Annotated in this window: 54 protein-coding genes, 15 tRNA genes, 3 rRNA genes and 2 pseudogenes (1 of these 74 only partly in view); 64 read left to right on the top strand and 10 right to left on the bottom strand. The window is 57.2% G+C overall.

Annotated features, from left to right (window positions below):
• From OMP38_RS14415 to OMP38_RS14395, 6 genes are all read left to right on the top strand, one after another.
• Positions 1-1,532, top strand: partial view of a hypothetical protein gene (locus OMP38_RS14415; protein WP_277565751.1) — the 3' portion only. It extends 178 nt beyond the left edge of the window; 1,532 of the gene's 1,710 nt are visible here — the last part of the coding sequence; the start codon falls outside the window, past its left edge; it ends in the stop codon at positions 1,530-1,532.
• Complete coding sequence (locus OMP38_RS35855) at positions 1,529-1,915, top strand: aggregation-promoting factor C-terminal-like domain-containing protein (protein ID WP_420869694.1); 387 nt, start codon at positions 1,529-1,531, stop codon at positions 1,913-1,915. The genes OMP38_RS14415 and OMP38_RS35855 overlap by 4 nt, the downstream gene beginning before the upstream one ends.
• Before the next feature lie 27 nt (positions 1,916-1,942).
• Complete coding sequence (locus OMP38_RS14410; RefSeq protein ID WP_277565750.1) at positions 1,943-6,247, top strand: hypothetical protein; 4,305 nt, start codon at positions 1,943-1,945, stop codon at positions 6,245-6,247.
• A gap of 95 nt (positions 6,248-6,342) precedes the next feature.
• Positions 6,343-6,786 carry a hypothetical protein gene (locus tag OMP38_RS14405; protein WP_277565749.1) on the top strand — a complete coding sequence of 148 codons (444 nt, stop codon included), beginning with the start codon at positions 6,343-6,345 and terminating at the stop codon, positions 6,784-6,786.
• A 101-nt stretch (positions 6,787-6,887) separates the two neighbouring features.
• A complete protein-coding gene (locus OMP38_RS14400) occupies positions 6,888-7,025 on the top strand; it encodes a hypothetical protein (RefSeq protein WP_277565748.1) in 138 nt (45 codons plus the stop codon).
• 3 nt (positions 7,026-7,028) lie between these two features.
• Positions 7,029-7,895, top strand: coding sequence for an N-acetylmuramoyl-L-alanine amidase (locus OMP38_RS14395; protein WP_277565747.1), 867 nt, complete (start codon positions 7,029-7,031; stop codon positions 7,893-7,895).
• 114 nt (positions 7,896-8,009) lie between these two features.
• Here the strand turns inward: OMP38_RS14395 and OMP38_RS14390 are convergent, their stop codons facing one another.
• Positions 8,010-8,402, bottom strand: a complete 393-nt coding sequence (locus OMP38_RS14390) for a YhjD family protein (protein ID WP_277565746.1) — start codon at positions 8,400-8,402, stop codon at positions 8,010-8,012.
• A gap of 71 nt (positions 8,403-8,473) precedes the next feature.
• Between OMP38_RS14390 and OMP38_RS14385 the strand changes: the two genes are divergently transcribed.
• From OMP38_RS14385 to OMP38_RS14345, 9 genes are all read left to right on the top strand, one after another.
• On the top strand, positions 8,474-9,133 hold the full coding sequence (locus tag OMP38_RS14385; RefSeq protein WP_277565745.1) for an ATPase, T2SS/T4P/T4SS family: 660 nt from the start codon (positions 8,474-8,476) through the stop codon (positions 9,131-9,133).
• Positions 9,127-10,056, top strand: coding sequence for a hypothetical protein (locus OMP38_RS14380; protein WP_277565744.1), 930 nt, complete (start codon positions 9,127-9,129; stop codon positions 10,054-10,056). The genes OMP38_RS14385 and OMP38_RS14380 overlap by 7 nt, the downstream gene beginning before the upstream one ends.
• A 72-nt stretch (positions 10,057-10,128) precedes the next feature.
• Positions 10,129-11,013 (top strand): hypothetical protein, encoded by an 885-nt coding sequence (locus tag OMP38_RS14375; RefSeq protein ID WP_420869693.1) that lies wholly within the window; start codon positions 10,129-10,131, stop codon positions 11,011-11,013.
• 51 nt (positions 11,014-11,064) lie between these two features.
• The gene (locus OMP38_RS14370) at positions 11,065-11,214 is read left to right on the top strand and encodes a hypothetical protein (protein ID WP_177244168.1); all 150 of its coding nucleotides are present in this window, start codon (positions 11,065-11,067) and stop codon (positions 11,212-11,214) included.
• A gap of 33 nt (positions 11,215-11,247) precedes the next feature.
• Positions 11,248-11,394 carry a hypothetical protein gene (locus tag OMP38_RS14365; protein WP_277565742.1) on the top strand — a complete coding sequence of 49 codons (147 nt, stop codon included), beginning with the start codon at positions 11,248-11,250 and terminating at the stop codon, positions 11,392-11,394.
• Positions 11,391-11,816 carry a hypothetical protein gene (locus OMP38_RS14360; protein ID WP_277565741.1) on the top strand — a complete coding sequence of 142 codons (426 nt, stop codon included), beginning with the start codon at positions 11,391-11,393 and terminating at the stop codon, positions 11,814-11,816. The genes OMP38_RS14365 and OMP38_RS14360 overlap by 4 nt, the downstream gene beginning before the upstream one ends.
• Before the next feature lie 21 nt (positions 11,817-11,837).
• Positions 11,838-12,203, top strand: a complete 366-nt coding sequence (locus OMP38_RS14355) for a hypothetical protein (protein ID WP_277565740.1) — start codon at positions 11,838-11,840, stop codon at positions 12,201-12,203.
• 253 nt (positions 12,204-12,456) lie between these two features.
• Positions 12,457-13,671 (top strand): M24 family metallopeptidase, encoded by a 1,215-nt coding sequence (locus tag OMP38_RS14350; protein ID WP_277565739.1) that lies wholly within the window; start codon positions 12,457-12,459, stop codon positions 13,669-13,671.
• A 98-nt stretch (positions 13,672-13,769) separates the two neighbouring features.
• Complete coding sequence (locus OMP38_RS14345) at positions 13,770-14,147, top strand: ATPase (protein WP_277565738.1); 378 nt, start codon at positions 13,770-13,772, stop codon at positions 14,145-14,147.
• A gap of 98 nt (positions 14,148-14,245) precedes the next feature.
• On the opposite strand, the gene OMP38_RS14340 is transcribed toward OMP38_RS14345, so the two are convergent.
• Positions 14,246-14,665 carry an organic hydroperoxide resistance protein gene (locus OMP38_RS14340; protein ID WP_090108504.1) on the bottom strand — a complete coding sequence of 140 codons (420 nt, stop codon included), beginning with the start codon at positions 14,663-14,665 and terminating at the stop codon, positions 14,246-14,248.
• Between the two features lie 27 nt (positions 14,666-14,692).
• A complete protein-coding gene (locus tag OMP38_RS14335) occupies positions 14,693-15,769 on the bottom strand; it encodes an EAL domain-containing protein (RefSeq protein ID WP_277565737.1) in 1,077 nt (358 codons plus the stop codon).
• 181 nt (positions 15,770-15,950) lie between these two features.
• Here OMP38_RS14335 and gatC point away from each other — a divergent pair, with 181 nt between their 5' ends.
• The 9 genes and pseudogenes from gatC to OMP38_RS14290 all read left to right on the top strand — a co-directional run bounded on the left by gatC (position 15,951) and on the right by OMP38_RS14290 (position 23,623).
• Entirely contained in the window at positions 15,951-16,238 is a 288-nt protein-coding gene (gatC, locus tag OMP38_RS14330) for an Asp-tRNA(Asn)/Glu-tRNA(Gln) amidotransferase subunit GatC (protein WP_277565736.1), read from the top strand.
• 24 nt (positions 16,239-16,262) lie between these two features.
• A complete protein-coding gene (gene gatA / locus OMP38_RS14325; protein WP_277565735.1) occupies positions 16,263-17,714 on the top strand; it encodes an Asp-tRNA(Asn)/Glu-tRNA(Gln) amidotransferase subunit GatA in 1,452 nt (483 codons plus the stop codon).
• Positions 17,715-17,732: 18 nt separating this feature from the next.
• Entirely contained in the window at positions 17,733-19,178 is a 1,446-nt protein-coding gene (gatB, locus tag OMP38_RS14320; RefSeq protein ID WP_277565734.1) for an Asp-tRNA(Asn)/Glu-tRNA(Gln) amidotransferase subunit GatB, read from the top strand.
• Positions 19,179-19,251: 73 nt separating this feature from the next.
• On the top strand, positions 19,252-19,722 hold the full coding sequence (locus OMP38_RS14315; protein WP_277565733.1) for a GNAT family N-acetyltransferase: 471 nt from the start codon (positions 19,252-19,254) through the stop codon (positions 19,720-19,722).
• Positions 19,723-19,807: 85 nt separating this feature from the next.
• Positions 19,808-20,181 (top strand): annotated as a pseudogene (locus tag OMP38_RS14310) (MgtC/SapB family protein); the annotation flags it as partial.
• On the top strand, positions 20,155-20,508 hold the full coding sequence (locus OMP38_RS14305; RefSeq protein WP_420869652.1) for a hypothetical protein: 354 nt from the start codon (positions 20,155-20,157) through the stop codon (positions 20,506-20,508). The pseudogene OMP38_RS14310 and the gene OMP38_RS14305, both read left to right, overlap by 27 nt.
• Positions 20,509-20,741: 233 nt before the next feature.
• Positions 20,742-21,200, top strand: a complete 459-nt coding sequence (locus OMP38_RS14300) for a hypothetical protein (RefSeq protein WP_277565732.1) — start codon at positions 20,742-20,744, stop codon at positions 21,198-21,200.
• Positions 21,201-21,303: 103 nt separating this feature from the next.
• On the top strand, positions 21,304-21,735 hold the full coding sequence (locus OMP38_RS14295; RefSeq protein ID WP_277565731.1) for a Fur family transcriptional regulator: 432 nt from the start codon (positions 21,304-21,306) through the stop codon (positions 21,733-21,735).
• Between the two features lie 604 nt (positions 21,736-22,339).
• Complete coding sequence (locus tag OMP38_RS14290) at positions 22,340-23,623, top strand: glycosyl hydrolase family 18 protein (protein ID WP_277565730.1); 1,284 nt, start codon at positions 22,340-22,342, stop codon at positions 23,621-23,623.
• Positions 23,624-23,685: 62 nt separating this feature from the next.
• Here OMP38_RS14290 and OMP38_RS14285 read toward each other — a convergent pair whose 3' ends face one another.
• Complete coding sequence (locus tag OMP38_RS14285) at positions 23,686-24,060, bottom strand: DUF2614 family zinc ribbon-containing protein (RefSeq protein WP_277565729.1); 375 nt, start codon at positions 24,058-24,060, stop codon at positions 23,686-23,688.
• A 164-nt stretch (positions 24,061-24,224) separates the two neighbouring features.
• Here OMP38_RS14285 and OMP38_RS14280 point away from each other — a divergent pair, with 164 nt between their 5' ends.
• From OMP38_RS14280 to OMP38_RS14180, 21 genes are all read left to right on the top strand, one after another.
• Complete coding sequence (locus tag OMP38_RS14280) at positions 24,225-25,124, top strand: nucleotidyltransferase-like protein (protein ID WP_277565728.1); 900 nt, start codon at positions 24,225-24,227, stop codon at positions 25,122-25,124.
• Between the two features lie 351 nt (positions 25,125-25,475).
• Positions 25,476-26,141 (top strand): hypothetical protein, encoded by a 666-nt coding sequence (locus OMP38_RS14275; protein ID WP_277565727.1) that lies wholly within the window; start codon positions 25,476-25,478, stop codon positions 26,139-26,141.
• A gap of 382 nt (positions 26,142-26,523) precedes the next feature.
• Positions 26,524-28,077 (top strand): 16S ribosomal RNA (locus tag OMP38_RS14270).
• A gap of 233 nt (positions 28,078-28,310) precedes the next feature.
• Positions 28,311-31,246: ribosomal RNA gene (locus OMP38_RS14265) — 23S ribosomal RNA — on the top strand.
• 136 nt (positions 31,247-31,382) lie between these two features.
• A 5S ribosomal RNA gene (gene rrf, locus OMP38_RS14260) occupies positions 31,383-31,499 on the top strand.
• Together the 16S, 23S and 5S rRNA genes with 15 tRNA genes alongside form the textbook arrangement of a ribosomal RNA operon.
• 24 nt (positions 31,500-31,523) lie before the next feature.
• A tRNA-Asn gene (locus tag OMP38_RS14255) sits at positions 31,524-31,599 on the top strand.
• 4 nt (positions 31,600-31,603) lie between these two features.
• Positions 31,604-31,696 (top strand) — tRNA-Ser (locus OMP38_RS14250).
• Between the two features lie 17 nt (positions 31,697-31,713).
• Positions 31,714-31,789 (top strand) — tRNA-Glu (locus OMP38_RS14245).
• Positions 31,790-31,897: 108 nt separating this feature from the next.
• Positions 31,898-31,974, top strand: a tRNA-Met gene (locus tag OMP38_RS14240).
• Between the two features lie 32 nt (positions 31,975-32,006).
• Positions 32,007-32,083 (top strand) — tRNA-Asp (locus OMP38_RS14235).
• Positions 32,084-32,110: 27 nt separating this feature from the next.
• Positions 32,111-32,186 (top strand) — tRNA-Phe (locus tag OMP38_RS14230).
• Between the two features lie 23 nt (positions 32,187-32,209).
• Positions 32,210-32,285, top strand: a tRNA-Thr gene (locus tag OMP38_RS14225).
• A gap of 16 nt (positions 32,286-32,301) precedes the next feature.
• Positions 32,302-32,385, top strand: a tRNA-Tyr gene (locus OMP38_RS14220).
• 18 nt (positions 32,386-32,403) lie between these two features.
• A tRNA-Trp gene (locus OMP38_RS14215) sits at positions 32,404-32,477 on the top strand.
• Between the two features lie 18 nt (positions 32,478-32,495).
• A tRNA-His gene (locus OMP38_RS14210) sits at positions 32,496-32,571 on the top strand.
• A gap of 12 nt (positions 32,572-32,583) precedes the next feature.
• A tRNA-Gln gene (locus tag OMP38_RS14205) sits at positions 32,584-32,658 on the top strand.
• Between the two features lie 4 nt (positions 32,659-32,662).
• Positions 32,663-32,737: transfer RNA gene (locus OMP38_RS14200), tRNA-Gly, on the top strand.
• 11 nt (positions 32,738-32,748) lie between these two features.
• Positions 32,749-32,822: transfer RNA gene (locus tag OMP38_RS14195), tRNA-Cys, on the top strand.
• A gap of 11 nt (positions 32,823-32,833) precedes the next feature.
• Positions 32,834-32,910: transfer RNA gene (locus tag OMP38_RS14190), tRNA-Arg, on the top strand.
• Between the two features lie 28 nt (positions 32,911-32,938).
• Positions 32,939-33,024: transfer RNA gene (locus tag OMP38_RS14185), tRNA-Leu, on the top strand.
• Between the two features lie 608 nt (positions 33,025-33,632).
• Positions 33,633-34,436, top strand: coding sequence for a formate/nitrite transporter family protein (locus tag OMP38_RS14180; RefSeq protein WP_277565726.1), 804 nt, complete (start codon positions 33,633-33,635; stop codon positions 34,434-34,436).
• Positions 34,437-34,444: 8 nt separating this feature from the next.
• On the opposite strand, the gene OMP38_RS14175 is transcribed toward OMP38_RS14180, so the two are convergent.
• The gene (locus OMP38_RS14175) at positions 34,445-35,572 is read right to left on the bottom strand and encodes a YihY/virulence factor BrkB family protein (RefSeq protein WP_277565725.1); all 1,128 of its coding nucleotides are present in this window, start codon (positions 35,570-35,572) and stop codon (positions 34,445-34,447) included.
• Between the two features lie 109 nt (positions 35,573-35,681).
• Positions 35,682-35,949, bottom strand: a pseudogene (locus tag OMP38_RS34700) (DUF3243 family protein).
• Between the two features lie 247 nt (positions 35,950-36,196).
• Here OMP38_RS34700 and OMP38_RS14165 point away from each other — a divergent pair.
• A complete protein-coding gene (locus OMP38_RS14165; RefSeq protein ID WP_420869651.1) occupies positions 36,197-36,598 on the top strand; it encodes an MEKHLA domain-containing protein in 402 nt (133 codons plus the stop codon).
• Entirely contained in the window at positions 36,579-36,656 is a 78-nt protein-coding gene (locus tag OMP38_RS35850; protein ID WP_420869692.1) for an MEKHLA domain-containing protein, read from the top strand. The genes OMP38_RS14165 and OMP38_RS35850 overlap by 20 nt, the downstream gene beginning before the upstream one ends.
• A 48-nt stretch (positions 36,657-36,704) precedes the next feature.
• Here the strand turns inward: OMP38_RS35850 and OMP38_RS14155 are convergent, their stop codons facing one another.
• Complete coding sequence (locus tag OMP38_RS14155) at positions 36,705-37,322, bottom strand: C40 family peptidase (RefSeq protein WP_277565723.1); 618 nt, start codon at positions 37,320-37,322, stop codon at positions 36,705-36,707.
• Positions 37,323-37,533: 211 nt separating this feature from the next.
• On the opposite strand from OMP38_RS14155, the gene OMP38_RS14150 reads away from it, so the two are divergent.
• The 4 genes from OMP38_RS14150 to OMP38_RS14135 are packed head-to-tail and all read left to right on the top strand — an operon-like array spanning position 37,534 to position 39,741.
• On the top strand, positions 37,534-37,836 hold the full coding sequence (locus tag OMP38_RS14150) for a hypothetical protein (protein ID WP_277565722.1): 303 nt from the start codon (positions 37,534-37,536) through the stop codon (positions 37,834-37,836).
• A 22-nt stretch (positions 37,837-37,858) separates the two neighbouring features.
• A complete protein-coding gene (locus tag OMP38_RS14145; RefSeq protein WP_277565721.1) occupies positions 37,859-38,527 on the top strand; it encodes a PspA/IM30 family protein in 669 nt (222 codons plus the stop codon).
• Positions 38,528-38,530: 3 nt separating this feature from the next.
• The gene (locus OMP38_RS14140) at positions 38,531-39,019 is read left to right on the top strand and encodes a PspC domain-containing protein (RefSeq protein ID WP_277565720.1); all 489 of its coding nucleotides are present in this window, start codon (positions 38,531-38,533) and stop codon (positions 39,017-39,019) included.
• A gap of 26 nt (positions 39,020-39,045) precedes the next feature.
• The gene (locus OMP38_RS14135; RefSeq protein ID WP_277565719.1) at positions 39,046-39,741 is read left to right on the top strand and encodes a PspA/IM30 family protein; all 696 of its coding nucleotides are present in this window, start codon (positions 39,046-39,048) and stop codon (positions 39,739-39,741) included.
• Between the two features lie 221 nt (positions 39,742-39,962).
• Here the strand turns inward: OMP38_RS14135 and OMP38_RS14130 are convergent, their stop codons facing one another.
• Positions 39,963-40,217, bottom strand: a complete 255-nt coding sequence (locus OMP38_RS14130) for a hypothetical protein (RefSeq protein ID WP_277565718.1) — start codon at positions 40,215-40,217, stop codon at positions 39,963-39,965.
• Here OMP38_RS14130 and liaF point away from each other — a divergent pair.
• From liaF to OMP38_RS14095, 7 genes are all read left to right on the top strand, one after another.
• The gene (gene liaF / locus OMP38_RS14125; protein ID WP_277565717.1) at positions 40,216-40,554 is read left to right on the top strand and encodes a cell wall-active antibiotics response protein LiaF; all 339 of its coding nucleotides are present in this window, start codon (positions 40,216-40,218) and stop codon (positions 40,552-40,554) included. The genes OMP38_RS14130 and liaF overlap by 2 nt on opposite strands.
• Before the next feature lie 13 nt (positions 40,555-40,567).
• Positions 40,568-41,635, top strand: coding sequence for a sensor histidine kinase (locus OMP38_RS14120; protein WP_277565716.1), 1,068 nt, complete (start codon positions 40,568-40,570; stop codon positions 41,633-41,635).
• Positions 41,595-42,248 carry a response regulator gene (locus OMP38_RS14115; protein ID WP_277565715.1) on the top strand — a complete coding sequence of 218 codons (654 nt, stop codon included), beginning with the start codon at positions 41,595-41,597 and terminating at the stop codon, positions 42,246-42,248. Before OMP38_RS14120 ends, OMP38_RS14115 begins: the two co-directional genes overlap by 41 nt.
• A gap of 203 nt (positions 42,249-42,451) precedes the next feature.
• Positions 42,452-43,081 (top strand): hypothetical protein, encoded by a 630-nt coding sequence (locus OMP38_RS14110; protein WP_277565714.1) that lies wholly within the window; start codon positions 42,452-42,454, stop codon positions 43,079-43,081.
• Positions 43,078-43,932: a diguanylate cyclase gene (locus OMP38_RS14105; RefSeq protein WP_277565713.1), complete on the top strand. Its 855-nt coding sequence runs from the start codon at positions 43,078-43,080 to the stop codon at positions 43,930-43,932. The genes OMP38_RS14110 and OMP38_RS14105 overlap by 4 nt, the downstream gene beginning before the upstream one ends.
• A gap of 22 nt (positions 43,933-43,954) precedes the next feature.
• Entirely contained in the window at positions 43,955-45,145 is a 1,191-nt protein-coding gene (locus OMP38_RS14100) for an EAL domain-containing protein (RefSeq protein WP_277565712.1), read from the top strand.
• A 631-nt stretch (positions 45,146-45,776) separates the two neighbouring features.
• Positions 45,777-47,447 carry a hypothetical protein gene (locus OMP38_RS14095; RefSeq protein ID WP_277565711.1) on the top strand — a complete coding sequence of 557 codons (1,671 nt, stop codon included), beginning with the start codon at positions 45,777-45,779 and terminating at the stop codon, positions 47,445-47,447.
• Between the two features lie 71 nt (positions 47,448-47,518).
• On the opposite strand, the gene OMP38_RS14090 is transcribed toward OMP38_RS14095, so the two are convergent.
• The gene (locus tag OMP38_RS14090) at positions 47,519-48,052 is read right to left on the bottom strand and encodes a hypothetical protein (RefSeq protein ID WP_277565710.1); all 534 of its coding nucleotides are present in this window, start codon (positions 48,050-48,052) and stop codon (positions 47,519-47,521) included.
• 268 nt (positions 48,053-48,320) lie between these two features.
• Here OMP38_RS14090 and zwf point away from each other — a divergent pair, with 268 nt between their 5' ends.
• From zwf to OMP38_RS14070, 4 genes are all read left to right on the top strand, one after another.
• Complete coding sequence (zwf, locus tag OMP38_RS14085; protein ID WP_277565709.1) at positions 48,321-49,874, top strand: glucose-6-phosphate dehydrogenase; 1,554 nt, start codon at positions 48,321-48,323, stop codon at positions 49,872-49,874.
• A gap of 56 nt (positions 49,875-49,930) precedes the next feature.
• Positions 49,931-50,554, top strand: coding sequence for a cyclase family protein (locus OMP38_RS14080; RefSeq protein WP_277565708.1), 624 nt, complete (start codon positions 49,931-49,933; stop codon positions 50,552-50,554).
• Between the two features lie 266 nt (positions 50,555-50,820).
• Positions 50,821-51,450, top strand: coding sequence for a YhbD family protein (locus OMP38_RS14075; protein WP_277565707.1), 630 nt, complete (start codon positions 50,821-50,823; stop codon positions 51,448-51,450).
• A gap of 17 nt (positions 51,451-51,467) precedes the next feature.
• Positions 51,468-52,154 (top strand): hypothetical protein, encoded by a 687-nt coding sequence (locus OMP38_RS14070; RefSeq protein WP_277565706.1) that lies wholly within the window; start codon positions 51,468-51,470, stop codon positions 52,152-52,154.
• Positions 52,155-52,422: 268 nt separating this feature from the next.
• Here OMP38_RS14070 and OMP38_RS14065 read toward each other — a convergent pair whose 3' ends face one another.
• Positions 52,423-52,614 carry a hypothetical protein gene (locus tag OMP38_RS14065; protein ID WP_277565705.1) on the bottom strand — a complete coding sequence of 64 codons (192 nt, stop codon included), beginning with the start codon at positions 52,612-52,614 and terminating at the stop codon, positions 52,423-52,425.
• Between OMP38_RS14065 and OMP38_RS14060 the strand changes: the two genes are divergently transcribed.
• A complete protein-coding gene (locus OMP38_RS14060) occupies positions 52,601-52,819 on the top strand; it encodes a hypothetical protein (protein WP_277565704.1) in 219 nt (72 codons plus the stop codon). The two genes, OMP38_RS14065 and OMP38_RS14060, sit on opposite strands and share 14 nt — an antisense overlap.
• 32 nt (positions 52,820-52,851) lie before the next feature.
• Positions 52,852-54,393, top strand: coding sequence for an MDR family MFS transporter (locus OMP38_RS14055; protein WP_277565703.1), 1,542 nt, complete (start codon positions 52,852-52,854; stop codon positions 54,391-54,393).
• Positions 54,394-54,525: the final 132 nt, after the last annotated feature.

Below are 54,525 nucleotides of genomic sequence, written 5' to 3'. Positions count from 1 at the left end.
CGCCGAAACAGCCTGTTGCGCCACAGCCAGCAGCAGCGGCAGGTACAGCCTCCAGAACAGGTACAACATCTTCAAATGCTCAAGCACTATACAACACGGTCAATCCTCCTGTTACGGGCAACGGAGGAGCAGACTACAACACGTCGGACACGGTTACCAGACTGAAAATGATTGCCGATTCAAAGAAAGTGCAATCAGATCCAGCCTTTCGGCAAAGCGAGATTGAGCGGACTAATGCAGCGATTGCGGCTAGGAAGGCGTCGGGCCAAGACACGAGTGCTCAGGAAAAGTACCTTCAAACACTAACTGGTAAAACTGCAGGTGTCTTGGAAGGAGCAGGCACCACACCAGGCAATACAGCCGTTCCGGGCGCAGGCACATTCGCTTCTACTGGCAACCAAGCCCTAATCGAACAGCTCTACAACAACCAATATGATTCGCAGCTACAGATGCTCAAGAAGGCCAGAGATATGCAGCTACAAGGCCTGAACTCGCAGGAAACGCAAGCGAACCAATCGGCGTATGATTCGCGCAATCAAGCTGATGTGGTAAACATGCAGAACGCGCAGAAACTTCGGGAGTTGGTGGCGAACAACGGCATGACCGGCGACGGCCAGAACATCACCGCCAATGTCGGACTGGGTGCAGCTCGCCAAGGTGCTCTGAACGACATCAATCAGCAGCAGTCAAACGCGCTGCAGAACATCTCGGAGCAACGGTCTTTGATCAATAATAACGCCTCTGCTGACGATCTGGCGTTGTTGAAAGAGATTCAGGCGGGCAAGGCCAATGCGTTGATCAATAACAACCAATATCTCGACGATAGAGCGCTTCAGCTTGCACAACTCATGGGTGTCTATAACGGACAATCAACGCTGGCAGGTAAGCAGCAGAATATCAATAACGCCTTGGCATACGGCGACCGCGCTGGCATGATCTTGTCGCCTCAGTCTGACCCGTCCGGGTATCTCCGGCAGATTCAGGCCGGGACTGCGCCTCGTACGCTTGAAGGTACGAATCAGCAGTTTAACCAAGGCATCACAATGGCGGGATTGACGGGATACCTGCCGGACGGCACGAAGACGTCGGATCAACAGCAACGGGATCTTCAGAATCTATGGACGGTCGCACAGCAAACAGGGACCATCCCGGATTCGTTGGCGAGCATGTATGGACTTCCAAAGGGTACGAAAACGCAGGACGCATACCAGTTTGCTCAGAACATGCAGCTTAATCGGGATCAATTGTCACAAGGCAATACGCAGTTCTGGGCGAATTACAATCAGGACGCTAGTCAGTTCCAGAAGTCGTTGGATCAAAAGAACGCTACACAGGCTCCTTCGGCTCAATCCGTGGCTGATTATACGGATAAGATGGTAACGCGCGATGAGGATGGGAAAATAGTAAATACAGATTCGTTAGCATCGGTCATACTGAACTCCGGGCTCGACAGTTATAATATGTGGTTGATGTACCAACGATATGGCATCCCTTGGAACGGCCAAGTGCCTGCTAAGCCGGCGGGAAACTGAGTAGCCCCTCTAGCGGCGGAGGGGCTTACACCAACTACTACAAGGCTGATAAGGACGCGAAAGCGAACCCGAAGAATTACGCCGCAGCTTCGGGTGCAATTAAAGCAGCCATTGCCGATGGTGGGTATGACTCATCGTGGACGAGGGCGGTTGAAGAATTGGTCGCTCGAGAATCTAGCTTCAATAGCAGCGCAGCAAACCACAAGTCGTCGGCTAAGGGGTTATTTCAGTTCCTTGACTCGACGCGCAAGAACTACGGCGGCTCGAAGATTGATTGGTCTGATCCGTATCAACAGGCTGTTGCTGGCCTGAAGTATATTAAGGATAGGTACGGAACACCCGAAAAAGCGCTAGCTTTCTGGGACAAGAACGGATATTACTAGGAGGATGATGTAGGATGATGACTGCGGATGAATTTATCAAAAAAAGAGCGAGAACGATTGAACGGGTCCGCAGTCTCCGCCTCGTCCTCTTCTAGCAACAAGGTAACGGCGGATGACTTCGTAAGGCAAGAGCGAGTAAGGCTTGGTATCGATAAGCCAGCGCCAACGGCCCAAACCCAAGTAGCGCCGGTGTCCAGTACATCAAGCGTTGTCCGCAAGCCGGTCGAGCTGCCGACCATGGGCCTTACCAAGATCCAGCAGGATCAGAAGGCGGCCACGCAAGGAAACGACGTGGTAACTACACCACACGAAGCACAGAAACTTGTGCAGCCGAACACAAGCCCTCGCTTGCCGTATCAAAACGCAGAAGCGGACAAGACGAAGAAGACGTTAACGGACATTAAGGCGATTGTGCCGGGTGTCACTGTGAACCGTGATCTTCTGGACGAAATCGGAAATCGTAGCAGCAATAAAGCCGTTGCGTTCCTCCAGGACGTCAAGAGCGCCCATGATAACGCCATTAAGGGCGTCGGAAACTTCATCGACAAGGGATATCAGGTAGCCGGTCAAATCACGGGCGGCGTGACCGGTATAACTCCTGCCAAGGCCAAGGAAATCGGGGATGGGATGGGGCTTAAAGCTCCATCCTTTGTCACGTCTAGCCCTGTATTCCAAGAGCCGCAGGACAAAGCAACGAAAGTCGCCGGGAAGATTGGCGAATTCTACGGAATGGCTCTTCCTGGTGAACTGGCTGAACGCTTCGTAGCTAAATCGATCGGCAAGAACATCACTAACAAGGCGCTTCAAACGGCCGTACGTGGCGCTGTTGCAGGCGCGGCAAGCACTGCACCACAAGACGCGGTAAAGGTGGCTACGGGGCAGGAAAGCACTGGTGATGCGTTATTTAACACGGCCCTTAATACAAGCATTGGTGGAATCGCCGGCCCTGTGCTTACGGGCATCGGCGCACTTGCTCGAAAAGTTGGGGAGAATGCCTCTAAACGCATCGTAGAGAACACAATCAAAGCCACGCAGTCGCTTGATGAGGTAGGCCGAGAGGCGAATCTAGTAAATGGCGCGAAGAAGAGCATAGTGGACATTGACGAGCAAATCGGAAACCTGAATCGCAGCAATCCGAACTATGCGCAGGAACTTGAGGCACTGACCAACGACCGTAATGCGACGATTAGCTACGTTCGAGGGTTCGAGCCCGACTTTGAAGCTTCGCCGGTACTGACGCCTAGGGCTGTTGAGGCGGCAAGTCGTGCAGTTCCCGTTGAAACGCCGGCGCAAACATCTCCGAAGACAGCTGTCAGGTCGGGACCTGTCACGCGGTCGGCTCCTACTCTGACTAACGCCAATCCGAACGTAGCTGAACGAGGGTTCGTGCGGTCGCTTGAGGAGTCCAATCAGCTAGATGTGCCTACGTCCGTGGGGCTAGCCAACTCCAAGAAGCGAAATTACGACATCATTACGAATGACGAAGCTGTAGCGATGGCGAATAAGCGAATTACAAACGACATCGACAAAGCTGAATCGTTCGTTCTCGGGTCAGGCAGGCCAACGGCAGAGAAGACAGCGACAGGAATCCGCCTTATTCAAGAACTGCAGAAGCGCGGACACACCGAACGGGCTGTAACTGTAGCTGAGAAAATGGCTAAGCAGCTTACCGAGGCCGGTCAAGCCGTACAAGCAGCCTCCATCCTCGATCGGCTCTCGCCTGAAGGGGTGCTGATTCGCGCGCAACGCAAAATTCAGGCGATTAATGAGACGCTGCCGAAGAATGCGGAGGACTTGAAACTCAGCACCAAGGACGCGGACAAGCTCCAAGAGGCCGCGCAGATCATCGGTAAGTCTGCGGATGACAAAGACCGTGCCGCTGCCGTAGCGCGCCTTATGGACCGTGTGAAGGACGGACAGAAGCTGATGCCCGAGGAACGGCAGACGCTGAAGGAGTTCATGGACGATCTGAAGACGCTGCGGAAGAACAACAAGCCAGAGAAGCCGCCTCGAGAAGAATTGTCCGCGATGCGAAAACGGGATAAGCTGGTCAATCACCTGGAGGAAGAGGCAGCAAAAGCCCGTGCAATTTGGCAGGCAAAGCGCAATTTAGGGTTCGCGGCCAAGCTGGACGAACCGGATCTCGTGCTACTTGCTCGAATGGCAGCACCATATATCGTGAAAGGCGCGGTCAAGATTGCCGATTTCACAGAGAAGTTGGTTAGCGAGTTCGGAGAAACGGTGCGCGGATCGGCGCAAGACATCTACGACCGGGCCGTTCAGATCAACGGAAAAGGCATCACACGCCGGGAGCTGGCGAATGTCGAGCGCATCGCGGAGAACTTTATCAAGGGCAAGAACCTTGAAGCCAACGACGCCAACTTCATCCGTAGCATGGCGAACAAGGTAGCCAATCTGAGCGGTGAAACGCGCCGTCAGGCGTCACAGGATCTACAAGCCGTGCTGAATAGCTACGAGCGCGTAGGACTTGGCAGAAAGCTTTCTACGGCCCAATATATCGCGATGCTGCTTAACCCGTTGACTCAGGTTCGGAATATCGTCGGCAATGAATTGCTGTATCGTCTCGAGCGTCTTAACCGCATGATCGCAACGCCGGTCGATATCGTCGCTTCAAAGATCACAGGTGGCCCGAGAACGGTCACCTTCCGCAACGGGTGGGGAAACTACTTTAGCCAGGCTCAAGACTATTGGGGAAGCCTTGGAGAAGGACTGAAAGCAGGATGGCGCGGCGTAGATCCCGAAGGCGTACAGTCCAAGTACGATATCGGAGGGCTATCTTTCCGAAGCAAGTACAATCCGTTGACGTACCTGGAAAAGACGCTAGGAGCTGCCCTGAAAGGCTTTGACTATGCCGCCTATCAACGTGCGGTAAAGCAGCGGCTTGGGGAAATGGCGTACCTTGATGCGATCAACAAGGGTGTGAAGGGCAAGGACAATATCCGGGCGCACATGGAAACGTTCATGACCAACATGGACGACATGACGGAGAAGCTTGCGAACGACTACGGCGAGTATGTCACGCTGCAGAATGACAGCATCCTATCCCAAAAACTGAGCGGATTCAAGCGCGGAGCCAACAAAATCAGTACGTTCGGTCTGACATCCGACTTCGGCGCGGGCAACCTCATCCTACCGTTCGCGAAGACTCCGGCCAACCTTCTGCTGCGGGCTATGGACTATTCGCCTATCGGAATCGGGAAGGCACTCCATCAACTCAATGACGTACTGCGAGCGCGGGAAACGGATCTCACAAGGGCTGACGTCATCCAGTCGGTGACACGGGCGCTTATGGGTACTGGATTTGGCGCAGTCGCCTACTGGCTTGCGGACAAAGGTGCATTGACCGGATCGCTCGACAAGGATATGGACGTTCGCAACCTTCAAAAGCTATCAGGACAAGCGGACTTCCAGATTAACGGCTCGGCTATCGTCCGTATGCTTGATGCCGTAGTCAGCGGCGGCGACATTGATGCGGCAGCCAAGATGAAGCCAGGAGACACGCTATGGGCATACTCTTGGGCCCAACCTACGTCGGCACCGATGGCAATCGGTTCTAACATCGCTCAGTCCGTAAAGGACGACAAAGGTGCACTCAGCGTGGCCGCAGACGCGGCGTGGGGCGGTCTGAATACGCTGCTTGATAGTTCGGTCCTGTCAGGCATTCAAGAGGCATTCAAAACCAGTCCAGGCGAAGACAACACGTGGAAAGCGGTCATTACGAACCTCGTCAAACAGGTGCCGGGCATGTACAATCCATCGATTGTGCGCCAGATCAATCTAATGTTCGACGACAAGGTGAAGGAGACTTACGATCCCGATGCTTTGACGAAAACGATCAATCCAACGCGTGCGAATATCCCATACCTTGCTCAGAAGTTGCCGCAGCGTGTAAGTACGCTAGGAGAGCCGCAGACGAAGCTTAATTCCTTCGTTGACGTATTCCTCAGTCCGTCTCAGCGGAGCATTTACAAGCCTACCGCGGAAGCGCAGTTCGTTATTGATCTGCTGAAGGAAACCGGTGATAGCTCGCTTGCACCGCGAACAGTTGCCAAGTCCCTAAAGGGCACGGACAAACTCACTGGAGAAGACAAGAAGGTCGATCTGACGCCTGAACAGTACGTTAAATATCAAACGCTCGTCGGTCAGGATCTGGTCAAGCGAATTCAGAAGATCAATCCATCGCTGTCCACGGAAAAGAAGGCAGAGAAGATGATGAAGGCGCTGAACGAATCGGGCGAGTATGGACGTAACATTATGAAGAAAGAAGTCGGTCTGAAGACGCCGGGCAAGAAGTTTAAAACCGGGTTTTAATGGGGGCGCCACATGAAAAAGAATAGAAAGTCAGAAGACCGCGACGAGGTATGGATAGACCTCGAATGCGGTCTTTCTGTTAAGGTGGAATCGGAATGGATCTTGTCAGTTGGGCCCTTACCACAATCGGAAGCCTCGCAAAAGAAGGGTTAAGGCTTGCAACGATCCTGTTCATCATTGGCAATCTGCTGCGGATAAAGCTTGTCCAGGACTACTTATTGCGCCATATGCCCCGGCGATTCAGAAAACTGCTCAGTAACGGCGGCACTAATTCATTGCTGCAGCAAATATTAACCGAACAAAGAGAGCTGAGAGCTCGCGTGGAGGTTTTAGTATGGGATGCAGGCTTGAGAAATGGCTGCGAGATTGGCCGGCAGAGTACGTTGCTGCCATTGGCTGGTGCGCCTGCCCCTACCACCGCGTATACCACACTCCAAGCGGAGATATCCCCATCAAAAAGGAGCGAGATGAAAATGTCACAAGGCATCCTGGCAGGTAAAAAAGAAATTCCTCGCGTTCGTTATTACAGTCCTGATTAACGGCTTAAACGATACGCTGGGGCTCGATCTCAGCCCGAATACGCTTCAGGCGGCAACCTATATCGGGGGGCGGACTCATCGCCGTTGAAGGGCTTCTGGACGTGATTCGCAGCTTATCGAACCACTTCCTACAGAAGAAGGTCGTTTCTCAAACGGTCGTCACTTCGGACACGGGAACGGCGGTCACCACGACTACGAATGCGGTAACGGACATCGAAAAATCGTACCACGGAGCGTGAGCCATGTTTCCTATTGAGCAGAATATCCTTGGCGGGCATTACGACCGAGAGGGACATAAGCCCATTGTGATCGTCAATCACATCTCAGTCGGTTCGTTTAGCAGCGTCAAGAACACGTTCCAGAACCTCTTAAATCAGAAGTCATCGACGTATCTGAACGGGCGTGACGGTCGCATTATGCAGTTCGTGGAGCTGACCAAGCGCCCGAAGACGAACGGCAACATACGCAGCCCAAAGGCTCCTATCGTCCTGCAGATGGGGGCCTTAAACCCGAACTTCTATTCCATTACCATCGAGAACGAGGACGCCTACAACGACGATACGCCGGGTGTAGAGGGAACGCTAACCGAGATTCAATTCCTGTCGCTTTGCTGGCTCCATAAATGGATTCAGACCGAGGTGTTGCGGATCTACGGGCATAAGATCGCGCTCAATTCGAGTCAGGTCATCGGGCATTTTCAGATCGATTCCATCGGTAAGAGTCAATGTCCCGGCCCTAAGTTCCCGTGGACGCGCCTATATGCGGAGCTGGCGATTGCGGATTCGATGGATCTCGAGCATTACGAAGAGCGCATCGACTATCTTCAAAAGAATACAACGGATCGCGTCCTAGCCTTCGCGTTCTACGACCGGGCCTTTGATCTAAAGAGCAAGCTAAACGATCCCAAGTATGGAGGTGCGGCTAGGGCCAAGCTTGAAAGCCTTCTGCAGGCCCTTATTATGCTTGGTAAGCAGGCGACCACCGCTGAAGAAATCTTTGCAGTAATAAAGGATCTGTACAACAAAGCGAACCAGGGGAACTTCATGGGCGAGGCTGTTCGTAAGTTGCTCGTGATTGCTGCGTTGGCAAAAGAAAAGGGCCTCCTTTAATCGGGAAGGCCCTTTTTTATGCGTTTGCAACCAATCCGCAAAATGGACGCAATTTTTGCAACCACTTTACACTTTAGCTGATTTTCTGCATTTCACTTTACATGGATATATTTTCTAATCCTCCATATAAGTCTTCTTGTTCAGCACCTTAATCCCCGATATTTCCTTGGCAATCCCATCGAGCTTATCCTTCAAGTCTTCCTGCAGGATCTTCCTCTTATAAGGAAACGACTGCTTAACCCGTTTAATCGATGTATGTACATATATAAGAGGGTCTTTTTCGTCATCGTCGATTTTGACCACGAACATACCATGATCGCGCATCTCGGATTGTGTAAGCTTCAGCCGGTCGTTGAACATGCTGCCCATCATCTTGGTCATCTTCATCCGAATGCCTCTATTGGGCATACGAGGATCGTCCAATGCCGCCAGCTCAGCCTTGGCCTCTTTGATTAGATATGTAAGGTGGACGTAGTCGCGAAGCAGTTCGGTTTCGATTTCATTCATGATCATCACCCCGTACTTAGTATATACGGGAATGTGTGTTCTTATCAATTCAATAATAGTTTACATGTAAAATGTCTCTAACCGGTCCGACGAATACGGGCAAGACCCATTTGATCAAGGCATTGATCGCGGCGATGCCCGACGAGGAGCGGATCGTGACGATCGAGGGCAGGTTCGAGCTGAGGCTGCAGCGGGATTTTCCCGACAAAAACGTCATTGAGTACGAGGCGGACGAGGACGATCCGCAGCACGGCCCGCAGCAGGCGTTCAAGCTGGCGCTGCGTCAGTCGCCGCAGCGAATCTGTCACGCCGAGATTCGCGACGCGGATGCCAACATCTATGTGCGCGCTTGCACGCGAGGACACGAAGGCAGCATCACTTCGGTCCATGCGAACAGTCTGGAGGACGTGCCGGACGCCATTACAGACATGTGCATGCTTGACGGAAGGGCCATGAATGCTGTCCGATTAACCCGCCGGATCGCGGAGCACGTCACGCAGATCGGGTTCGAGATGCGGATGGTCGGCAGCAGCCGGAAGCTGGTCAGGATCGGCGAATACATCTACAGCGGCGATACGGTCGAGGTTCGGGATTGGGCCCGATATGACGAAGGCCGGGATGCTTGGGTGCTCAAGGCGGAGCTGTCTGAACGCGCTTGGGAACGAATCGGCAGGTTCGATCCCGACAGCTGCGTCTGGCTTCGCGGCGAGCGAAGGGCGAGTTTATGTTGACGGCGGGGCTCGCAGCGGTAGGCTGCTTGTTGTTTTTGCTGCTATTCGCTTCGCTAAAGGCGTTGTTCGCCTTGGCAGAGGATCGCCATAGCCGTTCAAGGCGGCTTGGCAGGAGCGAGGCGGAGGATACAGCCCAACAAGTGAGCATCGTCTGGTTACAGCCGTTGTTCACGCATTTGTCGGACGTTCTTTCTGCGTCCGGATGGCGGGTCAAGCCAAGCGCGTTTTGGAAGCTGGCCTTCGGGCTGGCACTCGGGGGTCTCGCGGGAGGCGCCATCGTGTTCCAATCGTTGCGCTCGGCGGCCTTGCTAGGCGCGATGCTTGCCGTACTGCCCTACAGCCTTTTGCGGATGTCGCTGATCAACCGCCAGATTTCCGCCCGGCTTAATTTTTTGCCGGCGGCAGAGCTCTTTTATCAATGCTACCTCGTGAACGGCTCCAGGCACGTTCGCACCGCGCTGCAGCGGATGGTCGAAGAGCGGCAGCTGCCTGGCGATACGCAGGCGATATTCGAGGAACTTTATCGTCAGCTGAACATCCACCACGATGACGAACGCACTCTGCGACGATTTTCGATGTCCATCGGTCATATTTGGGCGGATTATTTCTCCAGCTTGCTCGCCGTTGCGTTGAGCGAAGGCAACAACATCGCCGACAATTTGCGGGAGCTCATCGACGATATGCGAAAAGCGCGAATGGATGACCATGCGGAGCGCCACCGGCTGCTCGAGATCCGTTTGGCCAACTTTACGCCCCTGTTTTTCCTGGGACTGTTCTTAACCATCAATTTCAGGCTGAACGCCGAATCCAGCGCCTTGTATTATTTGTCCGATCCGGGCGGTCGGAGCATGCTGCTGAATGCTCTGGTACTCATTTTCGGATCGTTTTTGATGGGATTGTATTTGTCCAGGCGAAAGATGTGAAGGGGCGTCGCAGCAGCGCGGCAAAAGCGCTTCTTTCCGGTCTGGCATGGGAGGTGAATCCGGTTGGCGGGAATGAGTCAGACCCTATACACGGCCGTATTATGGCTGGTCCAATTTATAGCGGGCGCCGTCGGCGTCGCATACGTTTTGCATGCGGTCACCTACCGAAAACCGCGATGGCGGATCGCGTTCGGCAACTGGCGCAAGCGCGGACCGCCGCAGTGGTGGCTCCGGGCGGCAGGCTGCAGTACCGACAGCACATCCTTGCAGGAAAGGCGGCTGCTGCTCGCCGGCTGCGGCATAAGACTCGAGCCGGCCGTCTATTTGGCATCGAGGAGAAGCCTGATATTCGTTTGCGTCATATCAGGCGGCGCAGCGGTGGCTTTCGGGTCGTTCGGCATGTTATCCGATGTCATGCTCTGGAAGGCGCTTCCCGTTATCGCCTTACCGGCAGTCGTCGTCGCCTTCGACAAGTCTTTGCTTGATTCGTTCAAGCGTTATCGAAGCGATCGGATTCGCAGGGAATTGATTGCCGTCATGAACCAGCTGATCTATTACATGGGCTCCCGCCTGCACCTTCACGGCAAGCTTATGCGCTGTATGCCTTACACCCGAATCATACGTGGAGATTTTCAACTGCTGCTGAACGAATGGTACTACGACGCGGACAAAGCGCTCCTTCGCTTTAAAGAGAGACTGGGTACCTCAGAGGGCTACAGCTTCGCCGAGACGATGCGGTCGATGCGCCTTCACGAGAGCGACGAGGTATACCGAATGCTCCGGGACGTGCTGGCCGAGTACAAGGCGAGCATCGAACTCGCCAAGGCGGGGAGAAAGGAGACGGCATCGTACGCTTTGTTCGTACTGGCAGGGCTCCCGATTCTCTATACCTTTCAAATTTTCCTGTACCCGTGGGTACGGGAGTCTCAGAAACTGTTCGAAGTGTTGAAGCCCTAGCGAAAAGCGCTGCGCGGCAATCCGGCCGAATGGAAAGGAGGTGCTTTCATAATGCGGAATATTTTGATCACTGTCATGATGCTGATCGTCGTCGCCTTGATGTTCAATGGGATCGTCGCGAACGATACGACCGGGACGAGAGCGCGTATCGAGACGCACGGCACGACGGCCAATACGACGCTTGGATCGATGGAGCCTTAAGAAATCATGTCCGGAGGCAAGGAGGAGTTCGTCATGAGACAGCTGCTGATGACCGTGATGCTCATCGTGACCGTCGCGCTCATCTATATTAACGTGGCTGGAGGGGAAACGGGGACCAAGGCTCGTATTCGCGATTCAGGCGCGGGAATGGCTGGCGCGATCGCCCGGATCAGTCCATGAGGCAGCTGCTTGTCTTTGTTCTGTTCGCTACCTTGTTCTGTTGGTTAATGTTCTCCCCGGTCTATAAGCACGTGGTCGTACTTCGTCAATCGCTGCTGCAGCAAGAGGTCGATTATTTGCTGGAGGTCGGGGCGAGCGGGCGTTACGGTTATATCGATGCGGCAATGATCGTCGAATCGCGGACGCGATTGTCCGGTTACGGATTCAGGCCCGAGATTCTCGAATACGAGGTGACGACGGCGAGCGGCATGCCGGGGACGGACTCGGCGGCTCCGCTTCAACGAGGCGACGGCTTGCGGCTTGTGATCCGTTATCCGTACGACGGTTTGATGGACATCGACAGGCTGATCGGCGTAGATCCGCCTTCAAGCATGGCCCGAATGGCGGCCGCGGGCATGAAGATGAGCGAATACGTGCCCTAAGGCGAAGGGAGGGTATCTCCTATGCACAAGTTGCTTTTCAGCTTCCTGATGATCGTTGTCTGGTGGCTGCTGCATGCGATGCAACTCGAAGAAGAGACGGCGTTGGGCACCTTGCATGAAGGCAAGCGGGCCGTCGACCGGGCGGCGCATGCGGCAGCGCAGCAAATGGACGAATTGAAGCTGGAGGAGGGCACGGTGTCCATCGATTCCGCGCGAGCCGAAGCGACTGCGCGTGCTTATCTTGCAGCCAATTTACGGCTCGCTGCCGATTTATCGCCCCTTGAGGGGGGAGTGGTTGGAGACGGCGCCAGAGATCGTCGAATTCGCCGTGATCAACGAGCAGTACGCCTTTCCTTATACGTATCGCAATTCCGCCTACAATTATGAGGTTACGCTACGGCGGCCCGGCGTCGTTATGATCGTTCACTTCGCTTGCCCGCGCGTATTCGGGATCATCGACCCGATCGAATGGGATTTGAAAGGGGCCGCCGAGCTGGTATTCGCTTAAAGCACGGTAATATTATGCCGCGAGCCGTAGGATTGTGACACGATCCGATATCGGTCTGTCCTTTAAACCGATCTTCCGCGTACCCGCATGTGATAAACTAGGGAAAAAGCGCATGCGATAGGGGGATTCGATTTGAACGAGATTGGGTCGGCGGAAGAACTTGCGGAGAGACGGCACCGTCTTCAAGGGCTGATGACGGCAGACGGCCTGCAAGCTTGTTTGATTACGCAGAACGTAGGCTTGTATTATTGGTCGGGCTCGATGCAGACCGGCTATTTGTTTATACCTGCGCAGGGCGAGCCGACCTATTATATCCGCCGCAGCTTGAGTCGGGCGATCCGGGAGTCGGCGGCGAGGACCGTGCCGCTCGGTTCGTTTCGCTCGTTCGGCGACGCGTTGGCGCGCGACTACCCGGAGCTGTTCGCGGAAGGCCGTCGTCCGGCGGTCGGCGCAGACCTGGACGTATTGCCGGCGCAAACTTTTTTGCGTCTGCGGGAGGCGGCGCCGAATGTGGAGCTGCTCGATGGTTCTGCGATGATGAGGCGGGTCCGTTCCGTGAAGTCGGCTGGCGAGATCGCGCTGATCGAGACGGCGGCCCAGGCGGCCGCGGCCGCGCTCGAACTGGCGCTCGGCCGGATTCGCGAAGGCATCACGGAGCTAGAGGTCATGACGATCCTCGAGAGCGAGATGCGCAGGCACGGACATATCGGTCTCATGCGGATGCGCGGCTACAACCAAGAGATCATGACGGGGATGGTCGCTGCGGGAGAAGCGGCTGCCGAGCCCTCTTACTTCGACGGACCCGCAGGCGGCAGAGGGTTGACGCCTGCGGCGCCGCAGAGCGCCAGCCGGAGGCCGATCGGCGCCGGCGAGCCGATTCTGCTCGATATCGGCTGCTGCATCGACGGCTATACGATCGATCAGACCCGAACGGCGGTCATCGGCGATCTGGACGAGGAGTTATTGCGCGCGTATGACGTCTCGGTACGAATCCTCAGGCACGTCGAGTCCCTCCTGCGACCCGGCGCGTCTCCTGAATCGCTGTATGCGGAGGCGCTTCGGCTGGCGGACGAAGCCGGATTGGCCGCGCATTTCATGGGCTTCGGCGAGGATCAGGTCCGCTTTCTCGGCCACGGCATCGGTCTCGAGATCGACGAATGGCCCGTTCTCGCCCGGGGCTTTGCCGATCCGATCGAGCCGGGCGTCGTGCTCGCGATCGAGCCCAAGTTCACGTTTCCCGGACGCGGCGTCGTGGGTATCGAGAACACGTACGCCATTACCGCCGACGGCTTTCGGACACTGACGGCATCGCCGGAGCGGCTGTATCGTCTTCCTATTCATCCCTGACAAGTCTATTGGTCTTGCACAATCGTCGCGTTATCTAGTAGGATAGTAGGATAAGCAGCTACGATTTATGTCCGCTTGATCAGGGGAGGGGAAACGGCATGCTGAAGCTGGGGGAGAAGATCATCATCGTAAACGACCGTTTCGAGCAGAACATGCCCGTCGGCGAATACGGCTACATCATCGCCTATGACCGCAACAACGACAGCGCCTTCGACTATATCATCCGGGTTCCGAATGCGAACCGTCAATATTATGTGCCCGCGTCCGACATCGAGCTGGAGGAAGTGCTGCTCGAGCTCGAAGCGGAGCGGATCGGCCGAGAGGCGCTTATCGATTATGCGTTGGCGACGCACAATGCGGAGCTGTTCAAGCGCATCATGAACGGCGAGATGGAAGAGGCCGAGGAGGAGACGCCTCGCGAGGTGCAGAGTCGCGAGGAATTCATCCGGCTGGTTAACTTGAAGGCGTGGATTTGAACGTTACTCCATAAAAAAAAGGCTCCATAAAAAAAAGCTTCCGGGCCCGCTTTGAAGCGGATTCGGAAGCTTTTTTTATGATCATCTGGCAGCGTAGATTAACGCTGCGGCGCGGCGGTCTTGACCTCGACGTCGATATCGCCGCGGGTCGCCCTGGAATAAGGACATACTTGATGCGCCTCTTCGGCCAGCTGCTGCGTTTGGCCGGCATCGAGACCGGGCACGGAAACGTTAAGCGTGACGGACAATCTAAAATCCGCCGCATCCCCTTTGAATAAGGACACCTCGGCCGCTACCTCCGAGCCTTCCGTTTCGATGCCTTTGTTTTTGGCGATCATCTTCAACGCGCTGTGAAAGCAGGCTGCATAACCCGCCGCGAACAGCTGTTCGGGGTTCGTCGCGCTGTCGGCCGAAGCCGATGGCTGGGACAGCTTTAAGTTCAGTTTGCCGTCGGACGATTTGACGAAGCCTTCGCGGCCGCCCCTTGAGGTCACTTGCGCCGTGTAGATCTTGTTCATTTTCACATCGCTCCTAAGTTAATCAATTTAGACGGAGACAATTGAAGCGGTACGTTCGAACCTGACGGGCATAGGCACGGGCGACGGCCGGCCGAATAGATAGCCCTGCATGAGCGGTACGCCCGCCTCGCGCAGATACCGCCACTCCTCCTCGCGCTCGACCCCTTCAGCCAGCACGACGCCATGGAATCGCGAAGCCCGCTCGAGCACGTTCTCGATTCGGCGCTGCTTGTCCGCGTCCACGTCGCACCCCGTGACCCATTTGCGATCGAGCTTGATGTAGTCCGGCTGAAGCTGCTCCATTGCGTCGACGGTGGCGAATTCGTCGCCCAGATCGTCCATGGCAAGGCGGATGCCCATATTGCGGTATGCAGCGAACACTTTATTCAGATGCTTCACGTCGTCCAGTCGCTCGGTTTCTACGACCTCGAACACGAAGTCGGCCGGATCCATGCCGCTCATGATGATTCGTTCAAAGGTTTGTTGCAGGCACTGATCCGGGCGGTAGATCGAAGACGGCAGGAAGTTAATGAACTTCTTGACGCCGGCCGGCAGCTGCCGCGATGCGACCCGGATGGCGCTGTTCCGCGCCTCGCGGTCCAGGAACGAGTGAAGGCCGGCTTCGCGAGCCGCTTCAAACAGCTCCGACGGCCGGAACGGCGGCTGCTCGGGCAGCGGACGAAGCAGCATTTCGTAACCGATGGGTGTGCCGCTTAATTGCACGATGGGCTGCATATAACTGGAAAAACGACGGTTCGCGATATAATCGACGACGCGGTGGGATCCGAAGCCGGTCAGCAGACGCGCCGCTTGCACCCAGCCGTCGCTCTCGTCCTGATCCGCCGACGCTGCCGGCTCTTCGAAGAAAAATCTGAACTGCACCGATTGCTTCTGCGCGTCCGTCAGCTTGCGATCCGCGGCGTTGAGCATCTGCAGGAGCTGCTGGTAGTGATCGTACCGGACGCTCCAATAACCCTCTTTCCCCGGAGGACCGAGCAATTCCGTCAACGTCCGCGCCGCGCCTGCGTCCCTGTCCGCTCTGAATTCGACGTAGCCGCTGTCGCGCAGCGGCGCTTGTCGTTCTAAAGCTTGACTACTCAACATCAAGACAACCTCCCCCGATTTTATAAATGGCGTAAAGCTCCGACTATTCGATCTAAGTATTTCCCCAATAATCGCCTTTATGAAACAATTCGGAATGTCCGCGCGCATTGAGTTCCCCCGGCATGTCCGATATAATAATGAGAATTGAAAGGGTACTGAAAGCAAAGGAGAGAAACGGTCTATGAGCATCACCACTAAGGACGTCGAACACGTCGCCAACCTGGCGCGCTTGACGCTTACCGAAGATGAGAAAGAGCAATTTACGGGACAATTGAACGCCATCCTTAAATATGCCGAAAAGCTGAACGGCCTCGACACGTCCGGCGTCGAACCGACGAGCCACGCGCTGCCGATGTCGAACGTGATGCGCGAAGACGCGCCTAAGGCTTCCTTGCCGATCGAAAAGGTGCTTCGCAACGCGCCGGAGGCCGAGGACGACCAATTCAAGGTTCCGGCCGTACTGGAATAGAACAACTCCGAGGAGGAAGCTGCATTGTCGCTGTTTAACCTAAGATTGTCCGAAGTGCACGACAGGCTTCATCATAGAGACTTGTCCGTTCGGGAGCTCGTTCAGGCTTCCGTTGCCCGAATTTCAGAGACGGACGCGAAAATCGGCGCCTTTCTGACGCTGAACGAAGAAGGCGCGCTCGCCCAGGCCAAGGCCATGGACGCATCGGGCGCGGCCGAGCGGGGGCTGCTGTACGGACTGCCCGCAGGGATCAAAGACAACATCGTTACCGAAGGTCTTCGCACGACCTGCGCAAGTCAATTTCTGTCCAACTACGACCCGATCTACGACGCGACCGTCGTGGAGAAGCTCAAAGCTGCCCAGTCCGTCACGATGGGCAAGCTGAACATGGACGAATTCGCCATGGGCGGCTCCAACGAGAATTCCTCGTTCCAGCTGACGCGCAATCCTTGGGACACCGAGCGCGTGCCCGGCGGTTCGAGCGGCGGCTCGGCAGCGTCCGTCGCAGCCGGCCAAGTTTATTTTTCCCTTGGCTCCGATACCGGCGGATCGATTCGCCAACCCGCCGCTTATTGCGGCATCGTCGGATTGAAGCCGACTTACGGCCTCGTTTCGCGTTACGGCCTGGTGGCCTTCGCGTCGTCGCTCGACCAGATCGGTCCGCTGACCAAAAACGTCGAGGATTCGGCATACGTTCTTCAGGCGATTGCAGGTCACGACAAGCGCGACACGACGTCGGCGAACGTCGAGATTCCCGATTATACGGCAGCGCTGACCGGCGACATCAAGGGCCTTCGCATCGGCGTAGCCAAGGAATACCTAGGTGAAGGCATCGATCCGCAAGTAAAGGCGCGCGTCATGGAGGCGCTCAAGACCTTTGAAGCTCTCGGCGCCGAATGGGAAGAAGTATCCCTGCCGCATACCGATTACGCGATCGCTACTTATTATTTGCTGGCCTCGTCCGAAGCATCCTCGAACCTCGCGCGGTTCGACGGCGTCCGCTACGGCGTCCGAGCGGAAGATCCCGCCAATCTACTGGACCTTTACAAGAAGTCCCGCAGCGAGGGCTTTGGCCCCGAAGTCAAGCGACGGATCATGCTGGGCACGTACGCGCTCAGCTCGGGCTACTACGATGCTTACTATAAGAAGGCCCAGCAGGTCCGCACGCTCATCAAGCACGATTTCGATCAAGCGTTCGAGCGCTTCGACCTCATCGTGGGACCTACGGCGCCTACGACGGCGTTCCGCATCGGCGAGCAGGTCGGAGATCCGCTCACGATGTACCTGAACGATATTTGCACCATCCCGGTGAGCCTTGCAGGCGTGCCGGCGATCAGCGTGCCCTGCGGTCTGGCGGACGGCCTGCCCGTCGGACTTCAGATCATCGGCAAGCCGTTCGACGAATCGACCGTGCTCCGCGCGGCCCACGCCTTCGAAGGCATGACCGAATTCCACAAGCTGCGCCCGGCGCTCTAATAGGAGGAACAACCACTCATGTCCACCGTATCCCCATACGAGACGGTCGTCGGCCTCGAAGTGCACGTGGAGCTGCACACGAAGACGAAGATCTTCTGCGGCTGCGAGACCTCGTTCGGGGCGTCGCCTAACAGCCATACGTGCCCCGTTTGTCTCGGCCATCCGGGCGTGCTGCCCGTTCTGAACCGCCAGGCGGTCGAATACGCGATGAAGGCCGCCATGGCCATCAACTGCGAGATTGCCGACTGGTGCAAGTTCGACCGCAAAAACTACTTTTATCCCGATTCGCCCAAGGCTTACCAGATCTCCCAGTACGACGAACCGATCGGCTCGAACGGCTGGATCGACATCGAGGTGAACGGGCAGTCGAAACGAATCGGCATCACCCGGCTTCATCTGGAAGAGGATGCGGGCAAGCTGACGCATATGGACGGCGGCCTCGGCTCGCTCGTCGACCTCAACCGCGTCGGCACGCCGCTCGTCGAGATCGTATCCGAGCCGGACATCCGATCCCCTGAAGAAGCGAAGGCCTATTTGGAAAAGCTGAAGGCGATCATGCAATATTGCGATGTATCCGACGTTAAGATGGAAGAAGGCAGCCTACGCTGCGACGCCAACGTCAGCATTCGCCCTTGGGGCCAGGAGAAATTCGGCACGCGTACCGAGCTGAAAAACATGAATTCGTTCCGCGGCGTGCAGCGCGGCCTTGAGTATGAAGTCATGCGTCAGTCCGACGTGCTGGACAGCGGCGGGAAGGTCGTACAGGAGACGCGACGTTGGGACGAGTCGCAGGGCAAGACGTTCAGCATGCGCTCCAAGGAAGAGGCGCACGACTACCGTTATTTCCCCGATCCGGATCTCGTAAGGGTGCAGATCGACGCGGAATGGAAGGAACGGGTTCGCGCTTCGATTCCCGAGCTGCCGGACGCGCGACAAGCTCGCTATACGCAGGAGTACGGCTTGCCTTCCTACGACGCCGGCGTCATCACGTCCTCCATGAAGCTGGCCGACTTCTTCGAGGAATCGCTGAAGTATACCGACGACGCCAAAGCGTCGGCGAATTGGATTATGGGCGATCTGCTCGGGTACTTGAACGCGAACAATCTGGAGATCCAGCAGGTGCCCATCACGGGCCAAGGACTAGGTGAGATGATTCAGCTCATCGCCAAGGGGACAATCAGCTCCAAGATCGCCAAGACCGTCTTCAAGGCGATGCTGGAGTCCGGGAAGCTGCCGCAGCAGATCGTCGAAGAGCAGGGGCTCGTGCAGATCAGCGACGAAGGCGCCATCCTGACGATCGTCGACCGGATCGTCGAAGCCAACCCGCAGTCGGTCGAAGACTTCCGCGGCGGCAAAGACAAGGCGATCGGCTTCCTCGTCGGCCAGATCATGAAGGAGACGAAGGGCAAGGCCAATCCGGGCCTCGTCAACAAACTGCTCATGGATCGTCTGAAGAATTCATAAGATTGGCTAAAGGCGGCATACCCGACAGCAGGGAAGCCGCCTCTTTTAAAGCGTTCACGAGGAGTTGGAGCGGATGCCAACGATTGAGCGGCTGGACCTCACTATCCATGACAATGCCAGCGATCTCTGGCGTCTTCAGCACGCCGCTTACCGGATCGAAGCGAAGCTGATCGGCGTTCCCGATCTGCCTCCTCTGCACGATACGACCGCTTCACTGCAAGCTTCGGAGGAGACGTTCTGGGGGTACAGAGACGGGGACGGAGAGCTGATCGGCGCGATCGCGGCCGAGATTGCCAAGGACGGCTCGGGCGTCATCAGCCGGATGATGGTGCACCCCGACCACTTTCGCCAAGGAATCGCGGGAGCGCTGATCTCGCATATGATGCATGCATGGGATCAAGTCGCTGTATGGGAGGTCACGGCCGAAGCGCGCAACCTTCCCGCGATCGCGCTGTACGAGAGATACGGCTTTGAGGCGGTCGACACGTTCCATCCCCGGGAAGATATAACGATGATCACCATGAAGCTGCGAGCCAAGACCTAAGTCGGGCATCCCTCCCCCGACGGGAAGCCGTTGCCGCTTCAGGCGATCCGCTAGTAAAATGTGACTTATAAGGCGTGATACTGATTTGGACAATCCATGGGTAATCGACGACTGGCACCTGATGCTTCGCCTTCTGCTGTCCGCGTTGCTCGGCGCTTTGATCGGCTACGAGCGCGAGCGCAAAAACCATGCTGCAGGCTTACGAACGCATACGCTCGTCAGCTTGGGCTCCTGTTTAATCATGCTGCTCTCCATCTACGGCTTTTCCGAATTCACCGGGCAGTATGGCGTGAACCGGGACCCGGCACGGCTTGCCGCACAGGCGATCACGGGCATCGGCTTTCTCAGGCGCCGGCACGATTTTATTCACGGGCAAGTCGATCAAAGGCTTGACGACGGCTGCGTCGCTGTGGGTCGTCATGGCGATCGGTCTTGCGGTGGGAGCCGGCTTTTACGTGGGCGCGTCGTTTACGGTTTTTTTTGGCGCTCGCGGTGCTGTGGGGGCTGAACGTCGTCGAAAAACGATACGTCGCGCATCCCAGAGAGTTTTTGTTCACCATGTCGGCGCAAGCCGATCGGGAGCTCACGGAGCCGATTCGTCTGCTGCTGGAAACGAAGGATGCCAAGCTGATCAAGGTTCAGTTCGACGAGAGCGCAATCGAGACCAGGGGTGAGGGCAGCATCCGGATCCGGCTGACGATCCGGCTCGGCGATCCGCTGCAGGCGGTCTCGCTAGCCGAACAGCTGCGCAGGCTAGAAGGCATTCGGACCGTGTCCGCGGAGTAGCGCCAAAATTGATGTCGGGGGATGAATGATGAATAACGAGAACCAAGATTGGCAGCAGCCGCAGGGACAGCCGTCCGATACCACGCAGGCTTCCGGGGAAACCGTCTGGACCGATCCGGGCACCCTGCCGTATCCCCCGGGCTACGAGCAAAGCGCAGCGGCATCGATCCGCAAAAAAGAAGAGCAAGTTCCTGGCGGGACTGTTTGCTTTTATTTTCCCGGGGACCGGCTACATGTACTTAGGGCTCATGGGCAAAGGCGTCATGATGATGCTGCTGCTCGCGCTCAACATTTGCGGCGTCGTCTTCGTCGTCCAGGAGATGGAAGGGAATGTGCTGACCGTCGTGCTCGTCAGCCTGCTTCTGCCGATCATTTACTTGTACAATATTTTCGATACGCTGCAGAGCGCCGAGGCCGTTAACGAACGGATCGCTTCGGGAGGCTACCTTTATCGCCAACCGCCTTACGGCTGGGACGGGCGTCCCGCTTCCCGCGCCGAAGGCGACTCGCGTGCGTTCCCTGCGCTCAGCCTCGTGCTGCTGGCAGCAGGCGCGGCCATTCTGCTCGGGTCGTCCAACATTCGCTGGCTGTTCCATTCGGCGGGTGCGATGATCGGCGCGATCGTATTGATCGGTGCCGGCGCTGCGCTCTGGTTATGGGAAAACCGGGGCCAGCAGGGCCGCAAATCTTGAAGATTAGGAAGGGCCGTCACCCTCGTGGCGGCCTTTGCCATTGACAGCGCCTTTTTAAACCGCTTAAAATATAATTTAACCCGAAGGAAAGGCTGTGAGGAGCATGGAAACCCGGATCTATCATGCCGTGGACCAGCTCAAATCCGGAGGCGTCCGGATGACGCCGCAGCGTTACGCGATACTAAAGTACTTGATGGAGTCTACCTCGCATCCGACGGCCGACGATATTTTCAAGTCGTTGTCCCCGGCATACCCCAGCTTAAGCGTGGCTACCGTCTATAACAACCTGAAGCTGTTCGTCGACGCCGGACTGATTCGGGAGCTGACTTACGGCGACGATTCCAGCCGTTTTGACGCGGATTTGTCCGATCATTATCATGCCATCTGCACCGGATGCGGCGCGATGGTCGATTTCGATCACGATCCGGTGGTAGAGGTTGAACGCGCGGCCGCAGAGCGTACGGGGTTTCTCGTGCAAGGACACCGTATGGAGATTTACGGTCTATGCCCCTCTTGCCATGGGCGGGTGTCCTGATTTTTTCTATCGACTTGACGAATATGAGCATAGATCGCGCCGGACATCCGGCGCGTTTGTTATATCGCGGGCAAATATTGGTCGAAACCTCTGACGCTTTTCGTTCGTCCTTTTATAGAGTAGAAATAGGAGAGTGAGAGATTGCAGACGACGATGATAGGCGGACGCGGCAAGCGGCGCAGAAAAATGACGCCGATCTTAGGCCTCTTGCTACTGTTTTGCCTTTCCGCCGCGGCAGCGGCATTCGCTTGGTGGTCATCCCAACCGAACCGGGCTCACGAAAAGCCTGATTACATGGCCAAAGCGAATCCGATTATGAACAAGGGAGACTGGACCGGCGATTATGCGATGGGCGAAGGAGATGGACTATGGATCCCGCTTCCGCTCGCCAAAGAATTGATCGGAGACGGCGTGCGTTATGAGGCGGAGACAGAGTCCGTTATTTTAACCTCGGATACGACCGTGCTTCATTTTAAGACAGGCAAGCTGGGCGCGACGCTCAACGCTAAGCCTTTTAATTTGAGTTTTGGCGCCAAAAAAGACGGAGGACGGAACGCTTTATCTGCCGTTTGCGCCGCTCCAGCAGCTCTTCGGATTAACGGCCGTGACGGATGCGACTTCGGGCATCGTTACCTTGACGCAGCCGGGGCTGGCCATTCAGAAAGGCGAAGTGCGGGCGAGCGGCAAAGACGCCAAACTGCGCAGCGGCGCGGGCAAGTCGAATCCGATCGTGGAGGAGCTGCAGGCGGGATCTACCGTCGTGGTGTGGGGAGAAGAAGAGGGCTGGTATCGCGTTCAATCTTCCGATGGTTTTCTTGGTTATGCGAGCAAGCGGGACATCGCGCTGGTCGGCGTCGAGGAGACGGCTTCAGGCGCCGTTACCGAACAGAATGAACCATACGTGCCTTGGAAGGTGACCGGCAAACGCATCAACTTGACCTGGGACGCGATTTATAACGTTCTGCCGGATCCCGCGAAGATCGGAGACTGGAACGGCGTCAATGTCGTCAGTCCAAGCTGGTTTTCGCTAACGGACGGCAAGGGCAATATTCATAGCAAAGCCGACGCGGCCTATTCTGCTTGGGCACGGAACAAAGGCATGCAGATATGGGCAATGTTCGGCAATTCTTTTGAACCGGATATGACGCACGATGCGCTCTCCACGTATGCTTCCCGCAGTTCGATGATCCAGCAGCTGATCGCATACGCGCGAACCTTCAGGATACAGGGCATTAACCTCGATTTTGAAAACGTATATACGAAAGATAAAGACAATCTGATTCAATTCGCTCGCGAGCTCACGCCGCTTATGCACGAGCAGGGTTTATCCGTGTCGATCGACGTGGCGCCGAAGTCCAATAGCGAGATGTGGTCGGCCTATCTCGATCGGGGTCGCCTCGCCGAAGCCGTCGACTATTTGGTGTTGATGGCGTACGACGAGCATTGGGCCGCGAGCCCCGTGTCCGGTTCTGTCGCTTCGCTGCCATGGACGGAAAACGCCATTACGAAGATTTTGAAGGAAGACGGCGTAGCGCCAGGTCAATTGATCCTTGGCGTTCCGTTTTACACGAGAATATGGACGGAAAAGACCGACGATAAAGGAAAAGTCGAGGTGTCGTCCAAGGCCATCGGAATGGACGCAGTGCAGCAGCTGATCGAAGACAACAAGCTGACGCCTTCTCTTTCCGAAGAGACGGGACAGCACTACGTCGAATTCAAAGAAAACGGCGCACTGCAGCGTATTTGGCTCGAAGACGAAGCCTCGGTTCAAGCGAGGGTGCAGCTCGTCAAAAAGTACAAGCTGGCCGGGGTGGCTTCCTGGAACCGCGCGTTTGCGTCGGATGGCATTTGGAGCGTGCTGGACAAGGCTTTGCAAAGTTATCCGTAAGTCTCCGCGATTGATTGCAACAGAAAGGGCGCTTGCCGCGAGATACGGCGAAGCGCCCTTTGTTATGCCGTCGTCGACGGAGATGATTCGCGTTCCTTCCCGATCGAATCGTTCGTCGCCTGGGAGGCATCCCAAGTCAGGATCGTGTGGCAATACATGCACCGGTCGGTTTTACCGAGCATTTTCGTACGCTTGCCGCACTCCGGACATTCGATGACCGGCGCGCTGGTGGATAACATGCCGACCCAGAAATAGATGAACATGCTCGCTCCGCAGGTGAGAATTCCGATGACCATAAAGATCGCGGCGATGATCTTCCCGACTTGCCCGAACAGAATGATGCCGCTTGTCCCGAGCACCATGAGTCCCATCCCGCCGAGCACCAGCAGCAGGCCCCAAGTTCGCAACGTCGATATTTTGCTGGCCTTCATTTTCATTGCCTGATTGCCCCCATGATCTTAATTCGCCTATCGGCAGGAAACTTGCGCCCGGCGTAGAATTAAAATAAATTGTCGAGCTATTCCTCGAATAGAGATATCTCATTATAGCCTACAAATAGCAGGCAAGCCACTTCAAAGCCTGACTACGGTGGTGAAATTTCATGAAGCGTCTCGAAGACACCAATCTATTTTATACGGCACTGTTCGGCTCCGATGAGCGACTCTGCGGGCTATTGCTCGTGAAGAACCTCGAAGGCTCCCCTTCCTTGATCGGCGGGATGGATCGTCTGATCCTTGCTCTGTACGAAGACGGTCATATCGAAGGCAAAGCGCCTGAGGAGCATTGGAAGTGGAGCGACATGACGATCATGGTGCGCAGATCGACGCCCGAGCGTCTTAACGCCTGGATCGCGGGCGGCGAGCATTGGCAGCCGTTTTTTCAGTGGCTCACCAACGGCGAAGTGTTGTTGGACAGGGACGGTTATCTCGCCAACACGCGGGATAGACTCGACCGTTGGCCTGAACAGCTGCGAGAGAGACGTCTCATCAGCGAGTATTCGCGATTTTTAGGCGCATACCTTGAGGCGAAGCAGAATTTGAAAGACCAACACGCGATGGATGCGTATACGAATATATTGGCGGCGCTGAATCATTGGGCCCATATCGCTATTATAGAAGAAACGCTCCATCCTGAGCCGAGCGTATGGGAGCAGGTAAGACGCGTAAACCCGGGTATTTTTAAATTGTACGACGAATTGACCTCAAGCGGGGAAACGATGGAGCAACGGGTGAATCTCGTGATCCTTGCCGTAGAATTCGCCGTGCTGACCAAGATGAAGACCTCATCGTCGCTGCTTCTGCGCATTTTGCAAAGCCGCCCGGAACCTTGGAGCCTGTCCGAGCTGCAGGATCATCCGGCGCTTTCGGATCTCCATCTAGAACTGACTCCATTGCTCCGCAAGCTCGCGCATCGGGGCTATGTGGCTGAGACCACGAGAGGGGTCAAGGAACATGGCCTTCATTTGCTCGATCTGCGCTATACCGCGTCCGGTTTCGAATAATTGCATAGATAACGAAGCGAAGCCCTCCTCTGAGGGCTTCTTTTAACGAATAAACCATTTACGTTAACAATGCGAAGCAATAATGGCGACTCGATCGGCATTCAATGCGCACGACATGCATATCGCGCCGCTTGCGAGATGACCAAGGGAAAGCTATAATCTTTCTTGTTGATAACGATTATCATTATCGTAAATGAGGAGCGGATCTTAATGTGCCGAAATTCTTCCCATATGCAGCATTTGCTGTTTCACCACTCCGCGGTCCGAACGCTTGAAGATCGCAGGCTTCTTATTTCTCCGGCGGGCCGCGGTCTTTGGCGTTCGTCCGAAGAGGAAGGATGGGAAGCGTTCATGGAAGGAATTCCGCAGAAGGTTCACGTCAATCGTCTCGAGCCGGCTTCCGGTAATGCGATAGTCGCTTGCACGAACCATGGTCTATTTAGACTAAGCGACGACCGGTGGTCCGATCTGCGTCTGCCGTTTGTCTGTTATGCATACAAAGAAATCGGCGATATCGGGTTTGCGGCGACGGATCGAGGGCTGTGGTGCCTTACGGAGAAGGGATGGAGAAATATCGGATCTACCGAAAATCCGGTATACGATTTGTTTGCTACGCCTCACTTTATCTTTTTGGCTCTGCCTTGGGGAATTGCCATGTACGATCGTCTGACCTGTGCGTGGGAGCAATTCGCGCTAAAGACGGCGATCGTCCGCTTGGCTGCGATGGATGGAGCGCTTCTGGGGATCGCCGAAAGCGGGGAGATTGCGCTTGGGGATTTGAAAGGCGGCTTCGACCGGTTCCGCATGCCCGGCATATTCGCTTTTAACGCAGTTCGGCTGGGACAAAGCCTTTTCTTTTGCACGGATCGGGGCCTGTACAGAGCGGCGAAGCTGCGCGGCCAGTTTTCGCTGTTATCCGTATCGTTAGGGTGCCCGGTGACAGATGTGGATCTACTTAAAGGTCAGCTGCATATGGCGACGCTCAACGAAGGTATTCAGACCATTCCGTGGAGTTAAAACAAAGCTCAAAATAAATCGATATTGGTGTTGACTGGGCATGGACATCTGTGATAAATTAGTTCTCGCCGCCTTCGACAGAAGGATGCGGCGAACGGCAGCGAAAAAGAAAATGCCGAGCGGTTTAAAAAAATGCTTGCATTGAACTGGACTGCTGTGATATATTATTCAAGTCGCCGCTGAGAGGCCGCCGAGCAAGAGGCCGAGAGCGAAGACAAGATTGCTCCTTGAAAACTGAACATCGAGCGTTAAAACAAACGGACGCTGAAGCCTTTCGGGGCTGAAGCAAAAGTTATACCAGCAATGAAATGAGCAAGTCGAACTACCTATGCGTCTTTTGACTATCGTCGTTTCTAACGAAACGTCTTTCGTCAAAAACGCTATTATGGAGAGTTTGATCCTGGCTCAGGACGAACGCTGGCGGCGTGCCTAATACATGCAAGTCGAGCGGATCTTGTTTGCAGCTTGCTGCAAACTTGGTTAGCGGCGGACGGGTGAGTAACACGTAGGCAACCTGCCCCAAAGACCGGGATAACATTCGGAAACGAATGCTAAGACCGGATAGGCAGCCGGGTCGCATGACCGGGCTGAGAAACACGGTGCAAGCTGTGGCTTTGGGATGGGCCTGCGGCGCATTAGCTAGTTGGTGGGGTAACGGCTCACCAAGGCGACGATGCGTAGCCGACCTGAGAGGGTGAACGGCCACACTGGGACTGAGACACGGCCCAGACTCCTACGGGAGGCAGCAGTAGGGAATCTTCCACAATGGGCGCAAGCCTGATGGAGCAACGCCGCGTGAGTGAGGAAGGCTTTCGGGTCGTAAAGCTCTGTTGCCAGGGAAGAATAAGGATGAGGTAACTACTCATTCGATGACGGTACCTGAGAAGAAAGCCCCGGCTAACTACGTGCCAGCAGCCGCGGTAATACGTAGGGGGCAAGCGTTGTCCGGAATTATTGGGCGTAAAGCGCGCGCAGGCGGTCTTTTAAGTCTGGTGTCTAAGTGCGGGGCTCAACCCCGTGATGCACTGGAAACTGGGAGACTTGAGTGCAGAAGAGGAGAGCGGAATTCCACGTGTAGCGGTGAAATGCGTAGAGATGTGGAGGAACACCAGTGGCGAAGGCGGCTCTCTGGACTGTAACTGACGCTGAGGCGCGAAAGCGTGGGGAGCAAACAGGATTAGATACCCTGGTAGTCCACGCCGTAAACGATGAGTGCTAGGTGTTGGGGGGGGTCCACCCCTCGGTGCCGAAGTTAACACATTAAGCACTCCGCCTGGGGAGTACGGTCGCAAGACTGAAACTCAAAGGAATTGACGGGGACCCGCACAAGCAGTGGAGTATGTGGTTTAATTCGAAGCAACGCGAAGAACCTTACCAGGTCTTGACATCCCTCTGACCGGTCTAGAGATAGACCTTTCCTTCGGGACAGAGGAGACAGGTGGTGCATGGTTGTCGTCAGCTCGTGTCGTGAGATGTTGGGTTAAGTCCCGCAACGAGCGCAACCCTTGGATTTAGTTGCCAGCACTTTGGGTGGGCACTCTAGATCGACTGCCGGTGACAAACCGGAGGAAGGCGGGGATGACGTCAAATCATCATGCCCCTTATGACCTGGGCTACACACGTACTACAATGGCCGGTACAACGGGCTGCGAAGGAGCGATCCGGAGCCAATCCTACCAAAGCCGGTCTCAGTTCGGATTGCAGGCTGCAACTCGCCTGCATGAAGTCGGAATTGCTAGTAATCGCGGATCAGCATGCCGCGGTGAATACGTTCCCGGGTCTTGTACACACCGCCCGTCACACCACGAGAGTTTACAACACCCGAAGCCGGTGGGGTAACCCGCAAGGGAGCCAGCCGTCGAAGGTGGGGTAGATGATTGGGGTGAAGTCGTAACAAGGTAGCCGTATCGGAAGGTGCGGCTGGATCACCTCCTTTCTAAGGAGCCCTTCGGGGCAATACGAAGTCCGTGGCTTTAACGCTCGAGTTCAGTTTTGAAGGAGAAATCCTTCAGTGCGTACCGCACGAACGCGTTTCTAGCGAAACGCTGCCTCTTGCGGCACGGACGAGACGATCTTCGATCGCTCGTTTGCACCTTGAAAACCGGATAGCGAAACGAAAATGCGCAAATTAGAAATTCTCATGCAATGCCTTGTGTGGTTTAGCCGACAGGTTAAGCTATTAAGGGCGCACGGAGGATGCCTAGGCGCCAGGAGCCTAAGAAGGACGCGGCGAACAGCGAAATTGCCTCGGGGAGCCGTAAGCAGGCTTTGATCCGGGGATGTCCGAATGGGGAAACCCGGCTGGGGTCATGCCCAGTCACCTATGCAGTGAATCCATAGCTGCATAAGGAGGCACACCCAGGGAACTGAAACATCTAAGTACCTGGAGGAGAAGAAAACAAGAGTGATTCCGTCAGTAGCGGCGAGCGAAAGCGGATTAGCCCAAACCTGAGAGCTTGCTCTCAGGGGTTGTGGGACGTCTCACATGGAGTTACAAAGGGATAGGTTAGGCGAAGAGATCTGGAAAGGTCCGGCATAGAAGGTAAAAGCCCTGTAGCCGAAAGTCTATCCCCTCCGAGACGGATCCCGAGTACCGCGGGACACGAGAAACCCCGTGGGAATCCGGCAGGACCATCTGCCAAGGCTAAATACTCCCTGGCGACCGATAGTGAAGCAGTACCGTGAGGGAAAGGTGAAAAGCACCGCGGGAGCGGAGTGAAAAAGAACCTGAAACCGTGCGCTTACAAGAAGTCAGAGCCCGATCTAGGGGTGATGGCGTGCCTTTTGTAGAATGAACCGGCGAGTTACGTTTACGTGCGAGGTTAAGTCGGAGAGACGGAGCCGCAGCGAAAGCGAGTCTGAATAGGGCGCTTTAGTACGTAGTCGTAGACCCGAAACCGGGTGATCTACCCCTGTGCAGGGTGAAGGTGAGGTAACACTTACTGGAGGCCCGAACTCGTGAGCGTTGAAAAGCTCTGGGATGACGTGGGGGTAGGGGAGAAATTCCAATCGAACTCGGAGATAGCTGGTTCTCCCCGAAATAGCTTTAGGGCTAGCCTCGAGATTTAGCATCATGGAGGTAGAGCACTGATTGGGTGCGGGGCCCGCCAAGGGTTACCAAGTCCAGTCAAACTCCGAATGCCATGGATGTATGCTCGGGAGTCAGACGGCGAGTGCTAAGATCCGTCGTCAAGAGGGAAAGAGCCCAGATCATCAGCTAAGGTCCCCAAGTGTGTGTTAAGTGGGAAAGGATGTGGAGTTGCGAAGACAACCAGGATGTTGGCTTAGAAGCAGCCACCATTTAAAGAGTGCGTAATAGCTCACTGGTCGAGTGACTCTGCGCCGAAAATGTAACGGGGCTAAACACACCACCGAAGCTATGGCATGTACACTTTGTGTACTTGGGTAGGGGAGCGTTGAATGCGGGTTGAAGTCGGACCGAGAGGACCGGTGGACTGCATTCAAGTGAGAATGCCGGTATGAGTAACGAAAAGACAGGTGAGAATCCTGTCCGCCGAAAGCCTAAGGGTTCCTGAGGAAGGTTCGTCCGCTCAGGGTAAGTCGGGACCTAAGGCGAGGCCGAAAGGCGTAGTCGAAGGACAACAGGTTGAAATTCCTGTACCACCGTAATCCGTTACGAGCGATGGGGGGACGCAGGAGGGCAAGAACGCGAGCTGATGGAATAGCTCGTCCAAGCAGTGAGGGGTGTGTGTAGGCAAATCCGCACACTAATACCTTGAGCTGTGATGGGGAGGGAAAATTACAGTACCGAAGGTTCCGTGCTCACGCTGCCGAGAAAAGCCTCTAGCCAGGAGAAGGTGCCCGTACCGCAAACCGACACAGGTAGGCGAGAAGAGAATTCTAAGGCGCGCGGAAGAACTCTCGTTAAGGAACTCGGCAAAATGACCCCGTAACTTCGGGAGAAGGGGTGCCTCGGTAGGGTGAATAGCCCGAGGGGGGCCGCAGTGAATAGGCCCAAGCGACTGTTTAGCAAAAACACAGGTCTGTGCGAAGCCGTAAGGCGAAGTATACGGGCTGACGCCTGCCCGGTGCTGGAAGGTTAAGGGGAGCGGTTAGGGGCAACCCGAAGCTGTGAACCGAAGCCCCAGTAAACGGCGGCCGTAACTATAACGGTCCTAAGGTAGCGAAATTCCTTGTCAGGTAAATTCTGACCCGCACGAATGGCGTAACGACTTGGGCGCTGTCTCAACGAGAGATCCGGTGAAATTTTAGTACCTGTGAAGATGCAGGTTACCCGCGACGTGACGGAAAGACCCCATGGAGCTTTACTGTAGCTTGATATTGAACTTGGGTACGGTCTGTACAGGATAGGTGGGAGCCTAGGAAGCCTGAGCGCAAGCTTAGGTGGAGGCGCCGTTGGGATACCACCCTGATCGTATCTAGGTTCTAACCTGTCACCGTGAATCCGGTGAAGGGACCGTGTCAGGCGGACAGTTTGACTGGGGCGGTCGCCTCCTAAAGCGTAACGGAGGCGCCCCAAGGTTCCCTCAGAATGGTTGGAAATCATTCGAAGAGTGCAAAGGCATAAGGGAGCTTGACTGCGAGACCTACAAGTCGAGCAGGGACGAAAGTCGGGCTTAGTGATCCGGTGGTACCGAATGGAAGGGCCATCGCTCAACGGATAAAAGCTACCCTGGGGATAACAGGCTTATCTCCCCCCAAGAGTCCACATCGACGGGGAGGTTTGGCACCTCGATGTCGGCTCATCGCATCCTGGGGCTGAAGTAGGTCCCAAGGGTTGGGCTGTTCGCCCATTAAAGCGGTACGCGAGCTGGGTTCAGAACGTCGTGAGACAGTTCGGTCCCTATCTGTCGCGGGCGTAGGAAATTTGAGAGGGGCTGTCCTTAGTACGAGAGGACCGGGATGGACGCACCGCTGGTGTACCAGTTGTTCCGCCAGGAGCATCGCTGGGTAGCCAAGTGCGGGAGGGATAAGCGCTGAAAGCATCTAAGCGCGAAGCCCGCCTCAAGATGAGATTTCCCAGTATGTAAGACCCCTTGGAGAACACGAGGTTGATAGGCTCGGGGTGTAAGCACAGCAATGTGTGTAGCTGACGAGTACTAATCGGTCGAGGGCTTATCCTACGGTTTGCTTATCGAGCAGACCACGGCAAGCCACACAGGCAAGAGAATTTCTAAGCGTAGGTTCGTTTCGCATCCGGTTTTCAGGGCGCAAGCTCTGTAAAGCTGCAAAGCTGATTGGCTTATGCCAAACAGTAGGTCTGGTGGTAATGGCGGAGGGGTCCCACGCGTACCCATCTCGAACACGACCGTTAAGCCCTCCAGCGCCAATGGTACTTGGACCGCAGGGTCCTGGGAGAGTAGGACGTCGCCAGGCCGAGCAGCACAATTTCATATATATTCCCTGATAGCTCAGTTGGTAGAGCACTCGACTGTTAATCGAGTTGTCACAGGTTCGAGTCCTGTTCGGGGAGCCATCATGGAGAGATGTCCGAGTTTGGTCGAAGGAGCACGATTGGAAATCGTGTAGGCGTCACAAGCGTCTCGAGGGTTCGAATCCCTCTCTCTCCGCCAGTTTCTTACTTGCATGCGGCCCGTTGGTCAAGCGGTTAAGACACCTCCCTTTCACGGAGGTAACGGGGGTTCGATTCCCCCCACGGGTCACCATCTTTAAGAAGCCTGAATCAGAAAAATATTTTGATAAAGGGCTTGCATGAATAAGGCGATATCGGTTATGATATGAAACGTCGCCCAAATAGTAAGACTTACTAACGACGCGGGGTGGAGCAGCCCGGTAGCTCGTCGGGCTCATAACCCGAAGGCCGCAGGTTCAAATCCTGCCCCCGCAACCAACTTTATCCCGGAGTTATCCGAGATCCCACATGGAGCTGTGGTGTAGAGGCCTAACATGCCTGCCTGTCACGCAGGAGACCGCGGGTTCGAATCCCGTCAGCTCCGCCATTTTCTTTCTTCGTAAGATTGTAAAATGGCTCGGTAGCTCAGTTGGTAGAGCAGAGGACTGAAAATCCTCGTGTCGGCGGTTCGATTCCGTCCCGAGCCACCATCTGAGTAATGCCATATGGTTATGCCGTTGTAGCTCAATTGGTAGAGCAACTGACTTGTAATCAGTAGGTTGGGGGTTCAAGTCCTCTCGACGGCACCATTTGTTTTACAGTCATGGAGGATTAGCGAAGTGGCCAAACGCGGCAGACTGTAAATCTGTTCCTTCGGGTTCGGTGGTTCAAATCCATCATCCTCCACCATTTTTACCTTAACATTATAGGGGCATAGTTTAAAGGTAGAACAGCGGTCTCCAAAACCGTTAGTGTGGGTTCAATTCCTGCTGCCCCTGCCAATGAAACTCTATAATATGGCGATCGTGGCGAAGTGGTTAACGCATCGGTTTGTGGATCCGACATTCGGGGGTTCAATTCCCCTCGATCGCCCCATCTTTACCTTATTGGGGATTAGCCAAGCGGTAAGGCAACGGACTTTGACTCCGTCATTCCTAGGTTCGATCCCTAGATCCCCAGCCATTTTGCGGAAATAGCTCAGTGGTAGAGCATCTCGTTGCCAACGAGAAGGTCGCGGGTTCGAATCCCGTTTTCCGCTCCATCTAAGTTCTTGGCGCCATAGCCAAGTGGTAAGGCAGAGCTCTGCAAAAGCTCTACCCCCAGTTCGAGTCTGGGTGGCGCCTCCAACTTCATATTCGCGCCCTTAGCTCAGCTGGATAGAGCGTTAGACTACGAATCTAAAGGCCAGGAGTTCGAATCTCTTAGGGCGCGCCATTTTTTATTAAGTCGAAAATTTAATCATGCCGGTGTGGCGGAATGGCAGACGCGGCGGACTCAAAATCCGCTTCTCGAGAGGGAGTGGGGGTTCGAGTCCCTTCACCGGCACCATAACTACTTATTCAAGAAATTTATGATTTCTTGTTTTTTTTATTTTCATAGAGTAAGTACCGACAGACGATCGCTCTTCGATCGCCTGTTTTTTTGATAGAGAGGCTCATATCGATTTGTCGCATTTGGAAGCCTATAAGTATAATAATCGAAGCGTCATCGGTCGCGACCCGAGCGCTAGACGACAGGTTGGCGTTCCTTCGGATCGCCGCGCCATCCGGAATCTCGCTGAGCAGTCCGCGGAGCAAGTCGGGCGTCCGTTCCCGCCTGGCCAGCAATTCTACTCCGTCATGAGCGTAGCGGCTAGCGGATGCTGGACGGATGAAGAAGCCTATTTGCTCACCGTTCGACCGATCGATACATCTATCATACGGACTTATCGTGCCCATACGGTGGAGAAGCGCTGCGAATCTCTTATACATGCGAATACAATCTGTTCGGACCGAAGGAACTGACGCTTGAAGGCAAGGCAGAGACAGATGCAAGAAGATAAATTCAACGCTTGTTAAGTTAGTCACAGCGCAGCTGCGCCCTCTTGCCTATAATGAAGCAAAGAAGCCGGCCGAAGCTAAATAGCCTCGCGCGGCAGCAGTTTAGGGGGCGTTGGCATGGATTATGTGAAGCCGGGTCAGATGTTGGAGAGCTTGATTGCATTGGGGGAAACAAAATCCAAGTTGCCTGTGACGCAAAAGCTCGTACGGAGCGGATTGGCGGGCGCGATACTCGGATGTGCGACGACCCTAGCCCTCACCGCTTCCGTGCAGACGAACATGCCGATCGCAGGCGCCGTCTTGTTTCCCGTCGGGTTCGTCCTTATCCTGCTGCTGGGCTTAGAGCTCGTAACCGGAAGCTTCGCGGCGCTTCCGCTGGCCGTGCTTAAAGGACGGACGAGCGCGGGCAAAATGGCCTCGAGCTTCGCATGGGCACTCATCGGGCACGTGATCGGCGGAGGCCTATACGCGGCGTTATACACGATGGCTATCACGAAGATGGGCCACGATATGAGCAACCCGCTCGTGCAAGCGGTCATCTCGGCGGCGGAAGGCAAGACGAATGCCTATATCCATCTGGGTGGCGACGGCTGGATGCTGGCTTTCGTCAAGGCGGTGCTTTGCAATTGGATGGTCGCGCTCGGCGTCATCATGAGCTTGTCCTCCGCGTCGACGATCGGCAAGATCGCGGCGATGTGGATGCCGATATTGCTGTTTTTCGGACAAGGCTTCGAGCACTTGGTCGTCAATATGTTTCTATTGCCTGCGGGCCTTATGCTAGGCGCTAACTATTCATTTGCCGACATGCTCGTGTGGAACTGGATTCCGGTATTGTTGGGCAACTTTGCAGGCGGAGCGATATGTACGGGATTGCTGTTCTACCTGGCCCATCGAGAGAGGACTGCAGAGCGGGCAAAATAGACAGTTAGCTACGATAACGAGCATGGAAAAATGCTACAGCGCATAGCGAACAGGAAGAGGGCCGGAATCCGCATTCCGGCCCGTTTATATTCAACCCGCATCCAGACTTGGAGGCCTATACTGCACAGAGCGCCAGCAAAGGAGAAGTCCGATAGCAAGGCGGCATTTCCATATCCCGTAGGAACCGATGCAACAGCTCTATGCTTTAAGTATGCACATGGGGCGGCACCTTTTTTACCTTTGTCGCCTCGTTTAGGCGAGCGCCAGTTTTTGACTTTGTTCCAGGCATTCGTGATGGAGTGCGTATACTTTTTGCATTCCGGCTTGTTCTTGCCTTCACGGTCGAATGCGAGCGTCGCGTTGACCTCGCCGCCCAGCACGACGATGATGCTGCTGATGTAGAGCCAAGTGAGCAGCACGATGACGCCGCCCAGACTGCCGTACGTTTTCGTGTAGTTGGCGAAGTTGCTGACGTAAAAGGCGAACAGTCCCGATGCGACGATCCAGCCGATCGTCGCGACGAGGGCGCCCGGCAGCACTTCCTTAAATTTCAGATGCCGGTTAGGCACGTATTTGTACATGGCCGTGAATACGAGCGCGATGATGGCGATCGGAATAACGAACTGCGCCACGGACCATACTTCGTCGAAAAAATCGGGAAGCGCAAACGTCTTAAAAATCCACTGGCCGAGCCAACGGCCGAATACGAGCAAAGCCAAGCTGCTGAAAATAACGAGCGTGAGGACGATCGTCACGATAACCGACAGACCTTTCACCTTCCAGAACGGACGGGTCTCCGGCTCGTCGTAAGCTTTGTTCAGCGCACGGATGATGGCATTGATGCCGCTCGAGGCCGACCACAGCGAACCGATGATCCCGAAAGACAGCAGCGCGCCGCTGCGGTTTTCTTGTATGTTTTTGATCCAATCTACAAGCACCTGGCTGTTCGATTGCGGCAACACCTTGTTCAGGGCGTCCAGCAGGTCCCAGGTCGTGAACGGCGTGAACCCGATCAAGGCGATAAGGAAAATCATGAAGGGAAATATCGCCAGGATTAAGTAATAAGTCAACTGGGCGCCCATCGCGGGCACTTCGTCATCCTGAAAGCGGCAGTACAGATTTTCGGCAAAGCGCAACGTCTTTTTTTTCGTTTTTTTTGTCCATCGTCCTTTCCTCCTTGCCTGGGTAAGGGATCGACCGCCGCAACGAGACGACGGTCGATCGTGATTCGCGGCCTCAAGACGATTAGGATTGCTGCGCCAGCTTCACGAGCATATGCGCAAGCTTGTGCCGCTCGTCCTGATCGCCGACCTTCCACAGTTCCTGCAGCAGATTCTCCTCGGCGTTGCGGGGATCTTCATGCTGGGCCAGATAGTCCGCGACTTTCTCCGCGACCTGCGCAAGCTGCTCCTCGGACAAGCCGAGCGACTCGCCAAGCGCGATACGCTTGTTCAAGTAGCTTTTGAACGATTCGAAGTTGCTGAGGATCTCGTCCTTTTTTCGGAGCGTCCATTCTAGAGATCGTATCGCCCACTTTGGACGTGTCGATTCGCTCTTCCTTATCGATGATATGCGGGGTTTCGTTCATTTTGAATACCTCCTTTGAAAGTTAATGTCATTGTGCGCCATCCGCCGGACATTCTATCCGCACCGCCGCGAGGCGGTCGGCAGAAAGCCTGCCCGGATTACTTCCTATTGTCCAACTTGACCGCCGATGAAACCGAAGTACAATGAGGAAATGGGAAAGGGGCGAGGAACGGATGCGTTTAGAGGATGGCGAATGGCTGGAACGGCACAGCCGGTTGCTCATGGACAGCTACCTCAATTTAACAGGGAAATCGTTGATTGATGCGAATTTGGAGCCACGCGCGGCCGAGCTGCTATACGAAGCGCCGTTCGCGCTGTTGTCTCACGGGACGGAGGCGGATCCGGTGCTGAACTACGGCAACCGAACCGCGCTATCGCTATGGGAAATGAGCTGGAAGACGTTTACCGGGATGCCGTCCAGGCTGACGGCGGAACCTCTGGAGCAAAGCGTCAGGGAAGCCTTTATGGAGAATGTCAGACAAAAAAGGATATTCCGACGGATACGAAGGCGTCAGAATCTCGGGCAGCGGCAAGAGGTTCCGTATCGAGCAAGCCGTGGTCTGGAACCTCATTGACGAAAAAGGAGCGTACCGAGGCCAGGCGGCGATGTTTCCAAGCTGGACTTGGCTATAAAAAAAGGCTCGGCCCTGGGTAACGGGACCGAGCCTTTATTAATAGAAATCAGAGTGCGCTGCCGCCGAACAAAAATCGCTTTTCCCAAGTCGTGCCGTCGATCATGTCGATACGAACGCCGCCGCTGTCCTTCGAATAAGTTTGCAGCATCTTGCCGTTCCCCAGGTACAATGCAACATGGGTAATTTCCGCATTCGACTTGACCGAATCGCCGTAAGCCGAAGCCGACGCGCCGCGATAGGACATGAAGAACATCAGGTCTCCTCGATTAAGCTCCCGCCAATCGCGCGAGACGGCCCCTTTATTCTTGACATAAACGCCTTGGCGCCGCGAATCCGAAGGCAGCTCGATCCCATCCGCATTGGAGAAAATCCATTTGACGAAGTCCGAGCAGTCGAACGTCGAGTCGGTGCTCCGGTCGGAACCGTACTCGTAAGGCGTTCCTATATAACGCATGCCTTCTGCAATAATCCGTTCAACGTCGGATGCCGAAGCGGTCGAACTGCCGGCTGAAGCATCGGTCTCGGGGGAAGTGTCTTCCGAAGTCCAGGCGGAGCCGATGTCCGGCGCATCGGCGGCAGAAGCGAAAGCTGCCGGCATAGCCGTCCATATGGCCGAAGCCGCGAGCAAGCCGGCCGCCCCGACCATCAAGCGTTTACGTAACATCCAAACACCTCCCGTTCATGGTATAGACAACGCTAACATAGACCGGTGGCCAAAGGTACCCGCAAATGTTGGCACCTTAAGACCGTGCCGGCCCCCGACTGCAGTCCAGGGCCAATTCCGTGCGCGGGTCCGTTATCCGGAGGCGTCCGAACGTTTACAATGAGTTTGTGAGGTAAAGCAAACAGGAAACGACGCAAAGGGGTGAGACGAGTTGAAAAAGAACAGTGGTTGGGCAGTGGTGCTGATCGCGTTGGGCGTGCTTCTACTCTTCGGAAAGCTGGGTCATTTGGTCGGATGGATCATCGGCCTGCTCATTCCGATCGCGATCATCGGTCTCGGCGTGATGGCTTGGCGCAACGGTTACAGGCTGATCGGCATCGTCATCGGCATCATCGGCGGCTTCATGCTCCTGGGCAAGCTGTCGGTCGTAATCTTCTGGGTCGCGGCGATCGGGCTGATCGTGCTGGGCATATCGATGCTAAGCGGCAAAACGGGTCGTACCCGCAGATGGTAAGCAAAGGAGGTTATCCATAACAATGAGCGTAGTCAAACGAGTGCGGGATATAACGGTCGCAACGCTGAACGAAAGGCTGGACAACGCGGAGGACCCCGTTAAACTCATCGATCAGTTTCTCTGGTCGACGCATCAAGAAATCTGCCAGTGCGAGGTGCTGCAGCGGCAATACGCCGCCCACACCGACCAGATGCACAAGCAGTTGAAGGACGCGCAGCTATGGGCGCAGCGCCGCGAGGAACAAGCGCTGACCGCGCTGAAGGCAGGCGAGGAAAACGCCGCGAAGCTGGCGCTGGCCGACAAGGTCGCCCATGAAGAACGGGCGGAGCGCTATCAAGGCTTGTACGAGCAGAGCCGCGGCGAGTTGCTGGAGCTGGAGCAGCTGCTGCAGGAGCTGCGGGACGAATACCGCAGCGTGTACGACCGCAGGCAGTTTTACATCGCCCGCATGGAGTCGCTGAAGCTGCAGCAAAGGCTGAACGCCCGCTTCGCACCCGGGAGCGCCGATCCTTCGCAGATGTTGCGCAAGGTGGACGACCGGCTCACGGACATGGAGCTGGAGACCAAGAGCCTCAGGGATTTGCGGCGGATGGGCCAGGAGCTCGTCTACCAGGCCGGCACGGTGGTCTCTCAAGCCGTGGACCGCGAATTGCAAAATTTGAAGCGCAAGCTGGAACAAGGAGGAGGGTAAACGATGCGCAAGCTGTATAGATCGACCCGCGACCGCAAGCTGTTCGGGGTGTGCGCGGGACTCGCCGACTACCTCGGCGTGGACGCAACGCTGCTTAGAATCCTGCTCGTCATCGTGACCGTCTTCTCCGGCGGCACCGTGCTGTTCGTCTATATCATCGCCGGGTTCATCATTCCCCGCGATTCGGACTTCGGCGGCGGCAGCGCCTTCGGCGGTCCGCATGCCGGCCATGGCGGCTGGGCGCCCCCCTCCACAGCACGGCGGTTGGACGCCTCCCCAACAACGTCCGCCGGCACCGCCCGCTTCCTCCTGGAACGCCGGCGGCGCATGGCCCGGTCCCGGACCTGCCGCCCCGGCAGCCAGGCCCGCTCCGCAAACGGCCGCTCCATCCTCGCAGGCATCGTCGACGCTCGACGCGATGATGGAGGATATCGAGAAGAAGGCGCTCAAGAAGGAAATCGAAGAACTGAAGGCCCGCATCACCAAATTTGAACAACAATCGAAGGGAGAATAATACAATGGGCGTATTTCAAAGAATGAAGGACATGACGAAGGCATCGGTGCACGAACTGCTGGACAAACTGGAAGACCCGGTCGTAATGCTCAACCAGTATATTCGCGACATGGAAGTGGAAATTCGCGACGCCGAAGTGACGGTAGCGCGACAGATGGCGGCAGAACGCCGGCTGAAGCAGCGCCTTGACGAGGCGGTTCGCATCTCCGCGGAGCGCATCGGCCAAGCCGAGCAAGCGCTGCTCGCCGGCAACGAGGGCATCGCCCGCAAGCTGCTCGAAGAGAAGGTCTACTACGAAGGCCAGGCAAACAGTCTGCAAGAGCTGCACAGCCAAGCGAGCGCGCAGGTCGCCGAGCTGACCGGCCAGCTGCACGAGATGAAGGAAGAATTCTACAAGCTGCGCAACAAGCGCAACGAGCTCGCCGCCCGCGCCCAAATGGCCAAGGCGCGCAAACAGCTGGCGCAAACGAGCCAGACGCACACGATCGAGAGCGGCAACGCTTCCCGCGGCTTCTACCGGATGGAGGAAAAAATCCTTCAGATGGAAGCCGAAGCCGATGTCGCCCGACTGCCTGGCGCGCCGTTCGGCGGCGTATCCGTCGCACCTTCCTCCGTCGATCCGGCCAAGGCCATGAAGGTCGACCAAGAGCTGGCCGCGCTTAAGAGCCGCATCGCGCCTCCTTCCGAATCGGCCGAATAAGGAACGTCGACTGGCGGCATTCACGCCGCAGGAAACATGTGGTATGCTAGCAAGGATGCTCGCCGAAGGCCATAACGGACGATCCCGTCCGTTATGGCTTTATCCGCGATAATAAGGCAATAGGCCGCAGCGCAGACGATCGTACGGAGAGGAGGCGGCCGATATGAAGAACCTGAACTTGTCCAAAAAAGTCGCTGGTGTTCATCGCCGCCGGACTCTATCTAGCCGTCGGCGCCATCGCGGGCTTCGCGACGGTTAACGCGGCCATTCTTCTGTGGCTGGGCATCGAGCGTTATCGGCAGGACCGAAGCCGGCTGTCGGTCGCGGTCATCGCCGTCAGCGCCATCGTGCTGGTCGTCAACCAGATCGGACTCGTGCTCGCGATCGGACTGATCCTCGCGGCGATCTACTTTTTTGCGCGTACGGCCGTCCGACCGCGTCGGCTTCGTCAGCAGGCCGAGGCTCATTCTCAACATGAGGCAGGATCGGCCCGGTTGGGTGCTTCGTTCGATGGGCTGCTGGCATCTGTACGGCGAGGTCAGGCTGGACCTGACCGGGGCGGTGCCCGAGGAAAACGCGACGAACGTCGTCTTGCAAGGCATCGTCGGCGATATTGAGATCGTCGTCCCCGAGGACTACGGGGTGCAGGTCGAGGCCAACGTGCTGCTCGGACAGGTGACGGTCGACGGTCAAGGGGACGGAGGCATGATGCGGCGCATGTCGTGGAGCTCGCCGGGCCTCGTGAGTCAGGATCAGCAGATCAAACTGCAATTCAATTATATTGTCGGCAACATTCGCATCAGGCCGATCTAAGGAGGAGCGCACAATGGTCTGGCGTCATATCGGCGAAGCTGTTTTGTTCTCCCTCGGGATCGGCTTCGTCGTCATTTACCTGTTGGAAAGCCAGGGACTCGCGGCTCCGTTCGAGTCGTGGTCGACCGTCATCACCTTCGGCCTCACCGCAGTCGGCGTCCTCATCGTGGCGGGCGTCGGCTTCGGTCTGTTCAGAAGCCTGCCCACGCGCAGCCGCATCGAGCAGATGCGGCATACGCTGCTGCTGATGGAGCGGGGCAGCCCGATGCAGCCGCAACCGAACATGGGCAAGGACGAGATCGGTTTGCTCGCCGAACAGCTCGTTCGTTTCAGCCGGAAGTGGGAGGAGCAGGTCGCCTCGCTGCAGCGCCTGTCGACCAACAATACCGAGCTTGCGGCCAAGGCGCGCATGAGTGCGGTCGTCGAGGAGCGTCAGCGGCTCGCCCGCGAGCTGCACGACGCGGTCAGCCAGCAGCTGTTCGCCATCTCCATGACGGCTACCGCCGTCGGGCGGACGATGGACCAGGACTTCGAGCGGGCGAGGCGGCAGATCGCCCTCATCGAGGAGATGTCGTCCGTCGCGCAGTCCGAGATGAGGGCGCTGCTGCTGCACCTGCGCCCCGTCCATCTGGAGGGCAAGCGGCTGTCCCAGGCGGTGCCCGAGCTGGTGAAGGAGATGCGGGCCAAGGTCGACATCGATATCTCGCTCGATATGGACGAAGACCTGCCGCTGAACAAGGGCATCGAGAATCATCTGTTCCGCATGGTGCAAGAAGCGCTGTCCAACACGCTCCGGCATGCCCGCGCGAACAAGATGGACATCGCTTTACATAGAAGGGGAGACACCGTCAGGCTGGCGATCCGGGACGACGGCGTCGGCTTCGATCTCCAGGAAAAGAAGCACGCTTCGTACGGTATCGTCAGCATGGAGGAACGGGTGAACGAGCTCGGCGGTTCCCTGAACATCGCCAGCGCGCCGGGAAAAGGCACGCGCATCGAGATTCGGGTGCCGATCATGACGGAAGAGAGAGGGTGGGAAGATGGCGGAGCAACAGCCGATCAAAGTGCTGCTGGTCGATGATCACGAGATGGTGAGAATCGGACTGGCCGCCGTATTGGGGACCGAGGAAGGCATCGAAGTCGTGGGAGAAGCGGGCAACGGTCAAGACGGACTGCGGCTCGCAAAAGCGTACGATCCGGACGTCGTGCTGATGGACCTGGTCATGGAAGGCATGGACGGCATCGAGACCACGCGCCGTCTGCTCGAGCAGCAGCCGGAATGCCGCGTCATCGTACTGACGAGCTTTCTCGACGACGAAAAGATGTATCCGGTCATCGAGGCAGGCGCATTCAGCTATTTGCTGAAGACGTCGAGGGCCAGCGAGATCGCGGACGCGATCCGGGCCGCTGCCCGCGGCCAATCGGTGCTCGAATCGCAAGTCGCCTCCAAGATGATGAACCGGTTCAGACGGCCCGCGCAGACCGAGGCGCAGCCGCACGAGGAGTTGACGGACCGGGAGATGGAAGTGCTTCACCTTATCGCGCAAGGCAAGTCCAATCAAGAGATCGCGGACGAGCTGTTCATCGGCATCAAGACGGTAAAGTACCATCTCACCAATATGTTCAGCAAGCTCGGCGTCGAGGACCGTACCCAAGCGGCGATCTACGCGCACCGCAACGGGTTGGCCGAATAGCCCGCCACCCGAAAACAAAGCAGCCGCATGAACCGCGCCAAGCGCGCCGCATGCGGTTTTTTTAATGCCGGAATGCGCGCCTCAAGTCCGAAGTTCGACCGTGATCGACAATTTTTTTTATTTTCTGACGGTAAATATTACCTTGCGTTAACGATTCAGGGCTACAATAGGTAAGAAGCAGGTTGTCAGTGGAGGCGGCTACCATGAGTAAATGGGTAAAAAGTCTTCTGAATCCGGCATGCATCAGGACGATCGTCGGGGGTTCCCGCGAGGGAAACGTCGGCATGCTGGCAGGGCGGCTTGGTCCCGACAGAGCGACCTGGCCGAAGAAAAAGCTGAAGCAGTGGATGGAAGGCCGTCCCCAAATCCAGTGGGGCTGGCAGGGCGAGCGTCTGCTGCTGCTCGCCGTGCGGCTGCCGGAAGACGAAAGCCGGCGCCAAGCCGTCCGGCCCGAGCTCGAGGCGCAGCTTCGCGCCATCCTTGCAGAGGACAGGGGGGGACGAAGCCCAGATCGGCTTCGGATATATCCTGCTGCCTTCAAGAGCCCACGGACACAACGCGGAGCAACTGCTCATGGAAGGCATGCTGGAGGCAGGCGCGCTCGCGTACAAATCGCTGGAGGAAGCCAAAGCCAGCGTTCCGGAACCGGCAGCGAAGCCGTCGAAAAAGACGGCAGATACCAAATCGTCCGAACCGTGGTCGGAGGGCGAACCGGGACTCACGGTCGGGCGGCTCGCGACCGCGATGGCGGCCATGCCCCCCCGAGACGCCGGTCTCGGCCGCCGCCGAGTGGTTCGAAGAACAGCCGGACAGCCACAGCATCGTCGTCGTGATCGCGGGACAGCCGCGCGGACTGATCACGCGGGACAGGCTGAACCGGATGCTGGCGTCCAAGTTCGGCATGCCGCTGTATTGGAATCGGACGATCGACAAGATCATGGAGAATGCGCCGCTCGTCGCGGAGGCGGACATGCAGGTGGAAGCCGTCGCCCGTCTGGCCATGGACCGCCCGGACTCTCAGCTTTACGATACGGTCATCGTGACCGAGCAGGGCAGGTACGTAGGCGGCGTCACCGTCAAGGCGCTGCTCGAGTCGTTCGCTTCGCTGCAAGCCGAAGCGGCGCGGCGCGTCAACCCGCTTACGGGACTGCCTGGCGGGGATATCATCCGCCGGGAGATCGAAGCCCGCATCAAAATGCGCAAACCGTTCAGCGTTTATTACGCGGATCTGGACTATTTTAAATGGTTTAACGACAGCTACGGCTATAGCGCCGGGGACGATATGATCCGTTATACGGCTTCCGTGCTCGACGGGAACCTGAACCAGGAGGACGGGAGCGATCATTTCCTGGGCCATATCGGGGGAGACGACTTCATCTCGATCAGCGATCGCCCCGATCCCGAAGCGCGCTGCCGCGCCTTCATCGACCGGTTCCACGCCGGCGTCGACCCGATGTACGGCACGGCTCGCCCGACGACGGTGATCGACAGGCATGGCAGCGCGGTACAGCAGCCTGGCGTATCGCTGTCAATCGCCGTTATCCGCTGGGACGGGTCGGGGGTCGTCAGCCACGAGGAACTGTCGCGATTGGCCGCGGCGTGCAAGAAAAAAGCCAAAGAACTGCCGGGAAGCGCGTACGCCGTCATCGAGGCATTCGCAGCATCATTCGAAGAACGGGCATAAGACGGCTGGAGGAGGAGACACGATGGCGTTGGGAACGTATCCGGGGCCGGGCATTTCCAGGGTAGCGGACAGAGAGGCCGCCCTGCTGTACTTCTATTGGAGCGGCGCTGCGGGGAGCGCGGCCTCGCTGATCGAGGCGAGGTGGAAAAAGAGAGCGGAGGAGCTGCTTCAGGAAAGCTTCCCGGAGCCGGCCAGGCCGTACGCGGCGAAGTGGCTGCACAACGACCTGATGCTCTTTTTCTGCGCGGCCAAGCAGGAGGAGCCGGGCCGCTTCAGACGCGAGCTGATGCAGTCCGCGAGGGCGTACAAACAGCGGCTGCTGGAGCCGGCGCTGCGGGAGGAGCTGCCCGGCATGCCGTCGCTTCGCGCAGGCTGCGCGTTCGGCGAATTCAAGCGAGGAGAGGCGACCGGGCGCAAGCTGCACGAGATGGCGCGTGAGGCGATGCAGAGCGGGCAGCACGAGGACGCGCTGGACGACGCGCTTCGGCTCGGCGAATTGGAGCGGCTGCTGGAAAGTCAGGCGCTGCGGTCCGTCTATCAGCCGATCGTGGACATTCGCGAGCGTCGGCCATTGGGTTACGAGGCGTTGTCGAGGCCGACGGACTCCGACGTCTTCAGCGGGCCGCTGCCGTTATTCGAATTCGCGGAACGCGCAGGCAAGGATTATGCGCTCGACCGCCTTGCCCGGGAGCGGGCCATCTCGGGCAGCGCCGGCCTTGCGAAGGATCAGAAGCTCTTCCTGAACCTGTCCCCCCGCATCATCGACGCGCCTCAGTTCGCGCCTTGGAAGACGCTGGCGCTGCTGGAGTCGCACGGGCTGACGCCGGATCAGGTCGTCTTCGAGATTACGGAGCGGTCGAGCATCCGGGACTTCGGCTCGGTGCAGCGCGTGCTGGCGCATTACCGGAGCCAGGGCTACAAGATCGCCATCGACGATGTCGGGGCGGGCTACTCCTCCTTGCTGTCGATCGTCGAGCTCAGACCGGACTACATCAAGGTGGATCGATCGATTGTCAGCGGCTTGCATGCGGATACGTTCAAAGAGCATATGCTCGGCACGCTCGTCGAAGCCGCCGACCGCATGGGGATCGGACTGATCGCCGAGGGCGTGGAGACGCAGCAGGAGTTGGACAAGCTGATCTCGATGGGCGTTCCTTATGCCCAAGGTTACCTGCTCGGCCGGCCGGGACCGATGGCTGACGATCGGCGCTAACAAGCGCCGGATCCACAGATCAATCTTAGCGCGCAAAAGAACGAATACCGTCACCGGGAGTGACGGTATATTTATTATCCGACCGTGACCGGAAACTCGACTGGCGTCGTGCGAGCTGCCGCTAGCTGCCAATACTTTAGCTGCGGGACGCGTTCGCGTTCGAAGGAGACGGCGACCGCGGCGTAGAAGAAATTATATGCGAGGCGTTACGAAGCCGGTTGGGGGAAGGCAGGACGGGCTAGCGCGCTCGACTTGGAGCACCAGTTTGATGAGGCGGCAGAGGGAAGCGCTGAACGATTGGACTTCGATCGGCATGCGTTTGAAACGTATCCCCTTGCTTCAGGAAGCGGTCAACCTTCGCAGTGTACCGAGTTTAAACGATATCCCCTTCGAACAGGACATGAGACCAACGGGGATCAGACGTCGTTATCCGGATTTTGATCAAGTTGATACCTAAGCGAAGAGATATCGATAAAAGAAAAGGAAAGAGGCTATGCCTGATTGAAGGGGATACCGTTCAAACGAATAAAAACAGCTTCACCTGAGCGAAAGGGATACCTTTCAATCGAAGCAGTTCAGAATCCCGAATCCGATCGGCGGAGACTAGCCTATAATGGGGAGCGTGCGAAGCGTGACGGAGATGAAATCGCGATTGGCGGAAGTGCGGTTGAAGACGGCGGCGGCTGCCTGGTCGGAGCCGCTGCTGGATAGCGGATTGTGGAACCACGGCGATATCAGGAACAATTTTTACGCGGCATCGGCTCTGTTCGCGATCTGCTGCGATCCGGAAGCCGAGGCCCCCTGCGACCGGCAGGCGGGCAAAGAAAAGGCGTCCGGCGTACTGCTGACGGTGCTGTCGCTTCAGGACGGCGATCCAGGCAGCCCGACGTACGGACATTGGCCGCTCGGCTTGCATCCCGAGCCCCGGCTCGCGCCGATCAATCCGCTGCCCGCCGAACTCATGGGCTGTCTCTTGATCTGGTTCGCGGACCGTTACGGCGAGGAAATGGGGCCGTCGCTCGCCCAGGCTGTCGATACGGCGATCGACAGATTGTACGGCAGCGCTTACTACCGGGTCGCGCAGCGGACCTTCGGCCATCATGAAGCGAAATACACGGCTGCAAAGCTGCTGCTCGGGGAGCGGTATGCCGACGCGGATCTTCGCGAAGCGGGCTTGCACGACCTGCGATTGACGCTAGCGCGCGTGCGGGAGCAAGGCATGGCTGAATACGGCGCCCTCCCGTGGTTCTGGCACTGGGTTCAAGCGTTCGTATGCGTGAAGGACGTCGTACGGGACCCGGCCGTCCAATCGGGCGCCGCCGAGCTGCTGGATGCGCTGTGGACTTATCGCGCGCGGCATTATCTGGGCGGTGCCTGGGCGGGAGGGCGGATGCGCAGTCTGCCTGCCGACCTGCCGCGAGACGGCAACGTCGCCTTCGATTACGTGCAATTCGGAGATTTCGCGCTGCCGGATCCGCTGCCACGGGTCGAGTATGCGGGTTTTCTGCTGCATGTGGCGCCGGCATCCGCAAGGCGAGAGGCGCTGGATCGTTCCGCGACAGCGGAGACGAAGCGGCGCATCCATCCCGTGGGCGAAGCCCGGTCGCCGCTGCACAGCTATTTATTCAGCGCGAGCGGATTCGCGGTCGGCGGACTAATCGAGCGGGCGGCCGAGTTCGATAACGAGCAGCATCGCTGGGAAGTGACGTTGCCTCTCTCCGCCGTCGAGGGCGCGAACAGACTCTACTTTTTCCCGCGCGGAGAAGGGTATTCGCCGGGCGATCCGCGTCATGCGTCAGATGGCGGAGAAACGCTTTACCACCGCGGGACGGCGATCGCGCTGTACCCGAAGGCCGGGGACGGAATCGCAGGCGTCCTGCCGAAGGGCGAGTGGATCTTCCGGGAAAGCGCGTGGTTCGGGTGCGCATCCGGCGTGCTGCTGGCTGTTTATCCGTTCGGGGACTGTAAGGCCGTCGAGTCGGCGAGCCGCTTCAACTGCGAGGGCGCACCCGGCCGTCACGGATTCGTCGTCGAGGCGGCCGACGCGGCGCAGGCGGCGAAACGATTGGGCATCGTCGCGCAAAGCATCGATTCCAAGGGTTTGCTGCGTGCCTATGGCGATCGGATGGAAGGCCGGCGGCCGTCTTGGACGGGCGAGGGATCGTCCGGCGATGCGTTTGGCGTCGTCTATGAGACGCTGGAGGGAGACCGGCTCGAACTGGCAGCGACTGCGGCAGAGACGCCGCTGCGCAGGCTGAACGGGGCTGCGCTCGACTTGGCCGACTACGCGGAGGGAATCTAGCGGTTTTTCCGTCTTCTAAAAAAAAGGGACGCGCAGCATAGCGCTGCAACGTCCCTTTTCCAAGATCGCATTTAAGCTTCCGCGCTGAGCAGCAGGCCGGTATCGGGATACAGCGACTGCAGCTGCATTTGATCGGTATAGATCGCTTCGCGGATGGGAATCATCCGCCAAGGGGCTTGCTCGGCCAACGGCTCGGCGACCCTGCGCCAGCCCATGGGCGAATAGGCGGCGGAGAGGCGCTCTCCGATACTCGGATCGAGCTGAAGCTCTTGCTCCGATTGGAGGCTTCGGCTCAAGCTCTCGGCCTTGTCCTGAAGCTCGGTCATCGCGGCGTCGGACGGACTTGCGTACACTTTGTCGACGGCGTAATTCACTTCGATCGCCTGCTTCACGACGGACGAGGCGGCTTCGGCGGCGCGCTTGACGTGAGAGGGCAGCGGCGCAGGCGCGGGCGCGCGTCGCGAATCGTCTTCATCGCGAACGTACCGGTACGATTCCTCGTCGAGTACTTCCTGGAACGGCAAGAGCGGCGTCACTCGATTGACGGGGGTTACCCGGGACGTAAGACGGGCGGGTCCGTACAAGCTGTTGAAACGTATGGCCATAATCGCTGACCTCCTCCGGCATTCGGCCGTAATTTCCTATTTTAATAAGTTATGCTGAATTACCCGGTCCGCATGCGCTTGAAACACCGGCACGGCGGTTGTCAAAAAAAGCCAAAAGAATAGCTTAGCGAAGTCAATTATGATAAACTACTGTGCATGAGTAAGGGTCAAACTTGGGCTTTAAAGCGATGCAGTCCGACAGAAGCTGCGGCGATCCGGCCGGAGTTCGGGCGAACGCTATCCTACCGCATAGAGAGTTGAAGAACGAATGACGGACCAATTGATCGACAACGTAACCGCGGATGGCGCGGTTTACTTTATCTTCGGCGCGACGGGCGACCTGGCTCGCCGCAAGCTGTTCCCGGCTTTGTACAGCCTATACCGCGAAGGCAAGCTAGGCGACAAATTCGCCATCGTCGGCCTCGCGCGGCGTCCGCGCACGGACGAGCAGTTCCGCGAGGACGTCCTCGAATCGATCAAGGAGTTTTGCCGCTACAAAATCGGGGAAGGCCAGGAATGGCAGGACTTCGCGGAACGCTTCACGTACCATTCGCTCGACATCGGCAACGTGGACGGTTTCCGCGAGTTGCAGGCGTCGACGGAAGCGCTCGAAGCGCGCTATTCGATCGCCGGCAATCGCCTCTTCTACCTGGCGCTCGCGCCTGAGCTTTTCGGCACCGTTTCCAGGAATCTTCGCGACGGCGGCATGCTGGAGAGCGCGGGCTGGCACAGACTGGTCATCGAAAAGCCGTTCGGCTACGACTATCCATCCGCGTCCAAGCTGAACGAGGAGATCCGGCACGTGTTCAAAGAGGAAGAAGTATTCCGGATCGACCATTACCTGGGCAAGGAAATGGTGCAGAACATCGAGGTCATTCGCTTCGCGAACGCCTTCTTCGAGCCGCTCTGGAACAAGCAGCATATCGCGAACGTCCAGATCACGCTGTCCGAGACAGTCGGCGTCGAAGAGCGAGGCGCCTACTACAACAAGTCGGGCGCGCTGCGCGACATGGTGCAGAACCATATGCTGCAGATGCTGACGATGATCGCGATGGAGCCTCCGAGCCATCTCGATCCCGAAGCGATCCGCGACGAGAAGGTCAAGGTGCTGCGCTCCCTGCGCAGCTTCAAGTCCGGCGACGAGGTACGCGAGCGCGTCATCCGCGGCCAATACACGTCGGGCGAGCTAAGAGGCCAAGCGCTCAAGGGTTACCGCGAGGAAGATTCGGTGCCCGCGGATTCGACGACCGAGACGTTTTTCGCTGCTCGTCTGTTCGTGGACAATTTCCGGTGGTCGGGCGTGCCGTTCTACGTCCGCACGGGCAAGCGGCTCCCGGTCAAGTCGACCGAGATCGTCGTCGAGTTCAAGAACGTGCCGGGCAACCTGCTGTTCGCGAGCCGTCAGCAGCTCCAGCCGAACCTGCTGGTCATTCGCGTCAATCCGATGGAAGGCATCTACATCCGGATCAACGCCAAAAAGCCGGGCAACGAGATGACCGTGCAGCCCGTGGCGATGGAATTCTGCCAGAGCTGCCAGGTCGGCATCAACACGCCTGAAGCCTACGAACGTTTGATCTTCGACGCGGCGCGCGGGGATTCGACCTACTTCACGCGTTGGGACGAGCTTGCGGCCGCCTGGCAGCTGGTCGATCCGATCGCGGCCGCCTGGCAGGAGCATGCCGCCGATCTTGCCCACTACTCCGCCGGCGCTTGGGGACCGCAGCAGGCGCACAAGCTGCTGCATCAGGACGGCTTCCATTGGTGGCCGGTGAACGGACAGGACGAAGACAACGTCATCTGGGTCAGCAACACCGGCAAGTAATGCAGAGAGGCTGCCCGCCTGCGCGGGCAGCCTTTATTCGGAGGAGGAGACAACGGATGCCGCGTATCTACGACATCAGCATGACGATCGAAGAAGGCATGCAGGTATGGAAAAACTACGAGGCTAAAAAGCCTAGCATTACAAACGTGCAAAATCACGATCAGGGCAAGCCGCACGAGAGCTTGCTGACGATGAACGTTCATACCGGTACGCACGTGGATGCGCCTCTTCATATGCTGGCTGGCGGCGCCACGATCGAGACGATCCCGCTGGAGCAGCTGGTCGGACCGGCGCGCGTGCTCGATCTGACGCATGTCAAGGATTCGATCACGAAGGATGATCTTGTGCCGTTCAACATTCAGAAGGGCGAGCGACTGCTGTTCAAGACGAGCAGCTCGTACAGCGAGGAATTCCTGATGGACTTCGTCTTCCTGCGCGAAGACGGGGCGCGTTACCTGGCCGATATCGGCATCGCGGTCGCCGCTACGGACGCGCTCGGCATCGAACGGGCGCAGGCGGAGTACCCGACGCATCGCACGCTGATGCGCGCAGGCGTCGTCATCGTCGAAGGCTTGCGGCTGAAGGAAGTGGCGCCGGGTTCGTACTGGCTCGTCATCGCGCCGTTGAAGATGACCGGGATCGATGCGGCGCCGGCCAGGGCGCTGCTGATTGGCGACTAACTGAATGTGTTCGACAGAATCGGGACGCTGAGCGTCCCGATTTTATTTTGCGGAAATGGCGGGTTGGCGTGCGCCGTTTGGCGGATATCGATGCGCCGAGTCCGAACTTCTCGTCGGCCTGCTCGGTCTCGAGACCGAGTATGCGCAGCTACCGCAGACGGAAGCGGATTTCCCTTTACACAATTACAATCAATTTCGCGGCCTGTTCCATTCGCCCCTTTATAACGTAACAGTGTTATGTTATACTGACTGTAGAGGTGAGGAACATGGAGCGCGAATTAATCTCCAAAAAAGATCTGCTGGAGCTTATGGGCATCTCCTATGGCCAGCTGTACCGCTGGAAGCGCAAGCAGCTGATCCCCGAGGAATGGTTTATCCGAAAGTCCACGTTCACGGGGCAGGAGACGTTTTTCCCGAAAGATATGATACTGGCGAGAATCGACCGAATCATGAACATGAAGGAAGATTTGTCGTTGGATGAGCTGGCCGGCAAGCTTTCTCCTTTTCATGAGGATCTCAGGTTGAACAAGCGCGAATTAATGGAACGTAACATTGTTTCGGAAATTTCGATCAATCGGCACAGCACGCCGGCGCAGTTGAACGGTCAGGAAGCTTATTCGTTTGCGCAGCTGTTGTACTTGTATGCGACGGATCAGCTGCTGTCCGCGGGAGAGATCAGCCTTGACGAGAGCGGCTTGTTAATGGAGACGCTTCGCGATCATTTTCCCCGCTACGAAGGCAAGCCGTGCGAGCTCCTGTTCATGCGGAAGATGGGCGTGTCGATGTTTGCGCTCGCGGCAGTGCCGTCTGCGCTGTATTTCGATGCCGGCGTGAAGACGGTTGCCAGGCTGCAACTGTCGGAGATCGCGGAGCAGTTGAGGAGCAAGCTGAACTAAGGAGAGGATGAGCAGCGATGGCTGGCGAGATGATCGGCGATTTGAAAATGGACGGCATCGGAACGGCGGCGGGCGGTGTCTACAAAAACGTGGCGCTCAACGGCGTCTGCAAGGTGGCGGCCGATGTGGAAGCACAGGTATTCAACGCGGACGGTCGCATCCGCGTAGAGGGCCACTTGACGGCAAACGAGCTGGACCTCGACGGCACGCTTGACGTCGCGGGCGGCGTAAGAGCCAGCACGGCCGCCATCGACGGCGTGATCACGGTTAAAGGCGCGTATTCGGGGCGGCGGGTACGCTTAAACGGCATGCTGACCGTCGACGAGGATTGCGAGATGGATATGATCGAGGGCGAAGGCGCATTCAAAATCGGCGGGCTGCTCAACGCGGGCACGATCGATCTCAAGCTGCAGGGCAGAGGCACCGCGAAGGAGATCGGCGGCGAGTCGATCCGCATCGTCAAAGGACGAACCGGCGCTTGGCAATCGATCTGGCAGCGGATGCTGCCGAGCTTTGCGCAGGAGCTCATCGTCGATCTCATCGAGGGCGACGTGATCGAGCTGGATCACGCGACGGTAAAAGTCGTGCGGGGAGATCGGGTGGCGATCGGCGAAGGCTGCGTCATCGACCGCGTGGAGTACCGGACCGAGCTCCGCAAGCATCCGTCGGCCCGAATCGGCGAGGAGGCGAAAACAAATGGCTAATCAGCGGCGGCCCGCATTAAAAATGGTCGGCACGAGCTCTTCGAACGGAGGCGCCTTCGGCCAAGTGAAGGTCACGGGCGAGTGCGAGTTTCGCGGAGACGTGGACTGCAGCAAGCTGGCTTGCACCGGCAGCGTCGAAATACGCGGCGGGTTAACGGCGGCAGCTGTAAAGCTCACCGGCACTTGCGGCGTCGATACAAACCTTGCGGGCGGAGAAATCGAGGGAACGGGCGAGATCAAGGTAAAGGGCAGTTTGCGCGGCGAAAAGTTAAAGCTCTACGGCCAGCTCGCCGTGGATGGCGACGCGGAGCTCGGCGAGGCTGCGCTGCGCGGCGCCATCGTCTGCGGCGGACTGCTCAGCGCCGAGCGCCTGGAGCTCGGCTTGTATGGCCCGAGCTCCGTAGGCGAGCTCAGGGGGCGGCAAGCTTCGCGTACGGCGCAGCCGGATGAGCGCCCTCAAAAATTGGGTGTCGCCTTCGGGAGCTGCTTCGCTGAAGGCGGGCACGATCGAGGGCGACCAGGTGGAGCTGCAATACACGGAAGCCGATGTCGTAAGGGGCGGGGATGTCGTCATCGGTCCCGGCTGCGTGATTGGGCGTGTCGAATACCGGCGCGAGCTTCGCGTAGACTCGCGCGCCAAGGTCGGTCAGCGCGTACGCATTTAAATCGATATTTATCGTTAACGGGAGGATTAATCATGAGCGCTTCGCAAAGCAACAAGCTGGGCATCGTCCTCGCCGGACTGATGCTCGGCATCTTCGTGGCGGCCATCGACAACACGATCGTCGGTACCGCCATGGCGACGATCGTCTCCGAGCTCGGCGACTACGACAAGATCGTCTGGGTCACCTCGGCGTACCTCGTCACGGAAATGGCCGGCATGCCGATCTTCGGCAAGCTGTCCGACATGTACGGCCGCAAGCGGTTTTTCATCTTCGGCATGATCATGTTCCTGCTCGGCTCGGTGCTGTGCGGAACGGCGACGAGTATTACCGAACTGTCGATCTATCGCGCCATTCAAGGCATCGGAGGCGGCGCGCTCGTACCGATCGCCTTCACGATTCTGTTCGACGTTATCCCTGTCGAAAAGCGGGGCGGCATGTCGGGCATCTTCGGCGCCGTATTCGGCACCTCGAGCCTGGCTGGGCCGCTGCTGGGCGCTTATATTACCGACCATGTCCACTGGCGCTGGATTTTCTACATCAATCTCCCGCTGGGGCTGGTCGCGCTGGCGCTGATCGTCTTCGGCTACAAGGAATCCCGCGTTCATCTGAAACAACGGATCGACTGGTGGGGCGCCTCCACGCTCGTCGGCGCGGTCGTCGGCCTCATGTTCGCGCTGGAGCTGGGCGGAGGCACGTATGCATGGGACTCGGCGCAGATCGTCTCGCTGTTCGCCGCGGCGTTCGTCCTTTTCGCGGTGTTCCTGTACGCGGAGACGAAGGCGGCGGATCCGATCATTTCCTACGGCATGTTCCGGCAGCGGCTGTTCGCTTCGAGCACGGTAGCGGGATTGTTCTACGGCGCGGCGTTCATCACGTTCGCGATGTACATTCCGATCTTCGTGCAGGGCGTGAACGGCGGCTCCGCGACGAATTCGGGCCTCATCCTGCTCCCGCTGACGCTCGGCTCGGTCGTTTCTTCGCAGATCGGCGCGTTTCTGGCGATGAAGACGTCTTACCGAAACGTCATGATCTTGTCCGCCGTCATCCTCGTGATCGGGGCGGCGCTGCTGTCGACGATCACGCCGGACACGTCGAAGGCGACGCTGGTCTGGTACATGATCGTCACGGGCGTCGGCGTCGGCTTCTCGTTTTCCGTGCTCGGCATGGCCAGCATGCACGGCTTCGGAGCCAACCAGCGAGGCTCGGCGAGCTCGACGATGTCGTTCGTGCGTTCGCTCGGCATGACGGTCGGCCTGACCGTCTTCGGCATCATGCAGCGCAACTCGCTCGCGGACAAGATGAAGGAAGCGTTCGACGGCGCGGACAACGCGCAGGGCGCCGGCGCGGCGCTCGGCGACATCCGTCAATCGTTGACGCCGGAAAATCGCGCCAATATACCCGAGGAAACGCTGCACAAGATCGTCGAGGCGTTGTCGTCCTCGATCTCGCACATGTTCCTGTGGTCGCTCGTGCCCGCGGGGCTCGCGCTCGCCGCCGTCTTTTTCATGGGCCGGTCGAAGCTTGAGATTCCCGGAAAAGGGGAGAAGCCGGAGATAGCGGCCGGCGGGCATTGAGCGGCAGTTCGGAGGCGCGGCATTGGGCAAGATTCCAGCCTCGCATTTCATATTGAGTTCACAAAGCGGTCGTAAGATGGCGACAGTTCAAAGCGCGGAGATGCCATCCAAGGCGGCGGCTCCGCCGATTTA

Source organism: Cohnella ginsengisoli, from assembly GCF_029525555.1.
In the GTDB taxonomy this organism is placed as follows: domain Bacteria; phylum Bacillota; class Bacilli; order Paenibacillales; family Paenibacillaceae; genus Cohnella; species Cohnella ginsengisoli.
The sequence above is the reverse complement of the archived record's forward strand: the minus strand, read 5'-3'. Positions and strand labels throughout refer to the sequence as shown.

Excerpts from the sequence above, each read along its gene's own strand:
- gatB (WP_277565734.1), top strand. The coding sequence starts at position 17,733 with ATGTCCACCGTATCCCCATACGAGACGGTCGTCGGCCTCGAAGTGCAC.
- OMP38_RS14405 (WP_277565749.1), top strand. The coding sequence starts at position 6,343 with ATGGATCTTGTCAGTTGGGCCCTTACCACAATCGGAAGCCTCGCAAAA.
- OMP38_RS14280 (WP_277565728.1), top strand. The coding sequence starts at position 24,225 with ATGAAGCGTCTCGAAGACACCAATCTATTTTATACGGCACTGTTCGGC.
- OMP38_RS14375 (WP_420869693.1), top strand. The coding sequence starts at position 10,129 with ATGAGTCAGACCCTATACACGGCCGTATTATGGCTGGTCCAATTTATA.
- OMP38_RS14275 (WP_277565727.1), top strand. The coding sequence starts at position 25,476 with ATGGAAGGAATTCCGCAGAAGGTTCACGTCAATCGTCTCGAGCCGGCT.
- zwf (WP_277565709.1), top strand. The coding sequence starts at position 48,321 with ATGACGGACCAATTGATCGACAACGTAACCGCGGATGGCGCGGTTTAC.
- OMP38_RS14395 (WP_277565747.1), top strand. The coding sequence starts at position 7,029 with ATGTTTCCTATTGAGCAGAATATCCTTGGCGGGCATTACGACCGAGAG.
- OMP38_RS14335 (WP_277565737.1), bottom strand. The coding sequence starts at position 15,769 with ATGTTGAGTAGTCAAGCTTTAGAACGACAAGCGCCGCTGCGCGACAGC.
- OMP38_RS14155 (WP_277565723.1), bottom strand. The coding sequence starts at position 37,322 with ATGTTACGTAAACGCTTGATGGTCGGGGCGGCCGGCTTGCTCGCGGCT.
- OMP38_RS14340 (WP_090108504.1), bottom strand. The coding sequence starts at position 14,665 with ATGAACAAGATCTACACGGCGCAAGTGACCTCAAGGGGCGGCCGCGAA.
- OMP38_RS14135 (WP_277565719.1), top strand. The coding sequence starts at position 39,046 with ATGGGCGTATTTCAAAGAATGAAGGACATGACGAAGGCATCGGTGCAC.
- OMP38_RS14180 (WP_277565726.1), top strand. The coding sequence starts at position 33,633 with ATGGATTATGTGAAGCCGGGTCAGATGTTGGAGAGCTTGATTGCATTG.
- OMP38_RS14365 (WP_277565742.1), top strand. The coding sequence starts at position 11,248 with ATGAGACAGCTGCTGATGACCGTGATGCTCATCGTGACCGTCGCGCTC.
- OMP38_RS14380 (WP_277565744.1), top strand. The coding sequence starts at position 9,127 with ATGTTGACGGCGGGGCTCGCAGCGGTAGGCTGCTTGTTGTTTTTGCTG.
- OMP38_RS14345 (WP_277565738.1), top strand. The coding sequence starts at position 13,770 with ATGCTGAAGCTGGGGGAGAAGATCATCATCGTAAACGACCGTTTCGAG.
- OMP38_RS14075 (WP_277565707.1), top strand. The coding sequence starts at position 50,821 with ATGGAGCGCGAATTAATCTCCAAAAAAGATCTGCTGGAGCTTATGGGC.
- OMP38_RS14360 (WP_277565741.1), top strand. The coding sequence starts at position 11,391 with ATGAGGCAGCTGCTTGTCTTTGTTCTGTTCGCTACCTTGTTCTGTTGG.
- OMP38_RS14355 (WP_277565740.1), top strand. The coding sequence starts at position 11,838 with ATGCACAAGTTGCTTTTCAGCTTCCTGATGATCGTTGTCTGGTGGCTG.
- OMP38_RS14100 (WP_277565712.1), top strand. The coding sequence starts at position 43,955 with ATGGCGTTGGGAACGTATCCGGGGCCGGGCATTTCCAGGGTAGCGGAC.
- liaF (WP_277565717.1), top strand. The coding sequence starts at position 40,216 with ATGAGGCAGGATCGGCCCGGTTGGGTGCTTCGTTCGATGGGCTGCTGG.
- OMP38_RS14080 (WP_277565708.1), top strand. The coding sequence starts at position 49,931 with ATGCCGCGTATCTACGACATCAGCATGACGATCGAAGAAGGCATGCAG.
- OMP38_RS14110 (WP_277565714.1), top strand. The coding sequence starts at position 42,452 with ATGAGTAAATGGGTAAAAAGTCTTCTGAATCCGGCATGCATCAGGACG.
- OMP38_RS14060 (WP_277565704.1), top strand. The coding sequence starts at position 52,601 with ATGAGCGCCCTCAAAAATTGGGTGTCGCCTTCGGGAGCTGCTTCGCTG.
- OMP38_RS14145 (WP_277565721.1), top strand. The coding sequence starts at position 37,859 with ATGAGCGTAGTCAAACGAGTGCGGGATATAACGGTCGCAACGCTGAAC.
- OMP38_RS14295 (WP_277565731.1), top strand. The coding sequence starts at position 21,304 with ATGGAAACCCGGATCTATCATGCCGTGGACCAGCTCAAATCCGGAGGC.
- OMP38_RS14410 (WP_277565750.1), top strand. The coding sequence starts at position 1,943 with ATGAATTTATCAAAAAAAGAGCGAGAACGATTGAACGGGTCCGCAGTC.
- OMP38_RS14370 (WP_177244168.1), top strand. The coding sequence starts at position 11,065 with ATGCGGAATATTTTGATCACTGTCATGATGCTGATCGTCGTCGCCTTG.
- OMP38_RS14120 (WP_277565716.1), top strand. The coding sequence starts at position 40,568 with ATGGTCTGGCGTCATATCGGCGAAGCTGTTTTGTTCTCCCTCGGGATC.
- OMP38_RS14315 (WP_277565733.1), top strand. The coding sequence starts at position 19,252 with ATGCCAACGATTGAGCGGCTGGACCTCACTATCCATGACAATGCCAGC.
- OMP38_RS14165 (WP_420869651.1), top strand. The coding sequence starts at position 36,197 with ATGCGTTTAGAGGATGGCGAATGGCTGGAACGGCACAGCCGGTTGCTC.
- OMP38_RS14090 (WP_277565710.1), bottom strand. The coding sequence starts at position 48,052 with ATGGCCATACGTTTCAACAGCTTGTACGGACCCGCCCGTCTTACGTCC.
- OMP38_RS14300 (WP_277565732.1), top strand. The coding sequence starts at position 20,742 with ATGTACTTAGGGCTCATGGGCAAAGGCGTCATGATGATGCTGCTGCTC.
- OMP38_RS14055 (WP_277565703.1), top strand. The coding sequence starts at position 52,852 with ATGAGCGCTTCGCAAAGCAACAAGCTGGGCATCGTCCTCGCCGGACTG.
- OMP38_RS14140 (WP_277565720.1), top strand. The coding sequence starts at position 38,531 with ATGCGCAAGCTGTATAGATCGACCCGCGACCGCAAGCTGTTCGGGGTG.
- OMP38_RS14130 (WP_277565718.1), bottom strand. The coding sequence starts at position 40,217 with ATGTTGAGAATGAGCCTCGGCCTGCTGACGAAGCCGACGCGGTCGGAC.
- OMP38_RS14390 (WP_277565746.1), bottom strand. The coding sequence starts at position 8,402 with ATGAATGAAATCGAAACCGAACTGCTTCGCGACTACGTCCACCTTACA.
- OMP38_RS14115 (WP_277565715.1), top strand. The coding sequence starts at position 41,595 with ATGGCGGAGCAACAGCCGATCAAAGTGCTGCTGGTCGATGATCACGAG.
- gatC (WP_277565736.1), top strand. The coding sequence starts at position 15,951 with ATGAGCATCACCACTAAGGACGTCGAACACGTCGCCAACCTGGCGCGC.
- OMP38_RS14285 (WP_277565729.1), bottom strand. The coding sequence starts at position 24,060 with ATGAAAATGAAGGCCAGCAAAATATCGACGTTGCGAACTTGGGGCCTG.
- OMP38_RS14070 (WP_277565706.1), top strand. The coding sequence starts at position 51,468 with ATGGCTGGCGAGATGATCGGCGATTTGAAAATGGACGGCATCGGAACG.
- OMP38_RS14385 (WP_277565745.1), top strand. The coding sequence starts at position 8,474 with ATGTCTCTAACCGGTCCGACGAATACGGGCAAGACCCATTTGATCAAG.